We start from the raw sequence: 54983 nt of genomic DNA on the forward strand, positions 1-54983 counted from the left end.
GGGGGGCAGAGTAGTGCCGCATCATTTGTTGATGAAGTTTGCGAAGAGGCACCGGATCGAAGCGCTCCAGACCACAGGTGAGCTGTACATGCAGCCGCTATCTGCGTATCGCCAAATAGAGCATCCGGAGCGGGGGGACAAACGCGAGGGCGCATTAGAGGTTCGCAATCTTAATGGGGGCGTTATTCGGATCAAGCGGGAAGAAACTGACGAGTGGTTAGAACTTGGTGAAATTCAGTCCGGGCAGGCCGTGCATGATGACCCGAATTTGCAGAGCCTCAATGTCTACTGCATGTATTGCTTGAAATTCGAAGAAACCGACGACCCCAAGATCGGACAAAAGATAGAGGAAAGAGCGCATGATGGTTTTGGGGATACTGCGCTGCTAGTTTTTGATGTTCGAGAGTTTTTACGTCGTGTCGAAACTAGGTGTCAAGAACTGGGGTATGGATACAGCCGCGCAACGGTGGACTATATTGATTTGGATAGCCATGACGGCACCGTGGGCCCGCTCCGAAAGGATCTTCGGTTCGCCCATCAGAGCGAGTTCAGAATTCTAGTAGGGAACCCGAATCGAGACGGTGGCCCTCTTAAACTCGTCATCGGTGATATAAGTGACATTTCAACGATCATAGAGGCAGAGAGAGCCTCCAACCTCATCTTTCAAGTTGTGGAAAACTGACCCCAACAACGCCATGGAGAGGGATATATTTTCCATTACGCACTTCGCGCTCCACTCCTAATATGCCCCTCATGGCGGGCGTTATACCTGAGAAGAATCTCTGATGAGTCTGAAAGATCACTTTGAATTGCTGGCTACATACAACCAGACGATGAACGCAAACTTTTATGAGGCGGCAGGCCACCTCTCCGCTACCGATTTAGCCAAAGACCGTCGCGCCTTCTTCGGTTCCATCCTGGGAACCTTGAATCATAACCTTGTTGGCGACACTATCTGGCTCAAGCGGTTTGCTACACATTCGGCTTGCGTTACCTCATTGCGCGAGGTAGTTGATCTTCCAAAACCGACCAGCCTGGACCAGATAGTCTTCGATGATTTTGGACGTCTTTCTGAACACAGGGTCTGGTTGGATCAGAAGATTATCGACTGGATAGCCGGATTATCCGACGGTGACCTGGATTTTGTTCTCAGCTATAGCAACACAAAAGGGGTGCCTGCCAAAAAGAGGTATTCGAGCCTGCTTCTCCATTTCTTTAATCATCAAACCCACCACCGGGGTCAGGTTTCGGCCTTGTTGTCACAGGCGGGTGTAGATATTGGGGTCACTGACCTGTTGGCCCAGATTCCGGAGGAGACTCATGTATAACCAGTCGCTTTTGCCGGACAATTTCTCCACCACTTCGCGGCTATAAAATTGCCGCAAAGCTCTACGTTAAAAATCAAGGAAGGTCATGCTCAGTACAATCATTTCAGTAATCGGTGCTCTGACGGCTCTAGGGAGCCTATGGTTCACTGAACGGCAGTGGCGAAAGATTAACCGAAAAATTGCCATGCTTGATGATGCGGGGGCTGCAATAGAAATCCTGCCCGCGTGGTACACGGGCCGAATGATGATGGATCAGTGGTGGTTCGGTCTCAAAACCATTGATGGAAGCCTAATCGCTATCAGCACAATTCACGCGATCTCCGATGATGGAAAATGGATGGATGTGGAGCTTCTCACTGAAGACGAAGTACCTGAGCTAAATCATTCAAGTATAGTTTGCGCTGTGGCTGACGACCGACGCAGAGCCTCAGTCCAGATCGATAAAATTGTTGCGGCATACGACATTGTTACCAGTTAGCCCGCAACCAATTTTTAACAAGTCGCAGCAGTACGCGGCCGATGGCACCCGGACGCCCTTTCCATGGCTCCTTGGTCGCCATTCCAAGGTCGCCGCTGTGCTTTGGCGTTAGGCAGGAATTATGTTTGATCAGTTGAAAGATCTAAAATGGAGCCAAGCCTTGTTGGTAATATTCGGGTTCCTCGGCCTGTTGGCACCAGGATTCCTGATTATTTTTCTTTACAAGCCAGAGTTGGTAATCGCACTGGACGCAACCAAGCTAATTTTGTTTTCGCTGGCTTTGAGTGGTCCCGTATTCGCTATAAATCTAGTCTTCGTACGGTCCACATCCAAATCGGAAGAAACTATGAGGGGTTTGGTGAGCTCTGTTGTTGCACTGCTGTTAACGACAACCGTGCTGTACGTCTCGCTGTTTCTAACATACTTTCTTAAGCTTCAATTCTTGAGCATGGTTTTGTTGGCGGGTGCCATACAGCTCTGCATAATTTTGGCAATCATTACGTATGACCGAGTCACCGCGAAAGATGCCTAACCATGCAAGTCACAGCGACGGCTACTCCATTGCGGCTTCTCCTCCATTCTGTACCCGCGCATGCTTGGCGGCGTTAAATTTTCAACCGAGTTTAGTGATGAATATTGAGATCGTAGAAAAAGCAGACCACCTTAAGCTGATAGACGTCTGGGAAGCGTCGGTCAGGGCAACGCATAATTTTCTGGCTGAAGATGATCTACAGGAGTTAAAGCCGTTAATTCTGGAGCAGTATTTTGATGCAGTTGATTTAAGGTGTGCTAAAAACGGTAACGGTGAAATTCAGGGATTCTGTGGAGTACATGACGGTAATATTGAGATGTTGTTCATCTCACCTGATGCACGCGGAAAAGGCATTGGTGCCATGTTAGCGGCCCATGCTATCAAAGAGCAGGGAGCATCAAGGGTCGATGTAAACGAGCAGAATGAACAGGCGGTAGGTTTTTATCAGCACATTGGCTTTAAAGTGACAGATAGGTCACCAGTCGATGGTCAGGGTAAGCCTTATCCGCTGTTGCATATGGCGCTATAAAAAGTTAACAAGGCCAGGCACGGCGATGTCTTTTTCGTTGCGGCTTCGCTTTCACTACAAAGCCGCGCGTGCTGGTGGTGTTAGTTATTGCGAAAATTATTGAAGGAGATAGAGATGTCCGAAGGTTCACCAGAGAATACCGAGCAACTTGGTTCGATCAATAAAAAGATTGTGGCCGAAGGAGAAGAGCTCCCCGCTGTAACCCTTAAAGATGGAAGTAAGGTACAAACAGGTACGGTTGCCACAATGCTCCGCAATGTCGCTTTATACAACGCAGGTGAGCGTGGCGAGGTAGAAGAGCAGCTGAAGACCGCAGTACCGACCTTGATTAAAGTTGGATTGTTTGAGCTATTCTCCGTTGATGAGTGGATTAACGGTCAGAATCCTGGGCGTAGGTTCGTTGGTCTGTGTGCTAAAGAATACATTAGTAAAAACTAACAAGTTGCTGCAGTTGACCGCTGTTCCGCTTCGCTTCACCTGCGCTTCGGCGTTATTGACCATGAATCAATAATGATACCGAAGCTGCGCGATCAGTAGCGCATCATCCGCCACCTTGTAAACGATCCGATGCTCGTCGTTGATTCGTCGAGACCAGTAGCCGGAAAAGGCGTGTTTGAGCGGTTCGGGTTTGCCTACGCCCTCGAACGGCTGCCGCTGAATCTCCTTGATCAGCTTATTGATGCGGCCGAGAATCTTCTTGTCGGTTTTCTGCCAGTACAAGTAGTCCTCCCAGGCATTCTCGGCAAAGATGAGCCTCACTCCAGGAGCTCCTTCTCTTGGCCACCACCTTGTTCCAGCTCGTCCATGGCGTCGATCAAACGCCGCGCGTTGTGGGGTGAACGCAGTAGGTAGGCGGTTTCCTGTAGCGCCTCATAATCTTCCAGCGAAAGCATGACCACCGAAGGTGCTTTGCTGCGCGTGATGATGACAGGTGAATGATCTTCGCAGACCTGTTCCATGGTCTTAGCCAAGTGGCTTCGGGCGGCGGTATAGCTAATAGCATCCATAATAATACTCCTGTACGTAATATTGTACTGTACAGATTGTCGTACATGGAAAGGCGGTAGACAACAACTTTCTACTCACGCGCCTGCTTTAACGCCAGTCAGACGTTTTGCTTGGGGCGCTTGATCATTCAACGGCCCGAGTCGATTTATCCCTCGGGCTGGTACCGCCCCAACCACCCAAGCGTCATGAGCACGGCAAACTGTACCGCGAGCCCCGCCTATGTCGTATTTCTATCGCCGCCGAAGGTGGCTAGTTAGGTGTCGCGTCACGAGTGGTAAACTTGGCTGCGGCCGCCATCAATCAGAATGTCGGTGGCATTGATAAAGCGTGCTTCGTCGCTGGCTAGAAACAGCGCCGTGTTGGCGACCTCATCGGCCTCACCGATGCGGCGGCACGGCAGCAGGTCTACTTGGTGCTGGCGTTCGGCTTCGCTTAGGCTGTCCAGCCAGGCTTGAGCGGGCGGCGTGCGGATTAGGCCGGGTGAGATAGAGTTGACGCGGATGCCGCGCGCCGCATATTCGATGCCCAGTGACCGGGTCAGACCGATCAGGCCGTGCTTGGCGACCGGGTACGGAAAGGCGCCGGGAATAATCTTGTGCCCGTGGACTGAAGCGATGTTGACGATATGGCCATACTCGCGGGCCAGCATACCAGGTAGCGCAGCCTGAATGACCCGCCACGCGCCTTCCAGATTGACCGACAGGCAACGCCGCCAGGTGACTTCATCGGTTTCGAGCGGGTCTGAGAAAACGTTGACGCCAGCGGCATTGATCACAATGTCGATTCGCCCCAAGGCATCGCCGACCTCCGCGACCGCGCGATGTATCGCAGTCGTCTCGGCTACATCGGCTTCCACGCCCAGGACAGGGCGGCCAATTTCTCGCTCAAGCCGAGCGCATTCCCTGGCCAGCGCATGGCTATCCCGGTCTAGCAGTGCCACGCTCGCGCCTTCGGAAAGAAAACGCTCAGCCGTTGCCAGCCCGATGCCGCTGGCCCCGCCGGTAATGAGTGCTGTACGTTGTTTGAGTCTCATGCGTGGTAATCCTTCTATTTATAATTGGAGTGCGAGGAGAGTACGTCAGGAATTCATGGCTACTTGTTCTTTAAAGGTTATTCCGCCCAATGCCATGTTTGGTCGTTCATGGTGGCAAGTCCATGTTTTAAGCAGCATGGTTTTAGTTTCCGCCAGTGTTTATTCGTGAGCATCAATAGGAATAGCAAGCGTGCCGTTTGTTTGCGTGGGGGCATTGCTCTGCGGTTTTGCTCTATCTTTGGCTACATCTTATTGTCGAAACGTCAATAGAGCCCTGGAAAATCACGGGGTGTTGCGGGGGCGACGTTTGACACGGTACGCAGGCGTTTTACTTGCTTCAGGATAGCGAAATATTGCCCTTTGACCTTATTAAATCATAGCCCATGATGTCAGCCTCGATGCTGGGCTGTTAGGCGGAAATGCTCAATTTTTGGGACAATTAACTATAAAGCTTGCACCGCTATGATGAAGCGAGTGTTTAGCGAGAATTTTTTGCATTATTTTGGTGCTTGGTAAGATTAGGTTGAATTTTATGTGTTTGATTTTAATGGTTTATTTAATCATTGGCGCGATTTTTTCATATTGATTTTTGATTAGTTAAATCAATAGGAAGATGAGGCAAAAATGTTTAAAAGAAATCTACTTGCATCTGCAATGGCATCTGCAGCGCTGTTATCCAGCGGTCTTGCATTTGCTGACGACCTTCCAGCCGTTACCATCTATGCCACTGGTGGCACCATTGCGGGAAGCTCAGAGTCCAGCACCGACACCACCAACTACTCTTCTGGTGACATCGGCGTTCAACAGCTTATTGATGCCGTTCCTGAACTCGCCAACGTTGCGGAGCTACAAGGCACGCAAATTTCTAACACTGGAAGCTCTAACATCGACCAGGAAATCCTGCTGAGACTGAGCAAGGATATCAACGATACTTTCAATAACTCTGAAACGCAGGGTGTTGTAATTACTCACGGTACGGATACTCTTGAAGAGACAGGATTTTTTCTTGACTTAACCGTAGATAGTGATAAGCCAATTGTTATGGTGGGCGCAATGCGCCCAGCGTCTGCCATTAGTGCCGATGGGCCTTTCAATCTTCTTGAGGCCGTAAAGCTTGCTGCAAATGAAGAGGCAGTAGGGCGCGGAACCATGATGGTCTTAAATGACCGTATCGCCTCTGCTTTCTATACCACCAAAACAAATGCCATCATGATGGATACTTTTAAGGCCGTTGAACAAGGCTACCTGGGAGCTTTCGTCAGCAGCGAGCCTTTTTTCTATACTGATCCTACGACACCAACCAACAAGCCACACTTTGATATTACCGATACAGACTCGCTTGCCCAGGTAGACATCCTATACGGGTATCAAGATGTTGATGGATCAATGATCGAGTCGTCCATTGCTAATGGCGCTGAGGGGATCGTAATCGCTAGTACGGGTAATGGATCAATTCCAGATCGTATGGATGATGCAGTCGCCGAAGCTATGGAAAATGGTATCCCGATTGTGCGTGCCTCTCGGACAGGCAATGGTATCGTGAGTCCGAAAGAGCTAGGCATTGGTAGCGGCGTATATAATCCGCAAAAGGCTAGAATTCTGTTATCGCTTGCCATCTCTCAAGGTGACGATATGGAAACGATCCGCAGCTACTTTGAAGGACCTTTCACTAACTAAAATAGCCTGATATAGGCCTTTTTAGCCCCACTTGGTTTTATTGACTCAGTGGGGCTTTCTATGTGCCGACGTCACCCAAGAATCTGTGGATTCAACTGCCACACACTCCAGGTGAGCGCGCAGGCCAAGCTCACCCAAGCAAGGTAAGGCGCCAGCAGTACACCCGCCAACGGCTTGAGTCGCCAGAACATCACCAGCGTCATCAAAATCAATACCCAAAGCGCGGCCACGCCGATAAAGGCGAGAGCGCCCAGCTGCCAAGCGAAGAAGAGCCAGCTCCATAAGGCGTTGAGCGCCAGCTGTATGGCGAACACGACAAGCGCGGGCCGGGCGCTGGGCTCACGCCAGGCAAGCCAGGCGGCAATGCCCATAAGGCCGTAAAGCGTCGTCCACATCGGCCCGAATAGCCAGGCGGGCGGTGCCCAGGGCGGTTGCACAAGCTCTGCGTAGAAAGAGGCCGCGTTGATGGAGGCCACCGATCCGATGGCGGCGGCAATATAAGCCAGTGCCAGCCAGCCAATCAGGCCCAGAATCTGTTTTTTACGAGAAAGTGCACGCACATGAGCCTCTGCTGTAAAGTATGAAAATCACTTCAAGCGTAGTGTAACGCGATGGGGTCGGCCACGGCGGCGGTTGAGAAAGAATGAAGCATGGTTGAAGCGTGGCAGGCGAGCTAGATAAGGTGGCATTAAACAAAGGGAGTGCAACGTGACTGAATCGCTACAAACGCTGTTACTTGAACTCGAGCAGTTTGGTGTAAGCAACGATAGCGCCATCACCGACCGGCCTCGCCGCATGTTGAACATCACTCGTGACACGGGAGAATTCCTTTCCGTGATGGTTCGGGCCACGAATGCTCAGCGCGTGCTTGAAATTGGAACGTCTAACGGTTACTCAACACTCTGGCTGGCTTGGGCTGCAGCGGCAATAAACGGCCATGTGACGACCGTTGAACAAGCCGATTTCAAACGTTCGCTTGCGGCTAAGAGTTTCGAGCGTTCAGGTCTTGCTCCGTTCATTACCCAGGTTCATGGTGAGGCGGGTGCCGTACTTGGTCGCAGCTCCACATCAAGCATCGATCTTCTCTTTCTCGATTCTGAGCGTTCTGAGTATCTGGCATGGTGGCCCGACATTAAGCGGGTTCTTCGTGAAGGAGGGCTTCTTGTGGTTGATAATGCCACGTCTCATGCTGAAGAGATGTTATCTTTTGTGGCATTGGTTTCCGCAGACCCTGATTTCGCCACGTGTACCGTGCCTGTCGGAAACGGCGAGTTTTTGGCTACAAGGAGCCGATAACATGAAAGACTTACCCGTCAATGTTTCTCCCTATAAAAGAACGCCAGAATTCACCGAAGAGAGCGTTCCCACAGGGTTGTTGAATGACCACACGACCAAAGAGGGGGTGTGGGGAAAGATTGTGGTACTTGAAGGCTTGTTGGAGTACACCATTCAAGAGCCAGCACTGGATATCATCGAGCTAAGCCCAGAGCAGTATGGTGTTGTAGAGCCAACGATAAAACATCACATCAAGCCGCTGGGCCCGGTAAGGTTTTTTGTTGAGTTTTATCGTTAATAGGGAAGTACCTGCCAATCTGCTTACTCCCCTGATATTTTTCCCCCTTGAGCGGATAGCTGCTGCCTGACGTTTTCAATCGTCGGCTGCAGGTTATAAAGGCAGTTGCCGTTCCGGTAGATATCGGCTGGCCCGGTAAGGCGTTCGAGATCATTCGTAGTCAGAGCCGTTTGGCACGTTGGGTCATCTTGCGGCTGAGTCGCGCCGAGTAGCATCAAATGGCCGAACAACAGCCAGTCGCCATTGCGTTCGCCATACGCCTTGCCCACCGCGCTATAAGGTTCATAAACCAGCCACTGGAAGGGCGTGCCGCTGCTTATCTGTAGGGTTTGGCAGGGTTCTGTCTGGCTTAAACAGGCAGAATTCTGCTCAACCAACAGGTTCAGCAAGGGCTCTGGGAGAGTGGCGCCGTTAGGGCTTGCCCTGAACTGTTGGGCGACGTCAGCCAGGTTCTGAGTATCCACCAGTGGTTCCTGGCTCCAACGTTCGGTTTGCCTGAGCGAAAGTTCAATACGCCGAGCTAACTCAGGCTGCGATTGGGCAAATTCGCTCTCTACCAAGGCTTGCAAGGCCAAGGTGCCCGGCTGGCCGAGCTGGTAGCGCAGGTAGTTAACATCAAACGCCTCGGCTGTTGTGCGGCCATCCAGCAACCGCTTGATTTGCTGCTCGGCAACCCAGTGGCGCATATCTGCCAGCGGCGTGTTAACCACGATCAACACAAGGGCCACCAGCAGGGCCAGGCCAACGTTGGCGCGCTGTAGGCTGGGAAGTGCTGCCTGGCGGCGCCACAGCAGAAGCAGGCTGTAGCTTACGGTAAATGCCGCTGTTAGCACTTGCAGCAGGGCAGCCCACAGCCTGTCCAGGCTAAGGCCGTATTGATCTATACGCAGCCAGAGCGCCCAAGCGGCTAGCACGCTACCCACCGGCAGCAGCACAACGGCCAGCAGGATGATACGGCGTAGCCAGGTGGGATAGGGGGGTAAGCCATGCGCTTGATGAAAGACCGCGTTGAAGAACAGCAGCAGGGTTAACATCAGCGCCATTAATATGCAGGAGGCTCTGCCTGTATCCCATACGGGTTGCACGCCGGTAAAAAGGAGCATGGCAAAAAACAGCAGAATGATAAGGGCTACTAGCGGCAGTAACGCTTTGATAAGTGCCTCGCTCATCTGCCGCACGCTTTGGATCAGGCGAAAGCGGTTACGAATCATCACCAGCGTTAAACCGATCACCAGCCAGGTGACGGGGTAAATAAACAGGGGGTCGCTGAAAAGCGTCTCAAAAAAGCGCACGCCAATAGCCGAAAACAGCGTTGCCCCCAGCCATAACAGGCCCCAGAACACACCAATAAACAGCGTTAATTGTGAAAGCGTCTGGGTGAATTCCCAGGAGTAATTCAGCAGCGGTGAATAGGCGGTAGGCCAGGTTCTGCTAGTGGCGCTACTCCGAAAAAACAGTGCCAGAATGAAAAGCGCCACGCCAAGTGACACGCAAAAGGCAAACGTGAACGGATGCCGTGCCCACTCCAGCGCTTCGGGCGTCTGCTCTACCCAGCCAAGGTGCCAGCCCAGCCAAAACAGCAGTGGGGCCAGCAATAGCGGCAGAAAATTGAGGCGATCACGTAGCTGCTCCATGCCGATTAGATAAAACGCGGGCAGGGCGATTGCTACGGTATAAAGCGCCTTGAGCCAGCGCTGGTCAGCGGCCAGCCAGTGCTCATGCTCGATCGCCAGATGAAGGGCCAGCAGCGCAACCCCTTGTACCACGGCCAGCAAAATCAAGCCCGTACGGGTGGGCTTGTCCAGCGTGTTTGCGCGATGATCATCCATGACAGTTGTCCGCAGGTGAGGTTGGCGTAATAAAATTTACGTTGCTTTAAACATAATCAGGGTAGCGTTGGATTAAATAACAACATCACCATGACAGGGAAATGGAAATGTATCGAATATTACTGGTTCTTTGCAGAGAAGTACGTTGCCAATGGCGGAACGCTATTCCGCCGTGCTTTCTTAACTGCCTCTGTTAACATTCGTGGCTTGTCGCCTGCCATGTTGGAAAGGGCGTTTGAAATGCCACTGGGAATTACTAATGAGCCATCCACAACCCAATAATCCGTTACATGGTTTAAGCCTTGAAAAGATCTTGACGCGTTTGGTTGAGCGTTACGGCTGGGACGGCTTGTACGCAGAGATCAACGTGAACTGCTTCTTCAATGATCCCTCTATTAAGTCGTCGTTGAAATTCCTGCGTAAAACGCAGTGGGCACGGGATAAAGTAGAAGCGCTGTATATCAATACCTTTACGGGTTAACGCAGAAATAAGTGTAGCGGCGGAGTGGGCTATGAGGTTTACGCTCCTCGCGCCGTTTATGTGGCCATTGAGAATAAAAAATACATTGTAGCTTGTCGATTTCTCTCACGCTCGAACGACTAGTGATAGTTCGCTCATGCAATCACAGACCGTTTGAAGTATTGGCTTTCGTGAGGAAATTGATGATGATTACTATGTATGGATTTGGAAAAGTAACGCCGCAAGTGGTGGGGATTACGAGGGATTTACGTGTGCTGTGGGCACTAGAGGAGTGCGAGCTGCCTCATCAGGTTAATGGGCTTGATGATGTCGCTGGGGAGCTACATAGCGCTGATTATTTGGCAATCAATCCCTTTGGCAAAGTACCCGCAATTGACCATGATGGCGTGATCATTTTTGAGTCAGGGGCTATTGTTATCTACTTGGCGGAGCAATCAGGGAGGCTTCTGCCGACGAGTGAGTCAGAACGCGCTAAAGCCCTGCAATGGACGTTTGCTGCCCTGGATACAGTGGAGCCACCGATGACGCAAATTGCCGTGATTGATTTATTTGAAGCGGATGCCGAGTGGGCAACGCTGCGACGTCCGGCACTCGTGGAGATGGCCAAGAACTGCCTCGCAGTGCTCGAAGATGTGCTTATTAGCAAGCGCTATCTGCTTGGCGACCAGTTTACCTATCCAGACATTCTAATGGTTGCGGCGTTAAGTCAAATACAGCATACAAACCTTCTAGATGAGTTTCCTAATGTGACTTCCTATTTAACGCGCTGTCACGACCGACCAGCGTGGCATAAATGCCTTGATGCCTACAATCGGCGCTTGGCAGCGTGAGTGATCAGCATCCCGCACGCCAGCACTTCGGCGAAGTTTATCAGTGTTGGAGCGGATCGACGGAACACACCGGAGAGAAAAACCATGACTACAACTAAACAACCATTGCCGAGTGTCGTATCTTTAGAAGAGTGGAAATTAGCGCTGGATCAGTTTCTTGTAAAAGAGAAAGCGCTAACCCGCGCGCGTGACGCACTGAGTGCTGAGCGTAGGAAATTACCTGTTGTGAAGGTGGATAAGCATTATACGTTTCAGGGCGAAAACGGCCCGGTGTCTCTGCTCGATCTGTTTGAAGGGCGCCGTCAACTCATTGTGTATCATTTTATGTACGCACCTGACTGGAAAGCGGGGTGTGGCGGATGCTCGTGGGTCGCCGATGCCATGACTCACCCGGCTCACCTGCATGCTCGCGATACCTCGCTAGTGATGGTGTCACGCGCCCCATTGGAAAAACTCGAGCAGTATCGGTCTCGTATGGGATGGGCTTATCCTATTCCATGGTACTCGTCTTATGAGAGCGACTTTAACTATGATGTTGGCGTAACGACTGCGGAAGGTGAAAAGCACGGCGCCAGTGTATTTATTCGTGACGGCAACACCATATATCGCAGCTATTTTACAGGGGCGCGAGGCGTCGAATATCTCGGCAGTCTCTGGACCTATTTAGACTTGACCCCGTTTGGCCGTCAGGAAACCTGGGAAGATTCTCCAGAAGGCTGGCCACAAACTGAGCCGTATGGCTGGAATCGCCGCCACGACGAGTATGGCGTATAAGACTCATTATAGCGGCAACTTTTCTGTTTTGGCTTCGCCTACTCGGTATTACTTCACACCAGCTCCCGCTTATCGCGCCGCGCCGCAAGAATGTCTTTTAGTGTGGCCAGGCCGATGACGCCCAGTACGGAGAGTGAGATTAGCGGCCAGATCAATACATATAACGCCAATATAAAAGTTTGCATGTGTTTTCCTAATGTTTGGCTGGTGCGCTATGGCGCACCAGCGGATGAAGTGATTTCAACGTCTTACACAGGGCTTATTGCCCAGCCCTTATCACCCAGCCCTTGTCACAGAGAGCTTAGGCCCGAGTAGCAGGCTTAGCCGGGTCATAGTTGATGACATCCTGATTAATCTGCGCGAAGTCGAACTTGCTGGTGCTCATCAGGCTGACGCCGATGCACACAATCGTGCTGACGCCGTAGGCCATTAATGAGGCCATTAGCACCGTGTAGTCCCGCAGGAAGCCAACACAGAAGTAGGCCAAAACAAGAGTGCTGAGTGCGCCGACAATCAAACCGGCACGGCGACCGCAGAATCCAAAGGCCATCAGGCCAAGCACTACACCTCCGCCTACGGAGGCCAGCAACTCAAATAGCCCTGCGGTTAGGCCGACCATAGGCAGCAGTTCAAATCGTGCGATGCAGAACATCACCAAGCCTGCGATTACCGCCGAGGTAAACGCCGTGTTGGTGACCCGGCTCCAGAAACAGCTGGCGATCACCGGGAAGACAATTGCACCCCAGAGCGCGCCAACGAAAATCAGCATGATAAGAATGTCCATGGAGAAGCTGGCGAGAATCACCCCAATCAGCGTCGCCACAATCATGGTCAACCTGCCAATAAACAGCATCCTGGTCGGGTCGGGCTTGTTTTTCGCAATGTTCTTGCCATAGATATCGGCCATGACAATCGCCGACATGGCAGAAAGGTCCGAGTCAGCGGTTGAGGAGAGCGAGCCGATCACCAGAATAAAGAACAGTCCAATAAATACCGGCGAGAGGTACATCGAGACCATCTGTGGGATCAGGTTGTTCATGTCGCCATTCATGGGCTCCATGCCGGTCATCAGCGCCATCAAGCCAATCATGCCCAAGCCGATAACAATCGCACCGTAGCCAATGGTCGCGGTGATAAAGGTCGGTTTGATGTGGTCTTCACGCACGGCGAACAGGCGTTGGGAGATAGTCTGGTTACCAATCGCGTAGGCCAGCACTGCTACAAAGAAAGGGGCGCCCTGATTGAGGATGGCGTCCACCGAGAACAGATTTGCCTGTTCTGGAGTGAGCAGACTCATGCCGTTCGATAGCGTTTCCGGCCCGCCGATTGCGAACATCACTGCGGGGATGATTAGAATGGCGATGGCCATCATCGCCATCAGTTGGGCAAAGTCAGTAAGGACCGAAGCGCGGAACCCCGACCATAGCGTGTAAGACAGCACCCCAACGCCTGCGATCACCACCCCGGCTTGAAAGGAGAGTGGTGAGAGCACTGAGACCAGTGCGCCGGACGCCGTGAAGTTGACCATCAGGCTGATGATACTGCCGAGTATGTTGGAGGAGGCAAGGATCAACTGGCTGGAGGCGCCATGCCGGGCGTGGATCAGTTCACCCAGAGTGTGCGCATTGGGTGCCAGCTTGCGAAAGCGACGGCCAAAGGGGTAGATGAACAGGATCATCAACGCGCCCCACAACCCGTAATGCAGGGGCCCTGAGATGCCATAGGTATAACCCGAGGTCGCAGCGGCGTAAAAGGAGGCAGCCCAGATCCAGGTGGCGGTCATGCTGGCGGCGCCAAGGCCAAAGCCGATCTGATGGTTAGACACCATGAAGGCGTCGGTATTTTCCTTTTTCTCCTTGATCAGTAGGGTCAGCAGATAAGTGCCGCCGTAAAAGAACACCAGTAAAGCGAGGACCGTCAGGGTCGAGAATTGATAGAAGTTTTCGTTGTACATGGAATACCCATAGGTTTTGCAGCCCAGCATCCTAAATAGCAACCAGCGTTCCGTTGTCGGAAAGGTCGCCACAGGACGTGAGCAAAAAAACAGAACATCTTTCTAGGTATGTCTGTAGCGAGATAAGACTGCGATTGGCAGTCTGGCCGTGCAAGCGTCAGGTGCTGAAAACACCTTAAGCCCTAGATAGGGGGGCCAGGTCAACGCTTGCCATGATGCGTAATAGCGAACGCAATAAAGCGGTGGCAAGGTCGAACCGAAGAGCTACCTTACGCTTTTACACTCCAACAGTATAGGTTGACTTTCGCGCCGCTGTATGCTAGGTGAGGTGAGGCGCGAACATATCCGCCCCAGGTTGGCCCCACTTAAGCAGGGTCGGTTGATGGGACTTGCTCTTCCTGCAGGAAGGCTTCTAACGAATCGTCCATAGCACTCATCCATGGCGTATGGTGCGCAGGTGCCAAGGTACCCGTCAGCGTAGAGCGGTAGCTCTTGTTACGGTAACCAAGGATGTCCGCTTCCTTATGGTGCTCCCACTCCTTGAAGATATCGGCAACGCCAGTGACATCAAAAGGTGGGTAGTCGGTAGGCTCAAGCAAATTGAGGATATAGGCCGCTTGAAAATCAATGGCCTCAAAAGGATTAGCAACCTGCTCCTCACGTGCCACCCATTTCTGTGTATCGGCCAACATGGCATCGTTGGTGGGCAGCTTGATGCGGTTAAGTATAAGGTCTCGGGCATACCAGGCTTGCGCATCAAACATGTTGAAGGTGTAGTACTGGTCCTGCATGCCAAGGAAGAACAACTTCGGATTGGCCAGGGAAGCGATCCCCTTGTACAGACCTTCCGGGTAGAGCCGGTTGTGTGTGTTCAACGACAGCTCGTTGGGTAGGAACGGAAAGTGATGCTGATACCCCGTGCACAGGATAATTGCATCGACCGTTTTACGGGTGCCATCCTTGAAGTGAGCTGTCTTGCCTTCTACGCCAGTAAGCAGCGGCACCTCGGCAAACGATGCTGGCCAATCAAACCCCATGGGCTTGGAGCGATAGCTGAAAGTCACTGATTTGGCACCGTACTTGTGGCACTGAGTGCCGATATCTTCTGCAGAGTAGCTGCTGCCAATCAGCAGCAAATCCTTGCCCTGAAACTCGCAGGCGTCACGGAAATCATGGGCGTGCAACACACGGCCGGGAAACTGTTCCAGGCCTTCAAAGTAAGGTGCATTGGGGGTCGAAAAGTGGCCTGTGGCGACAATCACATGATCGAATGCTTCAGTACTCAGCGCGTCCTGTTTTAGATCCCGAACGGTAACCGAGAACTTGCCGGTATCTTCGTCATATTCAACCCAATGTACCGCTGTATTGAAACGGATGTGCTGGCGCATATTGCTCTTGGCGACGCGCCCCATGATGTAGTCGCGTAGCACCGCGCGCGGGGGGTAGGAGGCGATCGGGCGGCCAAAATGCTCTTCAAAGCTGTAATCCGCGAATTCCAGGCACTCTTTAGGGCCATTAGACCAGAGATAGCGGTACATGCTGCCGTGAACTGGCTCGCCGTATGCGTCCAGACCGGTGCGCCATGTGTAGTTCCACATGCCGCCCCAGTTGCTCTGCTTCTCGTAGCAAACAATCTCAGGGATATCTGCGCCATCGCGCTGGGCTGCTTCAAAAGCACGTAATTGGGCTAGGCCGCTTGGGCCAGCACCTAGAATGGCAACTCTAAACGTCATAGTATTTCCTGTTTTCAGTCGCTGTATCGTACATTGAGCCAACGTTGGCCCGACGACGATGAAGCGCGAAAAAAAGCGCAGCTCAACCCGTATGGTGATGCCATCAAGCTCTATAGTGATGCGCAAAAGATCGGATGTGCCGAGAGCGCAATATGATGAAGGCTGCATCTGTATCTGTGAGTGAAACAGAAGGCCTGGGGCGGGCGGGCCGCTAATTGAACGCGAGGTATCGAGAAAACACCGGAAGAAGATGCTCGAATGGGGGAAACAAGGGAAAAGTACTTGATAACGCGTATACCAAGAGCGTTACTTTATCACAAAACGGGGATCGGCGCTTTGCGTCGTTACTTATTAATGATTCGCCAGAGCGGTACATTGTTTCCAATTCGTTGCTTTGGATTTCTAGCCAATCACCTTGTGCTGCCTCTGCTTTTCTCTTTTACTACAATTTGTTATGTCATTAAGGTCAAAAGATGCTAAACCCGGTTATTCAGGAAGAACAGACCGGCTGCGGAATTGCTTCTGTAGCGGCTATTCTGGGTAAAACCTACCCAGAGATGAAGGCCATTGCGAACGCGATGGGCATTGCCGCAGACGATGAATCGCTGTGGTCCGATACCCAGTATGTGCGCCAGATGCTGGCCCAAGCGGGTGTAGCTACCTCGTCTGAGGAAACACCTTTTACCACGTGGCAGGCGCTACCGGCGCTGGCACTGCTGGCGATTAAACCCTATCAAAAGGAGGGCATACACTTTTGGCACTGGGTGGTATTTCAGCGCATCAATGGTCAGCCTGTGGTGCTGGATTCCGCCAGCTATCTGCCCACTAATATCCGCACAGATTTTGATGCTATGCATCCTGCCTGGTGGATTGAGGTCCTTAACCCATGCTCAAGTGACGATAAATAACGCCACTCGTGCGCTTCTAGAGGTTTGGGAGGCTTCGGTTCGTGCCACCCACCCTTTCTGGCAGAGAGCGATTTGCTATTACTAGTTTGTGAGCGCATATAAAAAACGGCCCGTGGGCCGTTTTTTATGCCGTGGCTAGCTGCTTGGCTAACCCTTATACGCTATAGCTTATCCTGGGTTTTATGCTCAAAGTCGCTGGCATCGTGGCGTTCATGCAGCTGTTCGCTGGGCTCGCCAAATGTGCGGTTAACCATACGACCACGCTGTACGGCGGGGCGTGTATCAAGTTCTTCTGCCCAGCGGAGCACATGTGTATAGGTGTGCGCTTCCAAAAACTCAGCCGCTTCGTAAACGCGGTTTTTCACCAGGGCGCCATACCAGGGGTAAATCGCCATATCCGCAATGGTGTACTCATCACCGGCCATGTAGCGGTTATTGGCCAAATGGCGGTCAAGTACATCGAGCTGGCGCTTTATTTCCATCGTGTAACGGTCGATAGGGTACTGGTACTTTTCAGGCGCGTAAGCGTAGAAGTGACCAAAGCCACCGCCGAGTATCGGGCCGCTGCCCATCTGCCAGAATAACCAGGAAAGGCACTCGGTACGCTTGGCTGGGTCGGTTGGTAGGAAGGCGGAGAATTTTTCAGCCAAGTAGAGAAGAATAGCGCCTGACTCAAAAACGCGCTGAGGCGGGTTAGTGCTGTGGTCCATCAACGCCGGGATTTTGGAGTTGGGATTAACGTCTACAAATCCGCTGCCGAACTGGTCGCCTTCACCGATTTGGATCAAGTAAGCATCATACTCAGCGGCTTCGATGCCTTTTGCTAATAGCTCCTCAAGCATGATGGTCACTTTAACGCCATTGGGGGTGGCCAATGAGTAGAGCTGAAGCGGGTGTTTACCAACGGGCAGCGCTTTATCGTGAGTAGGCCCTGCGATAGGACGGTTAATGTTGGCAAATTTACCGCCATTGCCCGGTTCCCATTTCCAAACGCGCGGTGGGGTGTAAGACGTATCGCTCATCATGGCCTCGCTGTGTCGTGTCGCGGGCAGCGCCCGGTGGTAAAAATAATCAATTCAAACGCGATAGGTACTCTATGAGGGTAGTAAAACGCAGGTACAAGGGGCGAGAATAATTAGCCGTATAATAAAATGACGGATAAGTCACCAGGGAGACAATCATGCAAACCATTGGGGTGCTGGGCGGAATGAGCTGGGAGTCCACGCAAAGCTATTATCGCGCCTTGAACGAGGGCGTAAAACACGCGCTGGGCGGTCTCCACTCGGCCAAAATTGCCATGGTGAGTGTCGATTTTGCTGAGATTGAGGCGCTGCAAAAGCAGGGCGATTGGGAAACCGCTGGAAAAATCCTTGCTGAGGCGGCGCACAATATTGAGCGGGCCGGCGCTGACTTTTTACTGCTGGCCACCAATACCATGCATAAAGTGGCACCCGCGATTGAGCACGCTATCAGCATCCCGCTGTTACACATCGCTGATGCGACCGCAGAGCAGCTGCGAAAGGACGGTATAACGCGTGTTGGCTTGTTGGGTACGCGCTTTACGATGGAACAGGATTTCTACAAGGCGCGTTTGCGGGACACATTTTGCATTGAGGTCGTGGTGCCAGAGGAGGGGCAACGCGAGGCAGTTCATCGCATTATTTTCGATGAGCTATGCCAAGGGAAGATCAACGATGACTCCCGTGAGCACTATCTGAAGGTGATCGCCAGCCTGCATCAACAAGGCGCTCAGGCGGTCATTCTAGGCTGTACAGAAATTGCCTTACTGGTAGAGCAAGCACATACCGCTGTGCCGCTTTACGATACCACTGCCCTGCATGCCAGCGGAGCAGTGGAGCGTGCGCTTAATAATTAACGGGTGGTTAACGCTAAAACGTTAAGCAAGCGTTAGGGTAACGTCGATATTGCCACGGGTAGCGTTGGAGTAAGGGCATACGACATGGGCTTTGTCGACCAGATCCTGGGCGATGCTCTTATCAATGCCGGGCAGGCTGATTGTTAGCTCGACTTCGATACCAAAACCGGTAGGAATGGCACCAATACCTACGTTGCCTTCAATGGAGGTATCCTGGGGAAGCGTTACTTTTTCCTGGCTGGCAACGTGTTTTAGAGCGCCTAAAAAGCATGCAGAGTAACCCGCCGCAAACAGCTGCTCCGGGTTGGTACCCTCACCGCCTGCTCCGCCCAGCTCCTTGGGAGTGCTGAGTTTGACGTCCAGCGCGCCGTCAGACGACTTGGCACTGCCTTCACGACCACCGGTCGCGTGGGCATGGGCGCGGTAAGCAATTTTTTCGATAGACATAGCAGTTTCCTTTTTGGGACGAGTAATAGGGACATCTTTTAATGATGATCAAGTTCCAGCTCACTGCACGGCTCTCGCCTACAAGGTCCTAGGGTTTGTCTGAAAAGTCGACGAGCGAAGACAAGACAAGGCAAAAATTGGCGAAAAAACGGAGTTTACATGTGTAAATGAGTATTTTGAGCCAATTTTTAACGCCGTATTGTCGAGCGCAGACACTTTTCAGACAGAGCCTAACGCGGGCATGTCGGCTCCCTACTTGATGCAATGGGTTAATGTAGCGTGCCATACGTTCGCTTGCTAGCGCTAGACGTTGGTTGTAAAAGGGCGGTTTTGCTTTGACACGCTTGTGCTGGGTCTTTTAATCTTTAAGCAATTGTTACCGGTAACAGCACGGTATTCAGGCTGTAGATATCCATTCAATCCACACCCTGCCAGTCATCCTGACAACAATGGTTGTGTGCCCTCGCAAATCAGGCCTTAAGCTCGGAGAATTTATCTAATGAACCCTACTTCTTATCGTATTTTGGTGATGGGTGCCTCCGGCTGCGGAAAATCCCACATTGGCCAGCAGTTGGCAGCCGCCATGAATGCTACGTTTATTGACGGTGATGATTATCACCCGCCTGCTAACGTAGCCAAAATGGCGGGTGGAACGCCGCTTAATGATGATGATCGTCAGGAGTGGCTTGAGAAGCTGTCGTCACTGTTTGCTCACTACCAGGCCCGGAATGAAACGGCGGTGATTGCGTGTTCGGGATTAAAGCGGCGTTATCGGGATTGTTTGCGCAAGGGCGATTCAGCGTTGCAAATTCTGTACCTGGAAGGGAGCGCTGAGCTATTGCGTGAGCGCCTGGCCACCAGAGAAGGGCACTTCTTTAAAGGAGATAACATGCTGGCCAGCCAGCTTGCCGATTTACAACCGCCGGGTGATGATGAGGCCGTTAGCCTGTCCATTGCGCTCTCACCAGAGGAGATTGTGAGCCGATTTACTGGCACACTCAATGTGCGGCTACCTTCGCCATCCAGCTAATCGTTGTTATAGAGGCAGTATCCCGTTTGAAGAAAAAACGCCCAACGCTACAAACTATTGCTGACCAGGTCGGGGCAACCAAAATGACGGTGAGTCGTTGCCTAAGAGACCCGGAAACTGTTTCAGAAGGCTTGCGCGAGCGTATTCTTAGCGTGGCCGAGCAGGTCGGCTATATTCCCAACCGAGCGCCGGATCTACTTTCGCGTGCTACCAGCCACTCTATTGGCGTACTGGTTCCTTCGCTGACGAACCAGGTCTTTGCTGATGTCATCGTGGGAATTGAGAAACGAACCGAGCCTGCCGGTTATCATCTTATGCTGTCTCACTATGGGTATAGCCCGGCCGTTGAAGAGCGAAGCTTGGCATCGGTGCTTTCTTACAACGTGGATGGGGTGATTCTTTCGGACCATCATCACACTCCCCGCACGTTGCGAATGCTGGAAACCGCTGGTATTCCTGTGGTGGAAATCATGGACACTCATCATAAGCCGTTACAGCAGGCGGTAGGCTACGACAACGTCGCCGCGGCGTTTGATATGGTGAGTGAAATGATTCGCCATGGTCGGCAGCAGATTATTTATCTGGCTGTGAGGCTGGATGAGCGCACTCTGCAACGTGAGCAGGGCTACCGGCAGGCGATGGAGCAGCACGGTCTAACACCGGTAACGCTGCATAGCAGCCAACGCTCCTCTTACAGCGTGGGGGCAGCGCTTCTAGAGCAAATTTTAAACGACTACCCTCATACGGATGGCATCTTCTGCACCAACGATGACGTGGCCGTTGGGGCGTATTTTGAGTGTCAGCGCCGTGGTATTAACGTGCCTGGGCAGATGGCGATTGCGGGTTTCCACGGTCACGACGTGGGGCAGGCAATGACGCCAAAGCTTGCGAGTGTCATCACGCCACGCCAAGCCATTGGCGAGGCTGCCGCGCAAGCACTGCTGGCCAGGATTCAGGGCGAAGCGGTGGCTGATCATACGGTCGACTTGGGCTATCGCATCGAAACAGGCGCCACGCTATAGCCGGTTTTCATCGGGCTATTACCAAGAGAAGCCGCACTGGTGATAAGCGCGCTGGCTGGTTAGAGTAACCATTTTCGTTTGTATCGAGGCTACCGTGCATATCTCCGAGCTCAATATTTATCCGGTCAAATCCTTAAAGGGTATCAGTCTTACCCACAGTGAACTGCTGCCCACCGGCCTTGCGTGGGACCGCCGCTGGATGCTGGTTGATACACAGCAGCGCTTTGTGACTCAACGCCAGCGGCCTGCGCTAGCCACGGTAGAAGTAGCCTTAACCACCGATGCCTTGGTACTTTCACACCCCCATGTTGAGCCACTTTCGATACCGCTTGCAGAACCGAGCGGCAACCTGCGTATTGTTCAGGTCTGGAATGATCACTGTAAGGCGTGGCCTGAAAGCAGCGACGTTTCAAGCTGGCTGGAAGCTGCTTTAGGTGAACAGGGCAGTGGCCTGAGCCTGGTCCGTTTCGACACGCAGTTTAAACGTCCGATAGAAACGGAGTTTTTAAACGGGGATGACGCCGACACGCTTTTTGCGGATGGTTACCCCTTTCTGATTGCTTCAACCGGCTCTCTCAATGCGCTCAACCGTGCCCTTGAGGAGAGTGGTTGTCAGGCTATTCCCATGAACCGTTTTCGGCCCAATATTGTGGTCGAAACCGACAAGCCATGGGCTGAAGATGGTTGGCAAGCGCTACAGGCTAGTAATGGAGCATTTGAACTTATTCTGCGAAAACCGTGTAAACGCTGCAAAATTACCACGGTAGACCAGCAAACGGCCCAGATACTTGAGCCTGCCGAGCCGCTTAAAACGTTAATAGGCCTGAATACCCAGCCTGAATTAAAAGGCGCTTATTTTGGACAGAACGCGACGCTGCATCGTGGTGAAGGAAGCATTATTCATGTGGGGGATACGCTGGTGGCTGAGGCGCGTGGCGCTTGAGGCGCAGCAGCCGGGTGGCCACAGCCGTGCCGAGCAGGGTAATTACCATGCCTATAGCGATCTGAAGGCTAAGCGTCTCACCCAGTAGTAAATAGCCCCACAACAGGGCGCTAACGGGTACCAGGAATGTAACGGTTGAGGCGGCCGTGGCACCTGCGCTGGCTAACAAACCAAAATAGAGTAAAAAAGCCAGCGTAGTGCTGAATACAGCAAGTGCTATGGCATTGCCCCAGGCAAGTGGGCTAATCGGCTCGCTGGGCCAAAGTAAAATGCCGGGGATAAGAAGCACCAGGGCTGACATTGCGCAGCTGCCTGCCGCAAGTACCCGAGGCGGCAAATGGCCCAGGCGTGTTTTAGAGTAATTGCCCGCCATGCCGTAGCAAAAGGTTGCCCCTAATACGGCAATGATAAACCAGCCATCGCCGCCCAAAGCAAAGTCCAGCCTATTAGCAGTAAGCACATAGGGAACCGCTGCATAAATACGGCCGTTGCTGCCTAAGTGCCACCGGCAGGGTAAAATAGAAATTTCCACTGTCCGACAGAGTTTCCGATGAAGCAGATCTCGTTTGCTCAGGCTGAGCACCAGAACAAGAAGAAGATCACTCGCCGGGAACGGTTCCCGGCACAGATGGATGCCCTAATGCCATGGCAACGCCTAATCAAGGCGTTGTCGCCGTCTTGCTTCCTTAAATCGGCGGGGGCAAGCGCGGTCGGCCACCGATTGGTCTGGAACGGATGTTGCGGGTCTATTTCCTTCAGCAATGGTACGGACTGGCCGATGAAGCGCTTGAAGATGCCATCCATGACAGTCAGGCCATGCGTGACTTCATCGGTATCGACCTTGCCATCGAGAGTGTTCCCGACGCGACCACGCTGCTTTGTTCTGGTCAATAAAACCGGACACATTAATTTGCTAATTTCTCATACTCCGCTGGAGCCTGATCACCTTTCGATGAATGCAGTCGCTCCAGGTTGTAATACTTCATGTAGGCCTCAACATCTCGCTTCATGTGAGCCCGTGTTGGCGGGTGTACTTTAAGTAGCCAATCGTGTTTCACGCTGCCGAAAAATCGCTCAACAACCGCGTTACCCCAGCAAGCACCTACATCGCCCATTGAGGCTCGTATGCCATAACCCTTCAATAGCTTCGCAAACGCTTTGCTGGTGTACTGGGACCCGCGGTCGCTGTGGAAGACCAAACCTTTCGGTGGTTGCCTGAGATTGCAAGCCTTGATCATGGCTCGGCAGATCACACTCGTCGTCATCCGCTTATCAATGGCTCAACCAACAATCCGGCGTGAGTACAAATCCATCACAATGGCCAGATACATCCAGCCTTCACCTGTTTTCAGATAGGTTATATCCCCAGCCCAAACCTGATTTTTGCCGAGTGGATTAAACTGTTGGTTCAGCAGGTTGTCCGCGACTCGATCGCTGTGTTTACGCTTGGTCGTGATCTTGTATGCCACTCTCTGTATCACTCGCAGCCCCTGTTTTTCCATGACCAGGCCGACCCGATACCGAGTCACCGAGAAACCTTCCTCCTTCAACCGTTTGGCCAGTTCGCGACTGCCAGGATTGTTTTTACTGGCTTCAAACAGCAGCCTGGTGCGCCGGTACAGTTTGAGCTCTTCTGCACTGATTACCCTGGCTGGGCGGGCTTTCCACGCGAAGAAAGCCGACGCCTTTTTTAAAATTTCTTTCTCCATGCGCAAGGTTTTGACTTCCTGGCGAAGGCGTTTCAATTCCTCCAGCTCCGTTTCTGTTGGTTTCGACTCACTGACCGACTGCTCGTGCTTGTCTTTCCAGCGATAGAGCAGGTTGGTGGCAATACCCAGCGATTTCGCCGCCTCAGGGACGGAGTAAGCTTGCTCGGTGACAAGAGCAATGGCTTCCTCTTTAAATTCTGGAGAGTACTGCTTGTAACTGCGTTTCTGACTCATGGTTGGCACCTCTGTTGGTGAAGAGTTTATCTCTTCTTGAGGTGTCCGGGATATTCAACCAGAACAGTGTCGGCGGTCGCCCCTGGCCGGACCACTTCGGAGGCAGAGGCTCACTGCCAGGCGGCCAGACACTGATACCCTCCGGCACGTCAACGCAATAACTCAAGCCCCATTCCGCAAGCTATTCTCGCCAAGGCGTCACTTTGCCGTAAGCCGCATCTGCTAGCACGATACCGGGCGTGATACCGGCCTCCAGTGTCTCGCGCACCTGCTGGAGGGCGATCTCCGGTTTGGTGGCAAAGTCGATCTCTTCTGGCACGCCAGCACGGCGACAGCGCGCCGGATCGTTTGTCCATGATGTGGACAAATAAAGCCGCCATGCGACCGGCAGGCTGGCCTGTTCGGTCGCCACCGATAGGCTAACGGCGACCTGACAATTGTCCTGTTTACCAATCTCACTGCAGTACTGGCGACTAACGCCCACCGAGTGTCGCCCTTTCTTGCGAATACCTGTGTCATCGATAATCCAAAAAGGCGTCGTATCGGGGGTAGCAAGTAGGGTAGCACCTGCTGCGCCACCCCACTGAGCATCCCTCGGCCAGACCATCCGGAGCGAGCCACCAGGTGATGCAGCGACTGATGACAGGCCTGAACGTTATCCGGATCGGCACTGGCGGCGATGGGCTCGATACTCTTGCGTTCCAGCGGCAGCATCAAGCCACGACAGTAATCCTGAAAACCCTGCACCCGATCAGCATGGCCCAGGCGAGGCGCTAGCTCATCAAGATACGTCTCGAAGCGGTCGTGAAGTGCGTCGTTTACCATAATGCGAAATCGCTATACAGATGACACAATACGTATTGATAACATGTCTATTTATGACACAGTAGTACTAGCGCGGCCTGGGAAGCACTCATCATCTGAGTTCGGCACGGTGCTAAAAATCAGCTACGCTGAACGGGGTGGTCAGTTGCTCTATGCGAGTGACCATTCAACCTTTTTTGATCATATCAGTATCCACTGATCAATCAGGTCTTTAGCTATCACTGATAAGGAGTTTTTCATGGATCGTAAAGCTAGCGCACGTTGGGAAGGTGGACTGAAGGATGGAAAAGGCACCGTTTCAACCGAAAGTGGCGTTCTCAGTGCTAATTACTCCTTCAAACAGCGTTTTGAAGACGAAAAGGGCACCAATCCGGAAGAGCTGATTGGCGCTGCGCATGCCAGCTGCTTTTCAATGGCGCTTTCCAAAGTTTTAGGTGAGGCTGGTTATACCGCTGATGCTATTGATACCACTGCCAGCGTTAAGCTTAAGCAGGATTCAGCAGGCTTTAGCATTTCTAACATTCATCTGGATGTCACCGCTGAAGTAAGTGGTGCCGATGAAGAGAGCTTCAAAGAGGCCGCCCAAAAGGCCAAGGAAAATTGTCCCGTATCAAAAGTGCTCAATGCTGAAATCAGCATGACGGCCCAGCTAAAAGGCTAGCACTTTATTGATTAGCGCTACGTTTAATAACGTAGCGCTATTTTTAATAGCCAAAATTTTATAATGGGTGGTAGGGCGCAATTATAAAACAATAAAACGCTAGTGCATGCCGTTTAGTGTGTAGGCTGATATAGCGGAAAGGTGAAGAGAGTGAGCTTTATAAGGTGTCTGAAAAGTAAAAATATTTGATGTTGTTGATTTTATACTAAGCGCTTGGTGTGCATGTTTGACTGCGTTATAGCGCTCAAATATACACTATATTTTAAACGCTAGATAAAATAAAAAGCCTTAGCAGAAGCTAAGGCTTTTAGAACTAGTGTACGAAGGCTGCTTTACGCGTCTACTTCGTCGCGCTCAAATTCAGCGGCTTCTTCAAGCGCTTCTTTTGAAGCGTTAACGCGGACATCATATTTGTTACCTTCCGCATCCCAGATCAGTTCGAGTGAATCCCACTCGATGGCGACATCTTTTTCACCCATGCCAAGGAAGCCGCCAACACCGATGATCACAGCGGTCACTTGACCACTCTCATCAATAATCAGGTCGTGGATAGTGCCGATGTTCTCGTCATCTTCGACAGTGCTTTTAACATGATGGCCCTTAAGGGAGTCTGAGTAGAAAACGTTTTCTGGCACACTGGTCAGGTAGGTTGCTTCAACTTCAACGGTCGTTGATGTTGTTTCTTCGGCGCTTACATTACCTGCTGCTAGCATGAAAGCAGGAACCATTAGTGTACCAATGACGGCTGATTTGATCATTTTCATTCCTCTTGCTCCTTGATAAGGCTCAGTATCTTACGTTGATGTCTAAATCAAATAGTGGAAGCTAACGATTCAGAACGATCCAGTTTATGAACCAGGCAGTGATGCTTGAATCGCTGCCTTTCCTTAAAATGCAGAATATACATTAGGTGTCAAAGGCTTGATGATCAGTTGCAAAGTATGCTTTAAGCGTTGTTTGCAATTAAAAAGCCTTGTTACGGTTGTGTGAAGCTCCGTATCTGACACAATATCAATGTAGTCGTTGTACTCTGTTTTTCAATAGTATTATTAATATATTTTTAAATATCGGATTTTTAAGGACGATTGGCAAGGCTTTACAATCAATGGCAAGTTCGTGGTGTTAGTTAACTGCAGCTGTGTCAGAGTGGCATGGAAGCCTGCCTCTTTCGAGAAGACTTCTCTGGGGTATGTATGCCGCTTTGATAGTGGTTAAGTAGCAGTTTTCGTACAAAGCCTAGCGGGCAGGGTCCAGTACGCCGCCTAGCGAAGTATTACGCCGAAACCAGCCAGCAATGCTGGCGCGTGGTTGGTGGGTGGGAAGCACCTCGTGAGGAACGGTTTCTGACAAAAAGCAGGCAAACGTTCCGGCTTCCGGTACAACACGGGCAACTTCCTTGCTGGCATCATCAGGATGATAGATCACCATTTCGCCGCCGCCATCGCTTGGCCATTGAGGATTTAAATAGCCGACGGTAGAAATTACCCGGTTGGCGCGGCCGCGAAAGCTGTCCAAATGGCGCTGGTAAAAAGCGCCCGCCGGATAGTGGGCAAAATGCGCTTCATACTCAAAAAGGCCTAAAAACAGCGCCTGGTTAAGCGACTGTTGTAGCTCGCCCATTGCATCAAGATAGTGGCGTTGGGCTTCACTTTGACGGTCCAGCCAGTGGATGGCATCACCGCGAATATCCTTGCGCAAATGATGCTGCTGACCTCGGCCAATCCCGGCTTCTTCAAGCGCATCATGCTCGGCCATGTGCGAAAGCTCACGGTGTAAGGCGTGGCAAAGATCAAGATTGATCGCCGCGCGCCCCACATACCAGCCTTGCTCCACCAGCGCATCAACAATCGCTACTTGTACAGCGGGCGTTAACACGGGCGACGTGGTGAAGTTTGAAAGCATCATTTGCGTATACTCTTGGACATCGCCGGGTGGCGGTCAGCGGGCAGTCGGCTGGTACGTTCGGGATAGTGCCGTAGTATACCTGGGGGTTGTTGATATAAGTCGATGGGCATGCCAAATCCTTCGGCTAACAACTCGACAAGCATCATCGCTGAAAGCCCCCAAATCACATGGCCATCCACGTGGTAGCTAGGCACGTAATGAGGCACGCCATCGACAGGAATGACATCTGTATGGGTACGCTGGTCCTCTAAAAAGTGGCTAAGAGGGACTTCAAAGATAGCGTCTAATTCACCGAGGTCTGCGACCAAAGGCAAGTCCGGTGGAATAATGCCCACCCACGGAGTTACCCGCAGGCCATGCAGCGAAATCACATCTGAAAGTCGGCCTAGCGGCTCGACCACCGCTGGGTCAAGAGCGATCTCTTCCTGAGCTTCGCGCAGCGCTGTGGCGTAAAGATCCGTATCTTCCGGCTCGCGTTTGCCCCCGGGAAACGCAACCTGACCGCTATGGGTAGCTAAGTGGCTTGCCCTGCGTGTAAACAGCAAGGTAGGCGATGCGCGATCAACCACAGGAATTAGCACAGCGGCTTCGCGCATCTGAAATTGGTCCAGCCTTTGAGGGTTGAGCTGTTGCAGTCGTTTGCGTAGATTCTCTAACATGGGGTATCCCGTCACTTTGTCCCTTTTTACCCAGCAGTGGTTATGTGCGTCAAGCATCGATAACGTGTGCCATTTAGCCGTAGGAATATGCCATGAATTTTTGCAGCCAGTGCGGCGATAACGTACGTTTCGCGGTCCCCGAAGGTGACGACCGGCCGCGCTACCTATGCGATGCCTGCGGTACTATTCACTACCAGAACCCGCGCATTGTCGCTGGAACGCTGCCCGTCAGTGGCTCCAAGGTCTTGTTATGCAAACGTGCCATTTCACCTCGTAAAGGCTACTGGACGCTGCCTGCCGGGTATATGGAAAACGCGGAAACGACGCAACAGGCTGCCGCCCGCGAAACCCGTGAGGAAGCGCATGCCGAGGTGCTCCTGGGCGACCTTTATACCCTGATTGATTTACCGCATATTAATCAGGTGTATATGATTTTTCGCGCAGAGCTTGTCGGTGGCTTTAGCGCTGGCGTTGAAAGCCTTGAGGTCGCCTTGTTTGATGAGCATGAAATCCCTTGGGATGAGATTGCCTTTCCAACCATTGAGCGAACGCTGCATCATTTCTACCGGGACCGGCTCCACCATCACTTTCCGCTACATACGGGCACGATCACATCTGAGGATCGTGAACGTTACTTTGGTAGCGCCTGATTGAGCAAGCGTTAAAGCTCGGCAAGCTGCCAAACATCATAAGCGACTTCTTCATAAGGGTGGGCAAGCTTAAGCGCGGCGATAGCCGCGTGGATGCAGGTGTCTTGGCAAACGAGTTCCACCTTGACCTCTTCAACGTACTCAAGTGTTCCGACTGCGCCGATATGCGGGTCAGCACCCGAAAGCGGGCGAAACTGACCGGTGCCACGGGTTTGAAAGCAGCAGGCTTCATAGTTGCCGATTCGCCCGGCGCCCGTCTCGAAAACGGCTTCTTTAACGCTTTCGGCATCGTCAATGGGCACAAAAAACGCAAGCTTATACATGCCATGCTCCTGTTAAAACGTGACTTTAAAAAAATGGCACTTAAAACACAGCCTGGTGACATACCTGGTGACATAGTAGTGAACAACAGTAGTGAACAATAGTAGCGAACAGACGGCTTCTGGTCGCATGATTAGCTTTGTATGATGACGCGTTTGTGAATATGGTTATTGTCACGTTATCAATGAAAGGCAGGACGCCAACCGATGGATAAATTTGAGGTGAAGTTGGACCAAGCGGCCAGAGCCGCCTGGATGTCGTATGTGGGCGGCCTAACGCAGGATGAAATCGCAAGCCAGTTGGGTGTTTCCCGGCCAGGCGTACAGCGTCTGTTGGCGTTTGCGCGCCAGGAAGGGTTGGTGAAGGTGCATATTGACCATCCTATTTCGAGCTGCATGACGCTTGGTCACACGCTGCGTGAACATTTTGGGCTGACCTTTTGCGATGTAGTGCCCGCTGAGACGGCATCTTCGGAAAATGCCACGCACTACCTGGGTGTTGCCGGGGCAGAGCGCATCGGCAAGTTGGTTGAGCGTAGCGAGCCGTTGACGCTATCACTAGGTAGTGGACGCTCTGTGCGGGCAGCGGTAGAAGCGCTTGATCGAACGGAGCGGCCCCAGCACCGGTTTGTGTCGCTGGTGGGGAATGTCGCCCGGGATGGCTCGGCCAACCGCTACGACGCGGTGATGTTATTGGCTGACAAAACCGGCGGTGAGCGGTTCTTACTGCCAGCGCCGGTGGTGGCCGAATCGATTGACGAGAAAAACGCAATGCTTTCCCAGCGCCTGTTTCAAGCTATCGCCAATGTGGCTCGGACGTCGGAAGCCGCGTTTATTGGGGTAGGGCGCATCGACCGCCAGGCGACGTTGTTCCAGGACCACTTTATTAGTGAGCGCGAGCTTGATGAGTTGTTGGGCTTGGAAGCCGTGGGGGAGCTGCTCGGCTGGCCGTTAAATAGCCAAGGCGAAGTCATTGACTGCTCCATTACTCGGCGCGTGACAAGCTTGCCGCTTGAGCATTTTGGAAAGCATCTTATGGTCGCGATAGCCGGTGGCTACGATAAAGCGTTAGGCATTCATGCGGCGCTAAAAGGCGGCTGGTTAAAAGGGTTAATCACCGACGAAGTGGCGGCACGGCGCATTGTTGAGCGGCTACCTTCCCGCCAAGCGTAGCGCGTTAAAAAGAGGCGTAACCATAAAGTCTAAGCCGTAGGGCTTTGATTTTTTTTGTCCTACGTACGATCATTTGTTCGAAACATGATCAAAATGATCAGGCGATAATAATGCCAACATTAGCCAAAGGAGAGTTATATGCGACTCGCGCGTCACTTGCCCGTCACCACCTTAGCAGCGGCCATTGCTGTGGCAGGCCATGCTCAGGCACAAACTGAAATCACGGTCGCCACCGTTAATAATAACGATATGGTGATCATGCAGAGCTTGACCGATGCGTTTGAAGAGACGCATCCCGATATCAAGCTGGACTGGGTCGTGTTGGAGGAGAACGTTCTTCGTCAGCGCATGACCACCGATATTGCCACGGGTGGTGGCCAGTTTGATGTTATGACGATTGGCGCTTATGAAGCACCTATCTGGGCGGAGCGCGAGTGGCTTGAGCCCTTGAATGACCTGCCTGATGAGTACGCCGTAGACGACTTGTTGACCTCCGTACGCGACGGGCTAAGCCTTGATGGCACGCCATACGCGCTGCCGTTTTATGCGGAAAGCTCGATGATGTACTACCGCAAAGACCTCTTCGAGGAGGCTGGGATTGAAATGTCCGAACAGCCGACCTGGAGCGAGGTACGTGATTGGGCCGAGCAGCTCCATGGCGCGCAGGAAGGAGTGGCGGGTATCTGCCTACGGGGCAAACCCGGTTGGGGTGAAAACATGGCCTTCGTCACCACGCTGGTCAACACCTACGGTGGCCGCTGGTTTGATGAAGGGTGGAACCCCGAAATCAATTCTGAACCCTGGGTGAATGCTATCGAGTTCTATGTGGACCTGCTAGGTAACTATGGCCCGCCCGGCGCCAGCTCCAACGGCTTTAATGAAAACCTGGCGCTATTCTCACGGGGAAACTGTGCGATGTGGGTGGATGCTACCTCCGCCGCGGGAACGCTTTATGATGGCGACGAGTCCAGCGTAGCCGACAACCTTGGTTTTGCCCCAGCGCCCGTGGCACAAACGCCAAAAGGCTCGCACTGGTTATGGACCTGGGCACTGGCGATTCCGGCCTCCTCCGAGCATAAAGATGCTGCTAAGCAGTTTATCACTTGGGCGACATCACAAGAGTACATTGAGCTGGTTGGCGAAACCCAGGGTTGGACCAACGTACCGCCGGGCACTCGCGAATCCACCTACGCCAATGAGCATTACACGGAAGCGGCGCCTTTCGCTGATTTTGTGCTGAGCGCGATTCAAAATGCCGACCCGACCGACTCCACGCTAGAGCCGAACCCTTATACCGGCGTGCAAATTGTCAATATTCCTGAATTCCAAGCGATTGGCACCCAGGTAGGGCAGAGCATTGCCGCTGCGTTAACCGGTGACACCACGGTAGAGCAAGCGCTAAACAGCGCTCAGCGCGCCACTGAGCGCACTATGCAGCGAGCGGGTTACAACGACTAATAAGTAAAAGCGCCTACCCGTTACGCGGGTAGGCGTGTTGTAACGGTTTCTCGTTGGTTTTTTCGCGCAGGTATTCCCATGACTAAAACACGTGCTTCTGGCCGTACGGTTGGCGGGCTAAGAACGTTATCGCTTCAAGCCCCCGCTGTGACGCTGCTGTTGTTATGGATGATCATACCGTTAGGCATGACGATATGGTTCTCCTTCCAGTACTACAACCTGCTAATGCCAGGCATGAGTGGCTTTGCCGGGGTTGAAAACTACGAGTATTTGCTAACCGACCCCGCACTTTGGAAGGCAATGGGCAATACCTTGCTGCTGGTAGGCTGGGTATTGGCGATTACCGTAGTGGGCGGCACGCTGCTGGCCGTTCTTTTTCAACAAGACTTTGCCGGGCGCGGTATTGCCCGAGTGCTGGCAATTTCACCCTTTTTTGTGATGCCCACCGTGAGTGCGCTGGTGTGGAAAAACATGATGATGCACCCCTCCAACGGGGTGTTGGCGTGGTTGGCAAACTCGCTTGGCTTGCCTGCCGTTGATTGGTTTTCAACGCTCCCGTTAACCTCCATCGTGATTATTGTGGCGTGGCAGTGGCTACCCTTTGCGCTGTTGATTCTGCTCACCGCCATGCAGTCCTTGGATGAAGACCAGGTGGAAGCCGCACGGATGGATGGTGCGGGGCCTATCGCGATCTTCTTCTTTATAACGCTCCCGCATCTTAAGCGAGCCATCAGCGTGGTGATCATGATTGAAATGATCTTCCTGCTGACCATTTTTGCTGAAATTTTTGTGACTACCTCGGGCGGGCCTGGGCTTGCGACCACCAATTTGGCCTATCTGATCTACATGCGGGCGCTGCTTGATTTTGATGTGGGGGTTGCCTCAGCAGGCGGGGTCATCGCGATTATTCTTGCCAACATCGTGGCGATTTTCCTGGTGCGGATGGTTGCGAAAAACCTTGAAGATTAGCGCTTTGGGCACTTGGAGAATATAAATGTCATTATTACGTTCTACTACGCCAGCGCAAAACGTGTCGGGGGTGGGTACCGCCCGCGGGTCAGCCGGCATGAAAACGCTCGTGATTACGTTGGTGGGTTGGTCGGTAGCGCTGGTGATTTTCTTCCCGATTTTATGGATGATACTCACCGGGTTTAAAACCGAATCGGCCGCAATTGCCGACCCAAGCTTTATCTTTACGCCCACGCTTGAAAGCTATGAAGCCGTGCAGGCGCGCTCAGGCTACGCGCGCTTTGCGCTCAACAGTGTCGCCGTCGCCTTTGGCTCGACGTTTCTGGCGCTGTTAATTGCTATTCCTTCGGCCTATGCCATGGCCTTTCTGCCCACTAAACGCACCAAGGGCACGTTGCTCTGGATGCTCTCTACCAAGATGCTGCCGCCTGTTGGCGTGTTGGTGCCGATCTATCTTATTTTCCGAGATGTAGGGCTGCTGGATACCCGCACGGGGCTGATCATTATCTACACGCTAATGAACCTGCCGATTGTGGTGTGGATGCTTTACACCTTCTTTAAGGACATGCCCAAGGACATCCTTGAAGCCGGGCGAATGGACGGTGCCTCGACGCTACAAGAAGTGTTCTTCTTGCTCTTGCCGCTCACTCTGCCAGGCATTGCCTCTACCGGTTTGCTCTCGGTTATCTTGAGCTGGAACGAAGCGTTCTGGAGCCTCAATCTCACCTCTTCCAAGGCAGCACCGTTAACCGCTTATATCGCCTCGTTCTCAAGTCCTGAAGGGCTGTTCTGGGCCAAGCTCTCGGCGGCTTCTACCATGGCCATCGCCCCTATCCTCATTCTTGGCTGGATGACCCAAAAACAAATGGTGCGTGGCCTGACCTTTGGCGCCGTCAAGTAAAGGAGTTTTGCATGGCAACCTTACAACTTAACAATATTACCAAGCGCTTTGGCGACACCGCGGTCATCAAAGGGATCAACCTTGAAGTCAACGACCGCGAGTTTGTGGTGTTTGTGGGGCCTTCCGGCTGCGGCAAATCAACGCTGATGCGCATTATCGCGGGGCTTGAAAGCGCCACCGATGGCGACATCGTGATTGATGGACAGCGAATGAACGATGTGGGGCCTGCCGACCGTGGCCTGGCGATGGTGTTTCAAAGCTATGCCCTGTACCCGCACATGACGGTAGAAGGCAATATGGGCTTTAGCATGCGCCTGGCCGGTGTGCCCAAAGAGGAGCGCCGCGCCAAGGTGCTGGAAACCGCTAAAATACTTCAGCTTGAGCCGCTGCTTGACCGCAAGCCCAAGGCGCTTTCCGGCGGTCAGCGCCAGCGCGTGGCGATTGGTCGAGCTATCGTGCGCAACCCGAGTATTTTCCTGTTTGATGAGCCGCTTTCCAACCTGGATGCCGCGCTGCGCGTACAGATGCGTATTGAGCTTGCCCGCCTGCACGAAAAACTCAACGCCACCATGATTTACGTGACCCACGACCAGATTGAAGCCATGACCATGGCCGATAAAATTGTCGTGCTGCATGACGGCGTGGTTGAGCAGGTCGGTTCACCCATGGCGCTCTACCATCACCCGGCAAACCGCTTTGTGGCCGGATTTATTGGCTCTCCAAAAATGAATTTCTTTGATGTTGAATTAATCAGTACCTCGCCGGAAGGTGTTCAGGTTCGCTTGCCTGGTGGTGGCGAGTGCACGGTGCCCGTCAACGCCCAAGCACTTGAAAACGCGTCTTCTGAAAACACACCTATCGAAAGCCAGCCAGCCCTTGAGCTGGGCATTCGCCCCGAGCACCTGGTGCTTGATGAGGCGGGTGCGCTCAGTGGCCAAATTGAAGTGCTTGAGCGCTTGGGTGGGCAAACCTCGCTGTATGTACGTATGGGTGACCTGTTGGTAACGCTGATGACGGATGGGGATGTGGCCTATCGCGTTCACGAGACCATACGCTTTGGCTTCGCTCCTGAGCGAGCACACTTGTTTGCGGCCGATGGCCGCGCGTTGCCCAGTCTTGCTCAGCATCCGCTGGCCGGGCTTACGCGACACGATAACCGCACATCAGGTGACGCTGAGGCGCTGGCATGAAGGCGGTTATATTTGATTGCGATGGCGTGTTGGTCGATAGCGAAGCACTGGCGGAAGGTGTGCTGGAGGAGTATCTCGGTAGGTGGCTACCCGATTTGAACATTGCCGAGCGGCTTGGCCAGGCGTTGGGAATGACCACCGGCGATATTCTTAAGCATCTGGAGCAGCACAGCGTGTATACGCTGCCTGATAACGCCACTGAGCAGGTGGACTCGACTATTGAGGCGCGCTTGGCGCGTGAGCTTACCCCTGTCGCGGGCGCGCACGATGCCGTGTTGGCAATTCCCTTGGCCAAGGCGGTGGTATCCAACAGCCGCCGTCAGCGGGTTGTAGCGTCACTTGCGTGCACTCAGCTGGCCGATGCCTTTGGCAAGGACACGCCTATTTTTACGGCGGACCAGGTAGCCAACCCCAAGCCAGACCCCGCGCTTTATCTGCTGGCCGCCACGCAGCTGGGCTATCTCCCTGGTAATTGTCTGGTCATCGAAGACAGCGTGGCGGGTGTCACCGCCGCTCACGCGGCCGGTATGTGTGTCATTGGTTTTGTCGGTGCCAGCCACGTGGATGCCGAACAGCCAGCACGGCTTTTACACGCAGGCGCATGGCGTATTTTGGAGCACATGCAGGGGCTGAACGCGCTGGTGAATGAGTGGCAAGTACGCATTGCTAGCTAAGCAGGCGGCTGTTAGCACTCAACAACACTCAAATAAGACGGGGCGATAATGAAACTGACCGATAAAGTAGCGGTGATTACCGGGGGCGCACGGGGCATCGGCTTGGCAATTGCGCAACGCTATTTGGAGGAGGGGGCCAAGGTGGTGGTGGCGGATATTGATGCCGCGGCCATTGAGGAAGCCCTTGCCGTGTTGCACCAGCAGGCCCGTGGGCAGGAGACGCTAGGGGTCGTGCTTAATGTCTGCCAGCGCGCCTCTATTGATGCCATGGTGGAAAAGGTCGTGGCGCATTTTGGCGGTATCGATATTTTGGTCAATAACGCCGCAGTTTTTGATTTGGCACCGGTGCTTGAAGTGACCGAGGAGAGTTTTGATAAGCAGTTTGCGGTGAATACCAAGGGGCTTTTCTTTACGCTACAGGCGGTTGCTCAATGGATGGTTGAGCAGGGGCGGGGCGGCAAAATTATCAATATGGCCTCCCAGGCAGGAAGGCGGGGCGAGGCCTTGGTGAGCGTTTACTGCGCCAGTAAAGCCGCCGTGATTAGCCTGACGCAATCCTCTGGCCTGGACTTGATCAAACATGCGATCAACGTTAACGGCATTGCCCCAGGTGTCGTCGATACTCCGATGTGGGAAGCGGTGGATGCGCTGTTTGCTCGCTATGAAAACCGCCCCTTGGGCGAGAAAAAGCGCCTGGTCAGTGAAGCCGTACCCTTTGGCCGCATGGGCTTGCCGGAAGATCACACCGGTGCCGCAGTCTTTTTGGCTAGTGCCGACAGCGATTACGTTGTTGCTCAGACGCTCAATGTGGATGGCGGTAACTGGATGAGCTGAGGTGGTTATGACACCCGAACTTGATAGCCTGGCCCGCCAAATTATTGGTTCAGCCGAGGGCGCTTCGCGCTATCTGGTTGCGCTGGCAGGGCCGCCCGGCGCAGGTAAGTCCTATCGTAGCGCTTTGCTTTGCGAGGCCATTAATCAGCTGCTTCCAGGCCAGGCGGGGCTCGTGCCGATGGACGGCTACCATTTCGACAATGCCGTGCTGGGCAAGCAGCAACTGCCGATAAAAGGCGCGCCTCATACCTTCGATGTGGACGGGTTGTGCAGCGCCCTTGAGCGTATTCGCCAGGCGCAGCATCCGGTCGCGGTGCCCGTCTTTGATCGGCCGTTGGATTTAGCACGGGCAGGAGGGCGGCTCATCACCCTTGAGCAACGCATTGTGATTGTCGAGGGTAACTACTTGCTGCTCGACCGCTCCCCCTGGCGTGAGCTACGTCCGCTGTTTGACTGGACGCTGTTTCTGGACGTCGACGATGAGATATTGGTGGACCGGCTAATCCTGCGGTGGCTTGAAATGGGCCAGGACCATGCGGGGGCGCTGGAGCGTACCCACCGAAAAGATATGCTCAACGCGCAACTCGTCAAACGCTGCTCCTTACCTCCCGATCAACACTGGCACTAATGCCAATGCGCTGCTTCATCCTCTTTTTAACCGTTTTCAAACCTACCCATCGCGCCAAGCAGGTTTTGGCTGGAGAGTACCCATGACCCGACTTAATAATCACAATCTGGGCAATTTAAACGACGATGTTGCCATACCATGCTATGAGCGTGCGAAGCTAACGCCCGGCATTGTGCATGTTGGCGTAGGCGGCTTTCATCGGGCTCATCAGGCCATGTACCTTGATGAGCTGATGCAGCAAGGGCTGGCGCTTGATTGGGGGATCGTTGGCGTGGGCGTTATGCCGGGTGATAAACGCATGCAGCAGGCGCTTGCCGCGCAGGATTACCTTTATACCCTGGTGGTTAAGCATCCAGATGGCCAGTACGCGCCTCGGGTTATCGGCAGCATGGTTAATTACCTGTTTGCCCCGGAAGACGCAGAGGCGGTCATTGAGCAGATGGCCGACCCGGCCATTCGGATTGTGTCACTCACTGTGACGGAAGGAGGCTATAACTTCCACCCGGTAACGGGCCAATTTAACCTGGAAAATCCCCAAGTGCGTGAGGATCTTGCGCACCCTGAAAAGCCCTCCACCAGTTTTGGCCTGATTGTCGAGGCGCTGGTACGCCGCCGTGAGCGCGGCATTGCTCCGTTTACCGTCATGTCGTGTGACAACATTCAGGGCAATGGCGACGTGGCCAAGCGTATGTTCACCGCCTATGCCCGTGCCCGTGATAGCCAACTGGGCGATTGGCTTGCGTCAGAAGTTGCGTTTCCCAATGCTATGGTCGACCGCATCACTCCCGTTACCGCACAGGCGGATATTGACGAACTGTCTCAGCGCTTTGGGGTAGAAGACGCTTGGCCGGTGGTATGCGAGCCGTTTACGCAGTGGGTGCTGGAAGATCACTTTCCGCTGGGCCGTCCGCCGTTTGAGCAGGTCGGCGTGCAGGTGGTTGAGGATGTTGAGCCCTACGAGTTAATGAAGCTGCGGCTTTTAAATGCCAGCCATCAGGCGCTCACCTACTTTGGCTATTTAGCGGGCTATCGCTATGCCCACGAAGTTTGCCAGGACCCCTTGTTTGTGGATTTTCTGCTCGGCTATATGCGTGAAGAGGGCTCGCCCACGTTGGCGCCTGTGCCCGGTGTCGACCTGGAAGCTTACCGCTTAACGCTGATTGAGCGGTTTGCCAACCCCGAAATTAAGGATACGCTAGCGCGGCTGTGTGCCGAAAGTTCAGACCGTATTCCCAAGTGGCTGGTGCCGGTGATCCATCATCAGTTGGCTCACGGAGGCGAGATCAAGCGCAGCGCAGCGGTAGTGGCCAGCTGGGCACGCTACGCTGAAAGGGTTGATGAGCAGGGCGAGCCCATCGAGATTGTAGATCGCTTAAAGGAAACGCTGACCGCAATCGCCGCTGAAAACCGTACCCGGCCCAGTGTGTTTATCGACAATCGTGAGCTGTTCGGCGACCTGGTCGACCATCCGCGCTTTTATGAGGCTTATGTCCAAACGCTTAATTCGCTGCATAAGCGCGGCGCACGGGCTACGCTTGAGGCGCTTGTGGCATCCAAAGGAACGCTGTGATGTATATTGGTGTGGATTGCGGTACCCAGAGTACCAAGGTCGTAGTGGTTGATGTGGAGCGCGGCGTTATCCTGGGCGAGGCAAGCCGCCCGCATCGGCTGGATGAAGGTGAAAATGGCCGCCGTGAACAGGCGCCCTCTGAATGGTTGGCGGCTTTAAAAGGTGCCTTTTTTAGTGCCCTGGAGCGCGCTGGGGTCAATGTCTCGCAGGTTCGCGGTATCGGTGTGTCAGGTCAGCAGCATGGCATGGTGGCATTGGATGCTGATGGTGTGCCGGTCTACCCCGCCAAACTATGGTGCGATACTGAAACCAGCGCCCAAAACAGTGATCTTGTCGCCCGCTTGGGCGGTGAAGCAGGGTGCCTGGAGAAGTTGGGGCTGGTGCTACAGACCGGCTATACCGCCTCTAAAGTCGCCTGGCTGCGCGAGCATCAGCCGGACGCCTACCGGCGCATCGACAGTCTGTTATTGCCCCACGACTACCTGAATTTTTGGCTGACAGGCGAGCGTGTGACCGAAGCGGGCGATGCCTCGGGTACCGGCTATTTTGATACCCGCACGCGGTGCTGGCAGTTAGAGGTATTTGCTGAAATAGCCCCTGAGCTTGACCCGCAACGCGTACTACCACGCTTGTTGGAGGCTCATGAACCGGCCGGGATGGTGCGCCCACTGATTGCCCGCGAGCTGGGGCTTGGCGATAACGTGGTGGTCTCTTCAGGGGGCGGCGACAACATGCTGGGGGCGATTGGTACTGGCAATATTACCCCAGGCCTGATAACCCTTAGCCTGGGTACCTCGGGCACCGTTTGCGCTTATTCGCCTGAGCCTATTCTCTGCGATAACGCCATGGTGGCTAATTTCTGCTCAAGTACCGGCGGGTGGTTGCCGCTTATCTGTACCATGAACGTGACATCGGCCACCACGCGGATACGTGAACTGTTTGGTTTGGATTTAACAACGTTTAGCGACCTGGTGGCCAGCGCCCCGGTAGGTGCTGAGGGCATTACCGTGCTGCCGTTTTTCAACGGCGAGCGCGTACCCATGCTGCCGGATGCATCGGCTGATTTTTTGGGCTTGAACAGTATCAATACCCACCAGGCAAACCTGTGCCGTGCGGTGGTTGAGGGCGCCACATTGGGTTTGCGCTATGGGCTTGAGCTACTGGGCGATTTAACCGCAGGTGCCAGCCAAATCCGGCTGATCGGCGGCGGTGCCAATAGCCCGGTATGGCGGCAGATGGTGGCCGATATTACGGGTACGGAAGTGATATGCCCTGAGATTACCGATGCCGCTGCGCTAGGTGCGGCCATTCAAGCTGCATGGTGTGATCAACGTGCACAGGGCGTAACGCTTGAAGCGTTATGTAACCGCCTCGTACATCTTGATGCGCAATCACTTGCTGAGCCGAACCTTGCACGCGTTGAAGCGTATCAAGAGGTCTATGCGCGCTATACACAAGCGCTAAAGCAGCGTCATCAAAATGTATAACGGCCTATAACGTTTTTAAAAATCGACGTACGCAGGGGTTAGCAGGCACACTGGGAGAATACTACCCAGCGGAGATGGCGATGGATGCTACCCTGCGAAGGCTACTCGACGCCCAGACGATATGGCCTACCGGTGAGTTAACGCCGCTTGGCGGTGGAGATAGTGCGGCGGTATATGCACTTGAAACCTCCCAGGGGCAGAGCGTGGCTGCCAGAGGCGCCCGCAAGCCTTTTGCATGGCGACTTATGGTCGGGCAACGTATTGATAACTACCCGTGGCCCTGCCTTGATCGACCCTGCCGTTTATCGTCATTATCCCGATGTGGATATTGCCATGCTGACGCTGTTTGGTTCGCTGGGTAGCGGTTTTTTTGATGCCTACTGGGAGGGTAACGCCCCGCCTGACTGGTCAAGGCGTGAGGCGCTGTTTCAACTGTGCCCGCTGCTTAATCATTTGCTGCTTTTTGGAGCGACCTACCGCACCGATATTGAGCAACGCGTAGCCATACTTGAAACATACGCTCAATAAGCTGAAAGCGAAGTGGCAGTAATAGATGTAGCAAAAGAAGTAGTAATACAGGGATTACCCACTAAAGTACAAACAAGAAAGTATAAACAAAGGGGTAGGGCGATAGCGTGAAGACTAGCAGTGAAGCAGTGCCTGAAAATCCTGATGTCATGCTTTGGTCCAGGCCAACCGGATGCGGCTTGACAAGCTCGTTGTTCATACAATTTGCTAGACTTCAAGTCTAGCATACATACATGAATGTAACTATAATGCCATCTTTCATAAATAGTTTACTAATAGTACCCCCATCATTGACACCTAGAGGCACCTACATGCGACTGGCACACTGGGCAGTCAATGCCCCTTTACGACCCCTATTACTGGCCGTTTTCACTGCGTCTATTGCGCTGCCTGCTCAGGCGGCAGACCTGATAACGGTCACGCGTGAAGCGCTGAGCAATAACGCCACGCTAAATTCAGCTCGTGCTCAGTACTCTGGGGTCGAAGCCGGTCGGGATGTTGCGAGAGGCGCGCTGTTGCCGCAGGTGAATGCATCAGGCAACGTGGCGCACCATGAACAGTTTGAAAGTCAGTCAACGCGCACCATACCGGGCGCAGGAGGGGGGGCAGGTGTTGGAGGGGGAGATGATCGCTATAACAGCGTATCGCTGACCCTGGAAGCCACTCAAATGCTGTTTGATGAAGTGGCGCGCCAGCAATTCAACCAGGCTGATCGCGAAATCGACCAGCAGTTCTACCTGCTGGCTGCGACCGAACAACAGCTGCTTTTTGATGTTGTTAACGCCTATTTCGATATCCTTCGTGCGCATGATGTACTGACCACCCGACAGGCCCAAGAGCGTGCTATTGAACGCCAGTTGGAGCAGGCCAGTGAGCAGTTTGAAGTTGGTTTGATTGCCATTACCGACGTCGAAGAAGCACGTTCAAGCTATGATCAGTCGCGTGCTAATCGGCTCGCCGCTGAGAGCAACCTGCAGGTGGCTTTTGAGGTGCTTGAGCAGTTAACCGGTCAGCGTTATCCGAACATCAACGCGCTAGGCGATGCGATGCCGGTGGTGAAGCCTTCAAGCAATCGTGACTACTGGGTTGAACAAGCGATTGAGCTTAATCCTCAAGTCCTTGCTCAGCAGGCGGGCATTGAAATTTCACGCGTGGGCGTTGATATTGCCCGTGCTGGTCGCCTGCCTACATTCCAGGCATTCGCCAACTATCAGCATGCCGATAATGATCGCGATGCCGTTAGCGGTTATGACGCCTCCGGTCAGGTCGGGATATCGGCCAACCTGCCTATTTATACCGGTGGCAGTACCAGTGCGAGCATCCGCCAAGGTACTTACCAGTTGGAAAGTACGCAGTACGAGTTTGAGTCTCAGCGCCGTACCACTATTCAGCAAGTACGCTCGCTCTACACCCAAGTCAGCAATAACGTTGAAACGGTAGAAGCGCGTCAGCAAACTATCGTATCGGCGCGAAGTGCGTTGGAAGCCACACAGGTAGGGTATGAAGTCGGCACGCGTAATATCGTCGATGTGCTGAATGCCGAGCAAAATTATTACAACGCTATTGCTGATTATGCTGAGTCACGTTACGACTATGTCGTTAACTTTCTTGGGTTGCGCCAGCAGGCAGGGTTGTTGGACGTGCCGGCGATCGAAGAAGTTAATGCCTGGCTAACGGACGATCCGGTGACCTTTGCGATACCTGATACTGGTGGCGACAGTTACCAGCGTGCCATGAATATTGGTGCGCCGCCTACGCCGGATAGGTAATCACAACGAATAGCCGTTGCTTTTAAAAGATAGCTTTTAACTCATGGCTTTACGGGTAAGTCGCCTGCACTTGAATAAAGCGTCATTTGTAATCAAGGCAGCCGCCAGCGCCGTCAATCAACGTTTTGAAAAGATCAAGGGAACCCACGCATGAGAAAAATGATTCACTCACGCCGAGCGAGTCTAGTAACGCTGATTGCCGCGCTAGTGTTGACGGCCTGTGGCCAGGACCAATCGCAAGAGCAGCAGGCCGAGCAGCAAGAGGCTCCACCTCATAAGGTGGAAGTGGCGGAAGCGGTACGTCAGGATATTCCGTTAAATAAATCGTACCCTTCGTTACTGCGTAGCGATAGTGAAGTGACGCTGGTGGCACGTGTTAACGGTTATCTTGAAGAGCGCCACTTCCAGCCTGGCCAAATGGTGGAAGAGGGTGATTCGCTGTATACCATTGAGCCTGACCTTTACCAGTCAACGGTTAACCAGCGTGAAGCTGACCTGCAAAGTGCCCGTGCCGAGTTATCCCGCGCCCAGCGCGATGCGCAACGCTTTGAACAGTTGCTCAGCCAAAACTCTGTAAGCCGTCAGCAATATGACCAGGCGCAGGCAGACCAACGTGTGGCACAAGCCAACGTTGCCCAAGCCGAGGCTGCACTACGCAGTGCTAACCTGGACCTTGGTTATTCAAATGTAACGGCCCCTGTGTCGGGCATGATCAGCTTGAGCCAGATTAACGTTGGCAACCTGGTTACCTCAGGAACAGAGCTTGCCACTATCACCCCGTTGGACCCGCTTGAAGTGCGTTTTCAACTGCCTCAGCGTGATGCCTTTGAGCTACGCCGCCAGTTACGTGAAGAGGGCGACTCGTCCATTACCGCGCTGTTAAGCGTGCCCGGCGTAAGCGGTGCCAGCGGGTCTGAACTTGAAGGCCAGCTCGACTTCCTGGGCTCCCGCGTGGATTCCGGTACCAGTACCGTTCAGGCGTCTGCCAGCTTTGCTAATCCGGATGGCGCTATTCTGCCCGGCCAATTTGTGCGAGTACGTCTTGATGGTCTGCGCCGTTTTAACGTGATGGCAGTACCTGAAATTGCGGTCACCCAAGGCTTAATGGGCCCTCGCGTGTTTGTCCTGGATGAAAATGACCAGGCGCGCGAGCGCACGGTGCAGTTAGGCGATGTCGCTGGCCCTTGGCAGATCATTGCTAATGGTCTTGAAGAGGGTGACCGTGTGATCGTGGGCGACCCGGCGGGCATTGAGCCTGGAATGGCTATTGATCCACTGCCGTTTGATGGCGACGCCGATGAAGTAGTTGAGCGTGTTGAAGAGGCTGAAGCTCAGGAGCAACAAGAGCAAGCCGCTGCCGCTTCCCAAATGACAGAAGGTGCTGGTGATGTGCCGGCAGGCGAAGGGGAAGAGGGTACTCAATAATGAATTTCTCCAACTTCTTCATCAGCCGGCCGATTTTCGCCACGGTACTCGCGATTATCCTCACGCTGATAGGTACCATGGCCATGCGGATACTGCCCATTGAGCAGTATCCAAGTGTGGTGCCGCCCACCGTCTCCGTACAAGCGCAGTTTCCAGGCGCTGACGCTGAGACGGTCGCCCAGACGGTCGCTGCACCGCTGGCTGAGGCGATCAACGGCGTCGAGGACATGCTCTACATGACCTCGAACAGCGCTGATAACGGCATTATGAGCCTGAGTGTCGCGTTTAATATTGGCACTGATGGTGATATCAATACCATCAACGTTAATAACCGTGTTCAGGGGGCACTCTCTCAGCTGCCCGAGCAGGTTCAGGCCCAGGGTGTTAACGTTTCACTGCGCTCTGACTCGATCCTTATGTTGATCGCCCTAACGTCCCCGAACGGCGATTACAACAACGTGTATATGCAGAACTACGCCACGCTTAATATTCTCGATGACCTACGCCAGGTGCCTGGCGTAGGTAATGCCGAGGTGCTGGGGGGTGGTGAGTTTGCCATGCGTATCTGGATGGACCCTGACAAACTGGCGCAATACGACCTCACGCCGAGTGAGGTGGCTAATGCTATCCGTTCACAAAATACCGAAATCCCTGCCGGTAATTTAGCCGCCACGCCGCAAGGTAGCCCGCGCGCTTATACGTATACCATCACTGCCGGTGGCCGTTTATCAGATACGGATGATTTCCGTAATATCTATTTGCGCACTAACCCTGATGGCTCATCGCTACGGCTGGAAGATGTGGCACGCATTGAGCTCGGTGCTTCATTTTACGGCATTGATGCGCAGCTAAATGGTTCAACGATGACGCCCATCATCATCAACCAGCAGCCGGGCGCCAATGCGCTGGCCACTGCAAATGCGGTGCGCGAAACCATGGCAAACCTTGCCAGCCGCTTCCCGCCAGGGCTTGAGTATGTCACGCCGTACGACACCACGCAGTTTATCGATGCGTCGGTAGAAACGGTATTGCATACCTTTATTGAAGCCTTTCTGATCGTTATCGTGATCCTGTTTATCTTCCTGCAGAACTGGCGCTTTACCGTGATTGCCATGTCGGTGGTGCCGGTGTCGGTGATTGGTACCTTTGCAGGCTTTTACCTGTTTGATTTTTCTATCAACCTGCTAACGCTATTCGCCCTGGTGCTTTCAATCGGGATAGTGGTGGATGATGCGATACTGGTGGTGGAGAACGTTGAGCGTGTATTAAGCGAAGATGACGAGGTTACCGTTAGAGAAGCAACGGTTCGTGCCATGCGCGAGGTTGGCGGGCCGGTTATTGCCACCTCACTGATCATGGCCGCTGTTTTCGTGCCTGTTGCGTTTATGGGCGGCTTTACTGGGCAGATCTATCAGCAGTTCGCGATTACTGTCGCGATCTCGGTAGCGCTGTCAGCGCTAATGGCGTTAACGTTTACACCGGCGCTTTCCGCCATCTTCATCAAGCATAACTTGCACCATTCACGCCAGTCAGCATTCAAGCGGGCGATTACTACGCCTCTGCGTCTATTTGATCGCTTGTTTGCAGGTATCACCGCAGTTTATATGTGGTTTGTGGTGCGCTTGGTGCGCTTTTGGGTGCTCGCCTTGGCGCTGACGATCGCGACCGGTGCCGGCTCCTACTGGTTGTACGCCAATACGCCCTCAACATTGGTGCCGGAAACCGACCAGGGCATCGTGCTGGTCAGTGTGTCGCTACCCGATGCCGCCTCGCTTGACCGCACCGAGAGCTACATGGCAAAGCTTAGCTCCGCTATTGAGGATATTCCCGGGGTGCAATACTCCTCGGCGATAGCGGGCTACGATATTCTTGCAGGCTCGGTTAATACGGCGCGCGGGATTATCTTTGTCAATATGGTGCCCTGGGGGGACCGTGATCTAACAGCAGCGAGCCTGGTGGGGCAAATTATGCAGCTGGGGGCCAGTATTGATGGCGGTACTGCCATGGCCTTTAACGTACCGCCGATTATGGGGCTTTCCACCACAGGTGGCTTCACCGGCTATCTGCAGTCGTTTGACGGCGCCTCACCTCGCGAGCTTTACGAAGCCTCACTACAGATTATGGGCGCGGCGAATCAGCACCCAGCGTTAAATCAGGTCTTTACCACCTTTAACGTGAACGTGCCTTCCTACCGAGCTGAAATCGACCAGCAGAAAGCGCTTAGCTATGGCGTGGCACTGGAGAATATCAACTCGGCGTTATCCAACACCTTTGGTAATGGCTTTGTGAACTTCTTTAGTTACCAAAACCGTAACTTCCAGGTGTATCTACAAAACGAGGATCAATTCCGTAAAACGCCTGACGACTTAAATAGTGTCTTCGTGCGGGGTGGCAATGGCGAGCGTATCCCGCTCTCCGAGTTCGTAACGCTGGAGCGTCAGGTAGGCCCATCGGTCGTATCACGCTTTGGCGTGTACACCGGCGCCCAGTTCCAGGGCGGCGCGGCGCCTGGCTATAGCTCTACCCAAGCCATTGAAGCCATGAATGAAGTCGTCATGGATACGCTCGGGCCTAACTGGGGGATGGGCTGGACCGGGACCGCTTACCAGGAAGCAAACCTGGGTAATACGGCGACGCTTGCCATTGTGTTTGGTATCTTGATGGTCTTCCTGATTCTGGCGGCCCAGTATGAAAGCTGGTCGTTGCCCCTGGCGGTACTTACCGCAACGCCGTTTGCCTTCCTGGGAGGCATTGGAGGCATCGCTTTGCGGGGTCTGGATACCAGTGTGTACGTTCAGATTGGTATGCTGGTGGTCGTGGGGCTCGCGGCGAAGAACGCCATCTTGATCGTGGAATTTGCCGAGTTGCAGCGTAAAGAGCAGGGCAAAACGATTCGCGAAGCAGCGATTACTGCCGCTGAGTTACGCTTCCGTCCTATCGTCATGACATCGCTTGCGTTTATTTTCGGTACCTTGCCACTGGCCTTGGCGACCGGCGCCAGTGATGTAAGTAGCCACCATATCGGGACAACTGTTGCGGTGGGCATGGCCTCTGTGGCCGTTCTGGGAAGCGTGTTTATTCCCAGCTTCTACGCCATGATCGCCACTGTATCCGACTGGCTCTATCGTAAACGCCATCCGGACCGTGATAACCAGAAACCGGCACTGGAGCACGACCAACTGTAACCGCGTTTCACCACTAATGAGCGGGCACTACCGAAAGGGAGTGCCCGTTTTTTTATGGCGTGATGAGCCGCATCAAGGTAGTTAAGAGCAAAAAAGAATAATTTGGGCTATGCTAAAAGAGACCACACGTTTTTAGCCTGGACCAATAATATAATCCCAGGCGGAAACAGCACCGGACGAAATGTCTGGAGGAGGACACGCCATGCAACCTGTTATTTCTGCTGCGCTACAGTTTCCAACCATTGTGTTTACGTTTCTACTGGGACTGTTAGCGCTTTATTGGATGTTGGTGCTGCTTCGAATAGCCCCTCTTGAGTTATTTGAGCGCGACAGCCTGCGCGATGATCACATGGCCAGTACGCTGGTGTCGTTAGGGTTTGCAGGTGTGCCGGCATCGCTTGCGCTGACGTTTCTTGTCGTGATTGCGGGGAGTTTTGCATTAGCGGTAGAGCTTTTAGTGCTGCGTTGGCTATCGCTGGGGATGTTGCGCGTGCCGGTAGGCGTACTGATCCTGTGGGTATCCTTTGCTGTTGCTTCACCCATTGCCGCCGCCTTATGCCATAGCTTACATCGGGGCTTGCATCGCTATCAGCCCTTTACGCGGCGCTGCCTGTTGGGTTCGGCGGTCATCGTGTCCGGGCGTCAGGGCGATGGATTTGCCATGGCAGTGATTGAAAACGAGCCTAATAGCCATGTCAGGCTGCACTGTAAAGAAGGGGATTGCCCACAAGAAGGTGAGCGTCGCGTTTTGGTGAAATACCTCGCTGGTGAGAGCGCTTATCGCAGCGTAATGGAGCAGACCTATCTGGATACTCGGGTACGTTTAAATAAGCTGCGTCTTCGCTATCACCACCAGGATGAAGGCTACTCAACCTAACGTTATTAGCGATTAACGTTCACTACTCGCACCAGCGCCGCCACTGTCTTGTTAGCCATTGCCTTATGGATGATGTGTCAGTGGCGGCGTGGCTTTATCCAACGGTGTTGAATGCTTGCCACTAATCATCACAATGGTGGGTCATCCCAGCATAGGCAGGTTGCTGCATTGCAGCGAATGGCGTGGATTAGCGTTGCATAATGCGTATCAATGTATCAATCAGTTCGCCGCCGCGTTGGTGTATGGAGAACGCATCCGGTGTGCGTAGCCAGTCGTGGAAAAGGCCTCCCAGTGCCGACTGCAACATGCGCGTCGCGACCTCTGGCGTTACATCTTCACGCAGCAACTGCTGATGCTCCGCTTCTTTGAACACGATCAGCATTTCTGAATAACACTCTTCACCAATATCATCCTGCATGGCAAGTGGGTTGATATCGCTAAAAAACTCGCAGCGGTGGAGCAAAATGGAAAGAATCCGCTGGTGAGAAGGTTGCTCAAGACGCGCCAGACCTGCATGGCAGGCAAGCCGGATGGCTTCCATTGGAGAGATAGTTTCATCGGCCTTGCTGACAGCTTCCATTAGCGACTGGAACGGCATGTGTACGCGCTCCACCAGTGCCATAAACAGGTCGCCCTTGTTTTTAAAATGCCAGTAGACCGCGCCACGGGTTAATCCCGCATGGCGTGCAACCTGCTCAAGAGACGTGCGTGCAACACCCTTTGCAAAAAATACCTCTTCGGCCGCATCCAGCAACGCTTCTCGGGTAGCAGCGGCTTCCGCTTTGGTCTTTCTCGCCATGGAAACGCAACCTCATTAATGACACAAGATGAACATATTTTATCCGATATGGTGTAATTTTTACATTCAAAACTGTATGGATAGATGATTAAACGCATGGCTTGTGTTATCAAAACCTCATGTCTCGAAACCGCTGGGGCTCACTGCGTGCGGTAGGCGCATCGCCATGCCCTCATTAATGCCATTTTCTTAGTGGTTAATCACGCTGAAAAAAGGAGACTCAGGATGGCGCGAGCACCTTTTCAACTTGCCGGGCACACCATACCGCCTGGCCAACGTTCCCAAATTGATGTGCCGGTGGCGCGTCTTTATACCCACACACCCCTGCATATTACGGTCGAAGTGGTACACGGACGTAAAGAGGGGCCCGTTATACTGGTGTGTGGTGGCATTCACGGGGATGAGATCAATGGCGTTGAAATTGTACGTCGCTTATTACGCTCAAAGGCCATCAAAAGCCTAAGAGGTACCTTGATTGCCGTGCCGGTGGTTAACGTTTTTGGTTTCCTGCAGCAAACGCGCTACCTGCCTGACCGGCGCGATCTCAATCGCTGTTTCCCGGGCAGTGAAAACGGCTCCCTCGGGGGGCGAGTCGCGGCGCTATTTCGCGAGCAGATTGTCGATCAGGCGACGCATATTATTGATCTTCATACCGGCGCAATTCATCGCACGAACCTTCCCCAAATACGCGCGCAGTTAAGTCCTGGCAGTGAAACCGAGCGCATGGCCGATGCCTTCGGCGCACCGGTGATTCTGAATGCAGAGCTGCGCGAAGGTAGCCTGCGTCACTATGCACAAACGCGTGGCATTCCTGTACTGACCTATGAGGCGGGGGAAGCGCTGCGCTTTGATGAGTGGGCCATTGCCCCCGGTGTACGCGGCGTACTGCGTGTCATGCGCCGCCTGGATATGCTTACCGGCGAACAGCGGCGCCGCTCGCCAGCGCCTGCCGAGCTTGCCAATGGGTCCAGTTGGGCGCGTGCACCTATCGACGGTATTTTAAGGCCCAAAGTGCGCTTGGGTGCGCGTGTCGCCAAAGGGGAAGTGCTCGGTATAGTGGCCGACCCATTTGGCAATCAAGAAAGCGAGGTCAAGTCGATGGCCGATGGCATTGTGATTGGCATGAGCCGTCTGCCGTTAGCCAATGAAGGTGAGGCGCTTTATCACATCGCTCGTTTTGATGAGATAGAAGAAGCCGAAACGGCGATTGAGAGCTTTCAATCAAGCCTGACACCGCCCCCGGACGCGCTCTATTAAATGTTTGATAAGCGCCATAAAAAAAGCTTATTAGCGCAATAGCCAAGCAGTACATGAGATAGCTGGCGGGAAGCAGTTCCTTTGACTATACCTATGAGAGAGTAGTTATCCTAAATTAAAAATAATAAGTACAAATGTATGATTTGTTTTTATAAAGCGGTGCCTTGAGTGCCGCGCGAGCCGTGACATGGAGAAAAAGCGATGACGAGCGATAAACCCAAGTATACGACGACAGGGACTGGCATTCCGGTATCCAGCGATGAACACTCTCTTTCGGTAGGCCCGGATGGCCCGATTGTACTGCACGATCATTTTCTGATGGAGCAAATGGCGGCTTTCAACCGCGAGATGATCCCCGACCGCCAACCACATGCCAAGGGTAGCGGCGCTTTTGGCCACTTTGAAGTCACCCATGATGTCAGTAAGTACACCAAAGCCAAGTTTCTGAAAAAAGGCACAAAAACAGACGTACTCATTCGCTTCTCAACGGTTGCAGGGGAAAGCGGCAGCCCGGATACTTGGCGTGATCCACGCGGGTTTGCGGTGAAGTTCTATACCGAAGAGGGCAACTTCGATATGGTGGGTAACAATACCCCTGTGTTCTTTGTCCGCGATCCGATGAAGTTCCAACACTTTATCCACTCGCAAAAGCGCCGCGCCGATAACGGCCTGCGTGACCACGATATGCAGTGGGATTTCTGGACGCTGGTGCCGGAGTCCGCCCACCAGGTGGCCTGGCTAATGGGCGACCGCGGCGTGCCCGCTACGTGGCGGCACATGAACGGTTACTCCAGCCATACCTATATGTGGGTGAACGAGGAAGGTGAGCGGTTCTGGGTGAAGTATCACTTCAAAACCGACCAGGGCATCAAGTGCATGACCCAGGAGCAGGCCGACCAGATGGCCGGTAGCGATGCGGATTACCACCGCCGTGACCTGTTTGAAGCCACCAAACGCGGCGAGTATCCCACCTGGACACTGCAGATGCAGATCATGCCCTTCGAGGATGCCAAAACGTATCGCTATAACCCCTTTGATCTTACCAAGGTGTGGCCCCACGCCGACTATCCGCTGATGGAAGTGGGCAAGCTAACCCTTAATGAAAACCCCTCTGACTTCCATAGCCAAATCAATCAGGCTGCCTTCGAGCCTAACAACATGGTGCCGGGCACTGGGCTTTCACCCGACAAGATGCTGCTGGCGCGCTCAATCTCCTATGCCGATGCGCACCGGGCTCGCTTGGGTGTGAACTACAAGCATATCCCGGTGAATACGCCCAAGTGCCCGGTCAATAGCTATACCCAGGGCGGGGCGATGCGGGTGCATAACGCAACGGACCCGGTATATGCGCCGAACAGCAAAGGCGGCCCCAAAGCCGATGGCGAGCGCTTCCCGGAAGATGCCGTATGGGCGACCAGCGGTGAGCTTGTACGTACCGCCTACACGCTGCGTAAAGACGATGACGACTGGAGCCAACCGCATACGCTAGTGCGTGAAGTAATGGATGACGCCGCACGTGACCGGCTGGTGTCCAACGTGGTGGGGCACTTGTCGGGTGGCGTAACAGAGCCAGTGCTGGAGCGCGCCTTCGAGTACTGGCGTAATATCGACCAGGAAGTTGGTGAGCGTATCGAAAAAGGCGTGCGCGGCAACTAAACCACGCAAACGTGGATTAATCGCCGTCCACCACAGCCCGCTACGTTAAGACGTGGCGGGCTGTTCTCGTTCTGGCATCGGCGCTTGTGATGGCTCGTTAACCAACCCGATAGCATCATCAAACAAGCGTAACCCGGCGCCTTCTTTATGTGCGTGCTCCGATAGAAGACGCCGAAAACGCCGCCCGCCTGGGCAACCCTGAAAAAGCCCCAACAGATGGCGGGTTATATGGTTAAGCTTCGCGCCTTCATCCAACCGCTGCTGAATATACGGGCGAAATGCCCGGGCCGCCTCAACCCGGCTAGCGGCTGGGCTGGGCACGCCATAAAGCAACATATCTACCTCAGCCAGTAACCAGGGGTTTTGGTACGCTTCACGGCCAATCATCACGCTATCCACACGCTCAAGCTGTGCCTGACACTCTTCAAGCGTTTTAATCCCACCGTTGATGCCGATATGCAGCTCAGGGCGGTCCTGCTTTAAACGATGCACACGCGGGTAATTGAGCGGCGGCACGTCGCGGTTCTCTTTGGGCGATAGACCTTTCAGCCACGCTTTGCGCGCATGCACAGTAAAAATCTCACAGCCGGCATCTGCGACTATGTCGATAAAGCGCGCCAAGTCGGCGTCTTCATCCTGCTCATCAATCCCGATACGGCACTTCACCGTAACCGGAATCGAGACTGCCGCCTGCATGGCGCGCACGGCATCGGCGACTTTTTCCGGGTAGCCCATCAGGCAAGCGCCAATCATGTTGTTCTGCACCCGGTCGCTTGGGCAACCTACATTCAGGTTAACCTCGTCATACCCCCACGCCTCAGCAATCGCCGCGCACTCGGCAAGCTCCCCGGCATCGCTACCGCCAAGCTGTAAGGCAATGGGATGCTCCACATCGCTATAGCCCAAAAACCGCTCACGCGGCGAGCCATGCAAAATAGCGCCCGTCGTCACCATCTCGGTATATAGCAGCGCCCGCTTGGTTAACGTACGTGCGAATGCCCGATAATCGCGGGTTGTCCAGTCCATCATGGGCGCGACGGAGAAAGTTCTATCCAGCTCCGGGCGGGCAATGCCAGACTTCATGCGGGTTTGCGCAGTTGTGTTATCATTCATAACTGTTCATATTTACAGTAGTTGAGCCACGTTTTTAGCGAATGGGTGTCACAAATTTGGCACTTCGTGGCACTTTCATTTGTCACTTTTCGAGGCAGTGATGGCGACGATCGTGAAGCGTCCAAAAAGGGACGGCAGTTTCTCATATCTAGCGCGTATTCGCATTGCGCGCACTGGTCAACCTGATTACTCAGAGTCTAAAACATTCCCTAAAAAGGCGATGGCTGCCGAATGGGCCAAACGCCGGGAGCTGGAGTTGGCCACACCAGGTGGTGTGCTGACTGCGAAATGGAAGGGCGTCACTTTACACGATGCTATTGAGCGTTACCTACATGAGTTTGCCGAAGGGGCTGGTCGCAGTAAGCGAGCCACCATTGAGCAACTGCGGCGTTTTCCTATTGCTCGCGTCAAAATCACTGAGCTCAGCAGCGAGCAGATTATCGATCATGCCCAGATGCGTAGACGAAGCGGTGTAAAGCCGTCTACGACTTCGCAAGACATCACATGGTTGGGCATTATTCTAAAAACCGCCGTGGCAGCCTGGCGAATGCCGGTGGATTTGAACGAATTTGAGTCAGCCAAGCTTTTACTGCGTAGCAAAGGGCTGATTAGCCGGCCAGCGTCGAGGGATCGGCGGCCCACAGCCGATGAAATTGATCGGTTACGTGCTTATTTTGTTCGCTCCCAGAAGATCCGACCGACTGCGCTAATACCCATGGAAGACATCATGGACTTTGCGATTGCATCGGCGCGCCGACAGGAAGAAATTACCCGGCTCACTTGGGACGATTTGGATACAAACGCGATGACTTGCTGGGTGCGCGACGCTAAGCACCCACGGCAGAAATGGGGCAACCATAAGCGCTTTAAGCTCACCCATGAGGCGATGGCCATTATCCAGCGGCAGCCGCGTAAAAAAGATGAGCCTCGAATCTTCCCCTATTGGGCGAGATCGATTAGCACTCGATGGAGAGCAGCGACTGAATCCAAAGGGATTGAAGACTTACGCTTTCATGATCTACGCCATGAAGCAACATCGCGGCTGTTTGAGGCGGGGTATGAGATCGTGGAGGTGCAGCAGTTCACGCTCCATGAGAGTTGGGATGTATTGAAGCGTTACACGCACTTGAGGCCGGAAACACTGCAGTTACGTTAATTTTATACCGTTACCTTATAGGTGTTAAAACCACTCTGGAAAGCCGCAACGCCCTACTTTAAAGATCGTGGAGGTGCAAAAGTTCACTCTCTACAAAAGCAGGGCTGTGTTAAATGCTTATATACAAAATCACAATAAATTTAGTTTTCCTTATATTGCTCAGTTTTCTGGCAAACTGGTAGGTCATCTATTTTATCTTCAAATAAGGTCGCATATATTCCTACTGCAGAAAATGAAAAAATGCCAATGAATATGAAAGAGTATTTTTTATCTTTGTAATTATTTTTTGTTATTCTGTAATTCATAAAAATATAAAAGGGTAGAGCTGTAAGAATACCAAGAAATAGAAAAGCTAAAGCTAGTATTTTATATAGTTCCGTTAGAATGGGTTGGTATGACAAACCGAATTCATTGATATAGTAGAATATGCTGAGGCCTATTGTGGCTCCAATTAGTAAGGCTGCTAGCTCAGTGGCAAAGAAGTATTGTTTTTCAACTGAGTCCCGTATGCAGCTAAAGAAAACGCTAATTAGATGAAGGCTAAGTGCAAATGTAGCTATAAGTAGCATCAAGTTGGGCGAAATTAAATTTTCAATAGCAGTACATAGAATTTCGCCTCCTGTTATGTTATAGACAGATATGCTAATTAAAGAAACAATAGCACCTAGGAATACAGAGTTTCTTAGCTTTTTAAGATAGTCCTTATCTGTGTTTATATCTGAATCGCTATCCATCTTATTCTTACCTCGCCGCATTTTAAAAGCGGCGAGGATACATTAATTATTATTCATTCACCATCTTCCACTGCTCCCGCGCCTCAGCCCGTTTCTCATCGATGTACTGCGCCAGGTCGATCGCGCTGACCAGCCATGGGCTTTTCTGAGAATCCCCAGCACGATAAGCCGGTACCGGCAGGGCCTGCGCACCGGCCCGAAAGGCAGCGGTGCGGGGGCTGATGCCGAAGAAGCGCGGGGCAACCTCTTCTAGCGGTAGCTCAGTACGGCCGTTGAACTCAGCCAGTAATCCAAAATAGGTATTCATTGTGGCCTCCCTTGCTGTTGCTTCCAGGTGAAAAAGCGCTTCTGAATACGGCGGAACGTAGCCGCCGCGACTGGGTTATGGTCTAACTCTGCTCGGCTCTTAATCTGGCAAGCAGCGCAGATCCAATCCCGGGCGTCTTCGGCATTGTGGGTGCCATCCGGTAGCGCGCTTTCCTCAATGCCAAACTTGGCGCGCCGGCGGCGGTCCAGATAGAGCTGAAACATGGCATCCTGGCAGAGCATCGCGGCTTGTCTGGCAAGCTGGCCGCCCTTGATCTGTTCAGCGCACATGCCGCCCCCTACGCTCGCGAAGGCTTTGGCATTCCACGCACGTTGTCGCCCAAGG

The 54983-nt window shown here is 53.2% G+C and carries 55 protein-coding genes and 5 pseudogenes; 38 read left to right on the plus strand and 22 right to left on the minus strand.

Going from position 1 to position 54983, the window contains the following annotated elements; genetic code table 11:
* From ACT3R4_RS14280 to ACT3R4_RS14305, 6 genes are all read left to right on the plus strand, one after another.
* Positions 1-682: hypothetical protein (locus ACT3R4_RS14280; protein ID WP_496201226.1), on the plus strand; the 682-nt coding region annotated here is incomplete at its 5' end.
* 103 nt (positions 683-785) lie between these two features.
* Entirely contained in the window at positions 786-1328 is a 543-nt protein-coding gene (locus tag ACT3R4_RS14285; RefSeq protein ID WP_441679443.1) for a DinB family protein, read from the plus strand.
* 85 nt (positions 1329-1413) lie between these two features.
* Complete coding sequence (locus ACT3R4_RS14290) at positions 1414-1806, plus strand: hypothetical protein (protein WP_441679442.1); 393 nt, start codon at positions 1414-1416, stop codon at positions 1804-1806.
* Positions 1807-1927: 121 nt separating this feature from the next.
* Positions 1928-2338 (plus strand): hypothetical protein, encoded by a 411-nt coding sequence (locus tag ACT3R4_RS14295; protein ID WP_441679441.1) that lies wholly within the window; start codon positions 1928-1930, stop codon positions 2336-2338.
* A gap of 97 nt (positions 2339-2435) precedes the next feature.
* Positions 2436-2867 carry an acetyltransferase gene (locus ACT3R4_RS14300; RefSeq protein WP_172115979.1) on the plus strand — a complete coding sequence of 144 codons (432 nt, stop codon included), beginning with the start codon at positions 2436-2438 and terminating at the stop codon, positions 2865-2867.
* A 114-nt stretch (positions 2868-2981) separates the two neighbouring features.
* Complete coding sequence (locus tag ACT3R4_RS14305) at positions 2982-3305, plus strand: DUF7709 family protein (protein ID WP_441679440.1); 324 nt, start codon at positions 2982-2984, stop codon at positions 3303-3305.
* A gap of 66 nt (positions 3306-3371) precedes the next feature.
* Here ACT3R4_RS14305 and ACT3R4_RS14310 read toward each other — a convergent pair whose 3' ends face one another.
* From ACT3R4_RS14310 to ACT3R4_RS14320, 3 genes are all read right to left on the minus strand, one after another.
* Positions 3372-3626, minus strand: coding sequence for a Txe/YoeB family addiction module toxin (locus ACT3R4_RS14310; protein WP_441679439.1), 255 nt, complete (start codon positions 3624-3626; stop codon positions 3372-3374).
* A complete protein-coding gene (locus ACT3R4_RS14315; protein ID WP_441679438.1) occupies positions 3623-3874 on the minus strand; it encodes a type II toxin-antitoxin system Phd/YefM family antitoxin in 252 nt (83 codons plus the stop codon). Before ACT3R4_RS14315 ends, ACT3R4_RS14310 begins: the two co-directional genes overlap by 4 nt.
* A 266-nt stretch (positions 3875-4140) precedes the next feature.
* Positions 4141-4908, minus strand: a complete 768-nt coding sequence (locus tag ACT3R4_RS14320; protein ID WP_441679436.1) for an SDR family oxidoreductase — start codon at positions 4906-4908, stop codon at positions 4141-4143.
* Positions 4909-5532: 624 nt separating this feature from the next.
* On the opposite strand from ACT3R4_RS14320, the gene ACT3R4_RS14325 reads away from it, so the two are divergent.
* Positions 5533-6585 (plus strand): type II asparaginase, encoded by a 1053-nt coding sequence (locus tag ACT3R4_RS14325; protein WP_441679434.1) that lies wholly within the window; start codon positions 5533-5535, stop codon positions 6583-6585.
* Between the two features lie 71 nt (positions 6586-6656).
* Here ACT3R4_RS14325 and ACT3R4_RS14330 read toward each other — a convergent pair whose 3' ends face one another.
* Complete coding sequence (locus ACT3R4_RS14330) at positions 6657-7145, minus strand: TspO/MBR family protein (RefSeq protein WP_441679432.1); 489 nt, start codon at positions 7143-7145, stop codon at positions 6657-6659.
* A 148-nt stretch (positions 7146-7293) separates the two neighbouring features.
* On the opposite strand from ACT3R4_RS14330, the gene ACT3R4_RS14335 reads away from it, so the two are divergent.
* Together ACT3R4_RS14335 and ACT3R4_RS14340 are read left to right on the plus strand one after the other, a co-directional pair.
* Positions 7294-7881 (plus strand): O-methyltransferase, encoded by a 588-nt coding sequence (locus ACT3R4_RS14335; RefSeq protein WP_441679430.1) that lies wholly within the window; start codon positions 7294-7296, stop codon positions 7879-7881.
* 1 nt (position 7882) lies between these two features.
* Positions 7883-8158, plus strand: coding sequence for a TehB family protein (locus ACT3R4_RS14340; RefSeq protein WP_172115986.1), 276 nt, complete (start codon positions 7883-7885; stop codon positions 8156-8158).
* Positions 8159-8181: 23 nt separating this feature from the next.
* Here the strand turns inward: ACT3R4_RS14340 and ACT3R4_RS14345 are convergent, their stop codons facing one another.
* On the minus strand, positions 8182-9987 hold the full coding sequence (locus ACT3R4_RS14345) for a DUF4153 domain-containing protein (RefSeq protein WP_441679429.1): 1806 nt from the start codon (positions 9985-9987) through the stop codon (positions 8182-8184).
* A gap of 259 nt (positions 9988-10246) precedes the next feature.
* Between ACT3R4_RS14345 and ACT3R4_RS14350 the strand changes: the two genes are divergently transcribed.
* The 3 genes from ACT3R4_RS14350 to ACT3R4_RS14360 all read left to right on the plus strand — a co-directional run bounded on the left by ACT3R4_RS14350 (position 10247) and on the right by ACT3R4_RS14360 (position 12072).
* A complete protein-coding gene (locus tag ACT3R4_RS14350) occupies positions 10247-10468 on the plus strand; it encodes a VF530 family protein (RefSeq protein WP_192528609.1) in 222 nt (73 codons plus the stop codon).
* A 182-nt stretch (positions 10469-10650) separates the two neighbouring features.
* Positions 10651-11298: a glutathione S-transferase family protein gene (locus ACT3R4_RS14355; protein WP_441679427.1), complete on the plus strand. Its 648-nt coding sequence runs from the start codon at positions 10651-10653 to the stop codon at positions 11296-11298.
* Positions 11299-11382: 84 nt separating this feature from the next.
* A complete protein-coding gene (locus tag ACT3R4_RS14360) occupies positions 11383-12072 on the plus strand; it encodes a DUF899 domain-containing protein (protein ID WP_441679425.1) in 690 nt (229 codons plus the stop codon).
* A gap of 53 nt (positions 12073-12125) precedes the next feature.
* On the opposite strand, the gene ACT3R4_RS14365 is transcribed toward ACT3R4_RS14360, so the two are convergent.
* From ACT3R4_RS14365 to ACT3R4_RS14375, 3 genes are all read right to left on the minus strand, one after another.
* Complete coding sequence (locus tag ACT3R4_RS14365) at positions 12126-12257, minus strand: putative transporter small subunit (RefSeq protein WP_441679424.1); 132 nt, start codon at positions 12255-12257, stop codon at positions 12126-12128.
* A gap of 116 nt (positions 12258-12373) precedes the next feature.
* Positions 12374-14026: a sodium:solute symporter family protein gene (locus ACT3R4_RS14370; RefSeq protein ID WP_441679445.1), complete on the minus strand. Its 1653-nt coding sequence runs from the start codon at positions 14024-14026 to the stop codon at positions 12374-12376.
* Positions 14027-14391: 365 nt separating this feature from the next.
* Positions 14392-15759, minus strand: coding sequence for a trimethylamine monooxygenase (locus tag ACT3R4_RS14375; RefSeq protein WP_087111714.1), 1368 nt, complete (start codon positions 15757-15759; stop codon positions 14392-14394).
* A gap of 473 nt (positions 15760-16232) precedes the next feature.
* Between ACT3R4_RS14375 and ACT3R4_RS14380 the strand changes: the two genes are divergently transcribed.
* Positions 16233-16667, plus strand: a complete 435-nt coding sequence (locus tag ACT3R4_RS14380) for a hypothetical protein (protein WP_441679422.1) — start codon at positions 16233-16235, stop codon at positions 16665-16667.
* A gap of 161 nt (positions 16668-16828) precedes the next feature.
* Here the strand turns inward: ACT3R4_RS14380 and yghU are convergent, their stop codons facing one another.
* On the minus strand, positions 16829-17689 hold the full coding sequence (yghU, locus tag ACT3R4_RS14385; RefSeq protein ID WP_441679420.1) for a glutathione-dependent disulfide-bond oxidoreductase: 861 nt from the start codon (positions 17687-17689) through the stop codon (positions 16829-16831).
* A gap of 158 nt (positions 17690-17847) precedes the next feature.
* Here yghU and ACT3R4_RS14390 point away from each other — a divergent pair, with 158 nt between their 5' ends.
* Positions 17848-18543 (plus strand): aspartate/glutamate racemase family protein, encoded by a 696-nt coding sequence (locus ACT3R4_RS14390; RefSeq protein WP_441679418.1) that lies wholly within the window; start codon positions 17848-17850, stop codon positions 18541-18543.
* A 21-nt stretch (positions 18544-18564) separates the two neighbouring features.
* Here ACT3R4_RS14390 and ACT3R4_RS14395 read toward each other — a convergent pair whose 3' ends face one another.
* Positions 18565-18990, minus strand: a complete 426-nt coding sequence (locus ACT3R4_RS14395; RefSeq protein ID WP_192528435.1) for an organic hydroperoxide resistance protein — start codon at positions 18988-18990, stop codon at positions 18565-18567.
* A 499-nt stretch (positions 18991-19489) separates the two neighbouring features.
* Here ACT3R4_RS14395 and ACT3R4_RS14400 point away from each other — a divergent pair, with 499 nt between their 5' ends.
* From ACT3R4_RS14400 to ACT3R4_RS14410, 3 genes are all read left to right on the plus strand, one after another.
* The gene (locus ACT3R4_RS14400) at positions 19490-20020 is read left to right on the plus strand and encodes a gluconokinase (RefSeq protein WP_087111726.1); all 531 of its coding nucleotides are present in this window, start codon (positions 19490-19492) and stop codon (positions 20018-20020) included.
* A gap of 26 nt (positions 20021-20046) precedes the next feature.
* A complete protein-coding gene (gene gntR, locus ACT3R4_RS14405; RefSeq protein WP_087111728.1) occupies positions 20047-21042 on the plus strand; it encodes a gluconate operon transcriptional repressor GntR in 996 nt (331 codons plus the stop codon).
* Positions 21043-21136: 94 nt separating this feature from the next.
* The gene (locus ACT3R4_RS14410; RefSeq protein ID WP_441679415.1) at positions 21137-21985 is read left to right on the plus strand and encodes an MOSC domain-containing protein; all 849 of its coding nucleotides are present in this window, start codon (positions 21137-21139) and stop codon (positions 21983-21985) included.
* Here the strand turns inward: ACT3R4_RS14410 and ACT3R4_RS14415 are convergent.
* Positions 21939-22448 (minus strand): annotated as a pseudogene (locus ACT3R4_RS14415) (DMT family transporter); the annotation flags it as partial. The gene ACT3R4_RS14410 and the pseudogene ACT3R4_RS14415 sit on opposite strands and share 47 nt — an antisense overlap.
* Before the next feature lie 87 nt (positions 22449-22535).
* On the opposite strand from ACT3R4_RS14415, the pseudogene ACT3R4_RS14420 reads away from it, so the two are divergent.
* A pseudogene (locus ACT3R4_RS14420) lies at positions 22536-22864 on the plus strand (transposase); the annotation flags it as partial.
* A 26-nt stretch (positions 22865-22890) separates the two neighbouring features.
* On the opposite strand, the pseudogene ACT3R4_RS14425 reads toward ACT3R4_RS14420, so the two are convergent.
* A pseudogene (locus ACT3R4_RS14425) lies at positions 22891-23928 on the minus strand (IS3 family transposase).
* 64 nt (positions 23929-23992) lie between these two features.
* Positions 23993-24753, minus strand: a pseudogene (locus ACT3R4_RS14430) (IS701 family transposase); the annotation flags it as partial.
* A 238-nt stretch (positions 24754-24991) separates the two neighbouring features.
* Between ACT3R4_RS14430 and ACT3R4_RS14435 the strand changes: the two are divergent.
* Positions 24992-25414 carry an OsmC family protein gene (locus ACT3R4_RS14435; protein WP_087111732.1) on the plus strand — a complete coding sequence of 141 codons (423 nt, stop codon included), beginning with the start codon at positions 24992-24994 and terminating at the stop codon, positions 25412-25414.
* 332 nt (positions 25415-25746) lie between these two features.
* Here ACT3R4_RS14435 and ACT3R4_RS14440 read toward each other — a convergent pair whose 3' ends face one another.
* From ACT3R4_RS14440 to ACT3R4_RS14450, 3 genes are all read right to left on the minus strand, one after another.
* Positions 25747-26178 carry a PRC-barrel domain-containing protein gene (locus tag ACT3R4_RS14440; protein WP_087111734.1) on the minus strand — a complete coding sequence of 144 codons (432 nt, stop codon included), beginning with the start codon at positions 26176-26178 and terminating at the stop codon, positions 25747-25749.
* Positions 26179-26650: 472 nt separating this feature from the next.
* On the minus strand, positions 26651-27319 hold the full coding sequence (locus ACT3R4_RS14445) for a 2OG-Fe(II) oxygenase (RefSeq protein WP_441679413.1): 669 nt from the start codon (positions 27317-27319) through the stop codon (positions 26651-26653).
* On the minus strand, positions 27316-27978 hold the full coding sequence (locus tag ACT3R4_RS14450; protein ID WP_441679411.1) for a CoA pyrophosphatase: 663 nt from the start codon (positions 27976-27978) through the stop codon (positions 27316-27318). Before ACT3R4_RS14450 ends, ACT3R4_RS14445 begins: the two co-directional genes overlap by 4 nt.
* Before the next feature lie 92 nt (positions 27979-28070).
* Between ACT3R4_RS14450 and ACT3R4_RS14455 the strand changes: the two genes are divergently transcribed.
* Positions 28071-28628, plus strand: a complete 558-nt coding sequence (locus ACT3R4_RS14455) for an NUDIX hydrolase (protein ID WP_192528441.1) — start codon at positions 28071-28073, stop codon at positions 28626-28628.
* Between the two features lie 11 nt (positions 28629-28639).
* Here ACT3R4_RS14455 and ACT3R4_RS14460 read toward each other — a convergent pair whose 3' ends face one another.
* Positions 28640-28951 (minus strand): YqfO family protein, encoded by a 312-nt coding sequence (locus tag ACT3R4_RS14460; RefSeq protein WP_441679409.1) that lies wholly within the window; start codon positions 28949-28951, stop codon positions 28640-28642.
* Between the two features lie 204 nt (positions 28952-29155).
* Here ACT3R4_RS14460 and ACT3R4_RS14465 point away from each other — a divergent pair, with 204 nt between their 5' ends.
* The 15 genes and pseudogenes from ACT3R4_RS14465 to ACT3R4_RS14535 all read left to right on the plus strand — a co-directional run bounded on the left by ACT3R4_RS14465 (position 29156) and on the right by ACT3R4_RS14535 (position 47616).
* On the plus strand, positions 29156-30121 hold the full coding sequence (locus ACT3R4_RS14465; protein ID WP_441679408.1) for a sugar-binding transcriptional regulator: 966 nt from the start codon (positions 29156-29158) through the stop codon (positions 30119-30121).
* A gap of 138 nt (positions 30122-30259) precedes the next feature.
* The gene (locus ACT3R4_RS14470; protein ID WP_441679406.1) at positions 30260-31579 is read left to right on the plus strand and encodes an ABC transporter substrate-binding protein; all 1320 of its coding nucleotides are present in this window, start codon (positions 30260-30262) and stop codon (positions 31577-31579) included.
* 78 nt (positions 31580-31657) lie between these two features.
* Positions 31658-32548, plus strand: a complete 891-nt coding sequence (locus ACT3R4_RS14475) for a carbohydrate ABC transporter permease (protein WP_441679405.1) — start codon at positions 31658-31660, stop codon at positions 32546-32548.
* A gap of 25 nt (positions 32549-32573) precedes the next feature.
* Positions 32574-33449, plus strand: a complete 876-nt coding sequence (locus ACT3R4_RS14480; RefSeq protein ID WP_192528445.1) for a carbohydrate ABC transporter permease — start codon at positions 32574-32576, stop codon at positions 33447-33449.
* Between the two features lie 11 nt (positions 33450-33460).
* Complete coding sequence (locus ACT3R4_RS14485; protein WP_441679404.1) at positions 33461-34639, plus strand: ABC transporter ATP-binding protein; 1179 nt, start codon at positions 33461-33463, stop codon at positions 34637-34639.
* Positions 34636-35313, plus strand: a complete 678-nt coding sequence (locus ACT3R4_RS14490) for an HAD family hydrolase (protein ID WP_441679403.1) — start codon at positions 34636-34638, stop codon at positions 35311-35313. Before ACT3R4_RS14485 ends, ACT3R4_RS14490 begins: the two co-directional genes overlap by 4 nt.
* A 48-nt stretch (positions 35314-35361) precedes the next feature.
* Complete coding sequence (locus ACT3R4_RS14495) at positions 35362-36147, plus strand: L-iditol 2-dehydrogenase (RefSeq protein WP_172116011.1); 786 nt, start codon at positions 35362-35364, stop codon at positions 36145-36147.
* 7 nt (positions 36148-36154) lie between these two features.
* Positions 36155-36775 (plus strand): nucleoside/nucleotide kinase family protein, encoded by a 621-nt coding sequence (locus ACT3R4_RS14500; RefSeq protein WP_172116012.1) that lies wholly within the window; start codon positions 36155-36157, stop codon positions 36773-36775.
* An 82-nt stretch (positions 36776-36857) separates the two neighbouring features.
* On the plus strand, positions 36858-38345 hold the full coding sequence (locus tag ACT3R4_RS14505; RefSeq protein WP_441679402.1) for a mannitol dehydrogenase family protein: 1488 nt from the start codon (positions 36858-36860) through the stop codon (positions 38343-38345).
* Complete coding sequence (gene xylB / locus ACT3R4_RS14510) at positions 38345-39832, plus strand: xylulokinase (RefSeq protein ID WP_441679401.1); 1488 nt, start codon at positions 38345-38347, stop codon at positions 39830-39832. Before ACT3R4_RS14505 ends, xylB begins: the two co-directional genes overlap by 1 nt.
* Positions 39833-40036: 204 nt before the next feature.
* Positions 40037-40360: pseudogene (locus ACT3R4_RS14515) on the plus strand (fructosamine kinase family protein); the annotation flags it as partial.
* Positions 40361-40671: 311 nt separating this feature from the next.
* On the plus strand, positions 40672-42129 hold the full coding sequence (locus tag ACT3R4_RS14520; protein ID WP_441679400.1) for a TolC family outer membrane protein: 1458 nt from the start codon (positions 40672-40674) through the stop codon (positions 42127-42129).
* A 150-nt stretch (positions 42130-42279) separates the two neighbouring features.
* Positions 42280-43554 (plus strand): efflux RND transporter periplasmic adaptor subunit, encoded by a 1275-nt coding sequence (locus ACT3R4_RS14525; RefSeq protein WP_441679399.1) that lies wholly within the window; start codon positions 42280-42282, stop codon positions 43552-43554.
* Positions 43554-46739 (plus strand): efflux RND transporter permease subunit, encoded by a 3186-nt coding sequence (locus tag ACT3R4_RS14530; protein ID WP_441679398.1) that lies wholly within the window; start codon positions 43554-43556, stop codon positions 46737-46739. Before ACT3R4_RS14525 ends, ACT3R4_RS14530 begins: the two co-directional genes overlap by 1 nt.
* A 202-nt stretch (positions 46740-46941) precedes the next feature.
* On the plus strand, positions 46942-47616 hold the full coding sequence (locus ACT3R4_RS14535; RefSeq protein WP_441679397.1) for a hypothetical protein: 675 nt from the start codon (positions 46942-46944) through the stop codon (positions 47614-47616).
* Positions 47617-47803: 187 nt separating this feature from the next.
* On the opposite strand, the gene ACT3R4_RS14540 is transcribed toward ACT3R4_RS14535, so the two are convergent.
* A complete protein-coding gene (locus ACT3R4_RS14540) occupies positions 47804-48415 on the minus strand; it encodes a TetR family transcriptional regulator (protein ID WP_441679396.1) in 612 nt (203 codons plus the stop codon).
* Positions 48416-48640: 225 nt separating this feature from the next.
* Here ACT3R4_RS14540 and ACT3R4_RS14545 point away from each other — a divergent pair, with 225 nt between their 5' ends.
* Positions 48641-49672 carry a succinylglutamate desuccinylase/aspartoacylase family protein gene (locus ACT3R4_RS14545; RefSeq protein ID WP_441679395.1) on the plus strand — a complete coding sequence of 344 codons (1032 nt, stop codon included), beginning with the start codon at positions 48641-48643 and terminating at the stop codon, positions 49670-49672.
* Positions 49673-49873: 201 nt separating this feature from the next.
* A complete protein-coding gene (locus tag ACT3R4_RS14550; RefSeq protein WP_441679394.1) occupies positions 49874-51328 on the plus strand; it encodes a catalase in 1455 nt (484 codons plus the stop codon).
* Positions 51329-51373: 45 nt separating this feature from the next.
* On the opposite strand, the gene dusA is transcribed toward ACT3R4_RS14550, so the two are convergent.
* On the minus strand, positions 51374-52441 hold the full coding sequence (dusA, locus tag ACT3R4_RS14555) for a tRNA dihydrouridine(20/20a) synthase DusA (RefSeq protein WP_441679393.1): 1068 nt from the start codon (positions 52439-52441) through the stop codon (positions 51374-51376).
* 112 nt (positions 52442-52553) lie between these two features.
* Between dusA and ACT3R4_RS14560 the strand changes: the two genes are divergently transcribed.
* Positions 52554-53597, plus strand: a complete 1044-nt coding sequence (locus tag ACT3R4_RS14560) for a tyrosine-type recombinase/integrase (RefSeq protein WP_441679392.1) — start codon at positions 52554-52556, stop codon at positions 53595-53597.
* A 140-nt stretch (positions 53598-53737) separates the two neighbouring features.
* Here the strand turns inward: ACT3R4_RS14560 and ACT3R4_RS14565 are convergent, their stop codons facing one another.
* The 3 genes from ACT3R4_RS14565 to ACT3R4_RS14575 all read right to left on the minus strand — a co-directional run.
* Complete coding sequence (locus ACT3R4_RS14565; RefSeq protein WP_441679391.1) at positions 53738-54331, minus strand: hypothetical protein; 594 nt, start codon at positions 54329-54331, stop codon at positions 53738-53740.
* A gap of 49 nt (positions 54332-54380) precedes the next feature.
* On the minus strand, positions 54381-54638 hold the full coding sequence (locus ACT3R4_RS14570) for a pyocin activator PrtN family protein (protein WP_159176364.1): 258 nt from the start codon (positions 54636-54638) through the stop codon (positions 54381-54383).
* On the minus strand, positions 54635-54983 hold a 349-nt coding region (locus ACT3R4_RS14575), incomplete at its 5' end, for a hypothetical protein (protein WP_496201227.1). The genes ACT3R4_RS14575 and ACT3R4_RS14570, both read right to left, overlap by 4 nt.

The organism is Halomonas sp. AOP7-E1-9 (assembly GCF_052376035.1).
GTDB lineage: Bacteria > Pseudomonadota > Gammaproteobacteria > Pseudomonadales > Halomonadaceae > Vreelandella > Vreelandella citrativorans.

Excerpts from the sequence above, each read along its gene's own strand:
- ACT3R4_RS14285 (WP_441679443.1), top strand. The coding sequence starts at position 786 with ATGAGTCTGAAAGATCACTTTGAATTGCTGGCTACATACAACCAGACG.
- ACT3R4_RS14290 (WP_441679442.1), top strand. The coding sequence starts at position 1,414 with ATGCTCAGTACAATCATTTCAGTAATCGGTGCTCTGACGGCTCTAGGG.
- ACT3R4_RS14295 (WP_441679441.1), top strand. The coding sequence starts at position 1,928 with ATGTTTGATCAGTTGAAAGATCTAAAATGGAGCCAAGCCTTGTTGGTA.
- ACT3R4_RS14300 (WP_172115979.1), top strand. The coding sequence starts at position 2,436 with ATGAATATTGAGATCGTAGAAAAAGCAGACCACCTTAAGCTGATAGAC.
- ACT3R4_RS14305 (WP_441679440.1), top strand. The coding sequence starts at position 2,982 with ATGTCCGAAGGTTCACCAGAGAATACCGAGCAACTTGGTTCGATCAAT.
- ACT3R4_RS14315 (WP_441679438.1), bottom strand. The coding sequence starts at position 3,874 with ATGGATGCTATTAGCTATACCGCCGCCCGAAGCCACTTGGCTAAGACC.
- ACT3R4_RS14320 (WP_441679436.1), bottom strand. The coding sequence starts at position 4,908 with ATGAGACTCAAACAACGTACAGCACTCATTACCGGCGGGGCCAGCGGC.
- ACT3R4_RS14325 (WP_441679434.1), top strand. The coding sequence starts at position 5,533 with ATGTTTAAAAGAAATCTACTTGCATCTGCAATGGCATCTGCAGCGCTG.
- ACT3R4_RS14340 (WP_172115986.1), top strand. The coding sequence starts at position 7,883 with ATGAAAGACTTACCCGTCAATGTTTCTCCCTATAAAAGAACGCCAGAA.
- ACT3R4_RS14345 (WP_441679429.1), bottom strand. The coding sequence starts at position 9,987 with ATGGATGATCATCGCGCAAACACGCTGGACAAGCCCACCCGTACGGGC.
- ACT3R4_RS14350 (WP_192528609.1), top strand. The coding sequence starts at position 10,247 with ATGAGCCATCCACAACCCAATAATCCGTTACATGGTTTAAGCCTTGAA.
- ACT3R4_RS14355 (WP_441679427.1), top strand. The coding sequence starts at position 10,651 with ATGATGATTACTATGTATGGATTTGGAAAAGTAACGCCGCAAGTGGTG.
- ACT3R4_RS14360 (WP_441679425.1), top strand. The coding sequence starts at position 11,383 with ATGACTACAACTAAACAACCATTGCCGAGTGTCGTATCTTTAGAAGAG.
- ACT3R4_RS14365 (WP_441679424.1), bottom strand. The coding sequence starts at position 12,257 with ATGCAAACTTTTATATTGGCGTTATATGTATTGATCTGGCCGCTAATC.
- ACT3R4_RS14370 (WP_441679445.1), bottom strand. The coding sequence starts at position 14,026 with ATGTACAACGAAAACTTCTATCAATTCTCGACCCTGACGGTCCTCGCT.
- ACT3R4_RS14375 (WP_087111714.1), bottom strand. The coding sequence starts at position 15,759 with ATGACGTTTAGAGTTGCCATTCTAGGTGCTGGCCCAAGCGGCCTAGCC.
- ACT3R4_RS14380 (WP_441679422.1), top strand. The coding sequence starts at position 16,233 with ATGCTAAACCCGGTTATTCAGGAAGAACAGACCGGCTGCGGAATTGCT.
- yghU (WP_441679420.1), bottom strand. The coding sequence starts at position 17,689 with ATGAGCGATACGTCTTACACCCCACCGCGCGTTTGGAAATGGGAACCG.
- ACT3R4_RS14390 (WP_441679418.1), top strand. The coding sequence starts at position 17,848 with ATGCAAACCATTGGGGTGCTGGGCGGAATGAGCTGGGAGTCCACGCAA.
- ACT3R4_RS14395 (WP_192528435.1), bottom strand. The coding sequence starts at position 18,990 with ATGTCTATCGAAAAAATTGCTTACCGCGCCCATGCCCACGCGACCGGT.
- ACT3R4_RS14400 (WP_087111726.1), top strand. The coding sequence starts at position 19,490 with ATGAACCCTACTTCTTATCGTATTTTGGTGATGGGTGCCTCCGGCTGC.
- ACT3R4_RS14435 (WP_087111732.1), top strand. The coding sequence starts at position 24,992 with ATGGATCGTAAAGCTAGCGCACGTTGGGAAGGTGGACTGAAGGATGGA.
- ACT3R4_RS14440 (WP_087111734.1), bottom strand. The coding sequence starts at position 26,178 with ATGAAAATGATCAAATCAGCCGTCATTGGTACACTAATGGTTCCTGCT.
- ACT3R4_RS14445 (WP_441679413.1), bottom strand. The coding sequence starts at position 27,319 with ATGATGCTTTCAAACTTCACCACGTCGCCCGTGTTAACGCCCGCTGTA.
- ACT3R4_RS14450 (WP_441679411.1), bottom strand. The coding sequence starts at position 27,978 with ATGTTAGAGAATCTACGCAAACGACTGCAACAGCTCAACCCTCAAAGG.
- ACT3R4_RS14455 (WP_192528441.1), top strand. The coding sequence starts at position 28,071 with ATGAATTTTTGCAGCCAGTGCGGCGATAACGTACGTTTCGCGGTCCCC.
- ACT3R4_RS14460 (WP_441679409.1), bottom strand. The coding sequence starts at position 28,951 with ATGTATAAGCTTGCGTTTTTTGTGCCCATTGACGATGCCGAAAGCGTT.
- ACT3R4_RS14465 (WP_441679408.1), top strand. The coding sequence starts at position 29,156 with ATGGATAAATTTGAGGTGAAGTTGGACCAAGCGGCCAGAGCCGCCTGG.
- ACT3R4_RS14470 (WP_441679406.1), top strand. The coding sequence starts at position 30,260 with ATGCGACTCGCGCGTCACTTGCCCGTCACCACCTTAGCAGCGGCCATT.
- ACT3R4_RS14475 (WP_441679405.1), top strand. The coding sequence starts at position 31,658 with ATGACTAAAACACGTGCTTCTGGCCGTACGGTTGGCGGGCTAAGAACG.
- ACT3R4_RS14480 (WP_192528445.1), top strand. The coding sequence starts at position 32,574 with ATGTCATTATTACGTTCTACTACGCCAGCGCAAAACGTGTCGGGGGTG.
- ACT3R4_RS14485 (WP_441679404.1), top strand. The coding sequence starts at position 33,461 with ATGGCAACCTTACAACTTAACAATATTACCAAGCGCTTTGGCGACACC.
- ACT3R4_RS14490 (WP_441679403.1), top strand. The coding sequence starts at position 34,636 with ATGAAGGCGGTTATATTTGATTGCGATGGCGTGTTGGTCGATAGCGAA.
- ACT3R4_RS14495 (WP_172116011.1), top strand. The coding sequence starts at position 35,362 with ATGAAACTGACCGATAAAGTAGCGGTGATTACCGGGGGCGCACGGGGC.
- ACT3R4_RS14500 (WP_172116012.1), top strand. The coding sequence starts at position 36,155 with ATGACACCCGAACTTGATAGCCTGGCCCGCCAAATTATTGGTTCAGCC.
- ACT3R4_RS14505 (WP_441679402.1), top strand. The coding sequence starts at position 36,858 with ATGACCCGACTTAATAATCACAATCTGGGCAATTTAAACGACGATGTT.
- xylB (WP_441679401.1), top strand. The coding sequence starts at position 38,345 with ATGTATATTGGTGTGGATTGCGGTACCCAGAGTACCAAGGTCGTAGTG.
- ACT3R4_RS14520 (WP_441679400.1), top strand. The coding sequence starts at position 40,672 with ATGCGACTGGCACACTGGGCAGTCAATGCCCCTTTACGACCCCTATTA.
- ACT3R4_RS14525 (WP_441679399.1), top strand. The coding sequence starts at position 42,280 with ATGAGAAAAATGATTCACTCACGCCGAGCGAGTCTAGTAACGCTGATT.
- ACT3R4_RS14530 (WP_441679398.1), top strand. The coding sequence starts at position 43,554 with ATGAATTTCTCCAACTTCTTCATCAGCCGGCCGATTTTCGCCACGGTA.
- ACT3R4_RS14535 (WP_441679397.1), top strand. The coding sequence starts at position 46,942 with ATGCAACCTGTTATTTCTGCTGCGCTACAGTTTCCAACCATTGTGTTT.
- ACT3R4_RS14540 (WP_441679396.1), bottom strand. The coding sequence starts at position 48,415 with ATGGCGAGAAAGACCAAAGCGGAAGCCGCTGCTACCCGAGAAGCGTTG.
- ACT3R4_RS14545 (WP_441679395.1), top strand. The coding sequence starts at position 48,641 with ATGGCGCGAGCACCTTTTCAACTTGCCGGGCACACCATACCGCCTGGC.
- ACT3R4_RS14550 (WP_441679394.1), top strand. The coding sequence starts at position 49,874 with ATGACGAGCGATAAACCCAAGTATACGACGACAGGGACTGGCATTCCG.
- dusA (WP_441679393.1), bottom strand. The coding sequence starts at position 52,441 with ATGAATGATAACACAACTGCGCAAACCCGCATGAAGTCTGGCATTGCC.
- ACT3R4_RS14565 (WP_441679391.1), bottom strand. The coding sequence starts at position 54,331 with ATGGATAGCGATTCAGATATAAACACAGATAAGGACTATCTTAAAAAG.
- ACT3R4_RS14570 (WP_159176364.1), bottom strand. The coding sequence starts at position 54,638 with ATGAATACCTATTTTGGATTACTGGCTGAGTTCAACGGCCGTACTGAG.